46 protein-coding genes and 2 pseudogenes (2 of these 48 only partly in view) are annotated in these 57,671 nt (G+C 72.7%); 20 read left to right on the forward strand and 28 right to left on the reverse strand.

Features of this window, described 5'->3' with window-relative positions; all coding sequences use genetic code 11:
• Positions 1 to 219: the 5' portion of an ATP-binding cassette domain-containing protein gene (locus HD596_RS56380; RefSeq protein ID WP_185077582.1), read on the reverse strand. It extends 555 nt beyond the left edge of the window; the window shows 219 of its 774 coding nt (coding positions 1–219); it begins with the start codon at positions 217 to 219; its stop codon lies beyond the left edge, outside the window.
• A 48-nt stretch (positions 220 to 267) separates the two neighbouring features.
• Positions 268 to 2,616 (reverse strand): GMC oxidoreductase, encoded by a 2,349-nt coding sequence (locus tag HD596_RS56385; RefSeq protein ID WP_313047302.1) that lies wholly within the window; start codon positions 2,614 to 2,616, stop codon positions 268 to 270.
• Between the two features lie 237 nt (positions 2,617 to 2,853).
• On the opposite strand from HD596_RS56385, the gene HD596_RS56390 reads away from it, so the two are divergent.
• The 3 genes from HD596_RS56390 to HD596_RS56400 all read left to right on the forward strand — a co-directional run bounded on the left by HD596_RS56390 (position 2,854) and on the right by HD596_RS56400 (position 6,809).
• Positions 2,854 to 3,858: a lipase family protein gene (locus HD596_RS56390; protein WP_221520071.1), complete on the forward strand. Its 1,005-nt coding sequence runs from the start codon at positions 2,854 to 2,856 to the stop codon at positions 3,856 to 3,858.
• Positions 3,855 to 4,796: an acetoacetate decarboxylase family protein gene (locus HD596_RS56395; RefSeq protein WP_185077585.1), complete on the forward strand. Its 942-nt coding sequence runs from the start codon at positions 3,855 to 3,857 to the stop codon at positions 4,794 to 4,796. Before HD596_RS56390 ends, HD596_RS56395 begins: the two co-directional genes overlap by 4 nt.
• A 78-nt stretch (positions 4,797 to 4,874) precedes the next feature.
• Positions 4,875 to 6,809 carry a peroxidase family protein gene (locus HD596_RS56400; protein WP_185077586.1) on the forward strand — a complete coding sequence of 645 codons (1,935 nt, stop codon included), beginning with the start codon at positions 4,875 to 4,877 and terminating at the stop codon, positions 6,807 to 6,809.
• Positions 6,810 to 6,827: 18 nt separating this feature from the next.
• Here the strand turns inward: HD596_RS56400 and HD596_RS56405 are convergent, their stop codons facing one another.
• The 6 genes and pseudogenes from HD596_RS56405 to HD596_RS56425 all read right to left on the reverse strand — a co-directional run bounded on the left by HD596_RS56405 (position 6,828) and on the right by HD596_RS56425 (position 13,988).
• A complete protein-coding gene (locus tag HD596_RS56405; RefSeq protein ID WP_185077587.1) occupies positions 6,828 to 7,346 on the reverse strand; it encodes an N-acetylmuramoyl-L-alanine amidase in 519 nt (172 codons plus the stop codon).
• 197 nt (positions 7,347 to 7,543) lie between these two features.
• Entirely contained in the window at positions 7,544 to 9,478 is a 1,935-nt protein-coding gene (locus HD596_RS61095; RefSeq protein ID WP_246555494.1) for an ArnT family glycosyltransferase, read from the reverse strand.
• A gap of 88 nt (positions 9,479 to 9,566) precedes the next feature.
• Positions 9,567 to 10,649, reverse strand: a pseudogene (locus HD596_RS61100) (bifunctional glycosyltransferase family 2/GtrA family protein); the annotation flags it as partial.
• 24 nt (positions 10,650 to 10,673) lie between these two features.
• On the reverse strand, positions 10,674 to 12,023 hold the full coding sequence (locus HD596_RS56415; protein WP_185077588.1) for a sensor histidine kinase: 1,350 nt from the start codon (positions 12,021 to 12,023) through the stop codon (positions 10,674 to 10,676).
• Positions 12,020 to 12,721: a response regulator transcription factor gene (locus HD596_RS56420; RefSeq protein ID WP_185077589.1), complete on the reverse strand. Its 702-nt coding sequence runs from the start codon at positions 12,719 to 12,721 to the stop codon at positions 12,020 to 12,022. Before HD596_RS56420 ends, HD596_RS56415 begins: the two co-directional genes overlap by 4 nt.
• A 64-nt stretch (positions 12,722 to 12,785) precedes the next feature.
• Complete coding sequence (locus HD596_RS56425; RefSeq protein ID WP_185077590.1) at positions 12,786 to 13,988, reverse strand: cytochrome P450; 1,203 nt, start codon at positions 13,986 to 13,988, stop codon at positions 12,786 to 12,788.
• Between the two features lie 83 nt (positions 13,989 to 14,071).
• Here HD596_RS56425 and HD596_RS56430 point away from each other — a divergent pair, with 83 nt between their 5' ends.
• Positions 14,072 to 14,629 carry a TetR/AcrR family transcriptional regulator gene (locus HD596_RS56430; RefSeq protein ID WP_185077591.1) on the forward strand — a complete coding sequence of 186 codons (558 nt, stop codon included), beginning with the start codon at positions 14,072 to 14,074 and terminating at the stop codon, positions 14,627 to 14,629.
• Between the two features lie 4 nt (positions 14,630 to 14,633).
• Here the strand turns inward: HD596_RS56430 and HD596_RS56435 are convergent, their stop codons facing one another.
• Entirely contained in the window at positions 14,634 to 16,142 is a 1,509-nt protein-coding gene (locus tag HD596_RS56435) for a phytoene desaturase family protein (protein WP_185077592.1), read from the reverse strand.
• 221 nt (positions 16,143 to 16,363) lie between these two features.
• Between HD596_RS56435 and HD596_RS56440 the strand changes: the two genes are divergently transcribed.
• The 3 genes from HD596_RS56440 (at position 16,364) to HD596_RS56450 (ending at position 20,861) form a co-directional block, all read left to right on the forward strand.
• Positions 16,364 to 17,290: a pseudouridine-5'-phosphate glycosidase gene (locus tag HD596_RS56440; RefSeq protein ID WP_185077593.1), complete on the forward strand. Its 927-nt coding sequence runs from the start codon at positions 16,364 to 16,366 to the stop codon at positions 17,288 to 17,290.
• Entirely contained in the window at positions 17,275 to 18,360 is a 1,086-nt protein-coding gene (locus HD596_RS56445) for a carbohydrate kinase family protein (RefSeq protein WP_185077594.1), read from the forward strand. The genes HD596_RS56440 and HD596_RS56445 overlap by 16 nt, the downstream gene beginning before the upstream one ends.
• Before the next feature lie 83 nt (positions 18,361 to 18,443).
• Entirely contained in the window at positions 18,444 to 20,861 is a 2,418-nt protein-coding gene (locus HD596_RS56450) for a hypothetical protein (protein ID WP_185077595.1), read from the forward strand.
• A gap of 4 nt (positions 20,862 to 20,865) precedes the next feature.
• On the opposite strand, the gene HD596_RS65415 is transcribed toward HD596_RS56450, so the two are convergent.
• From HD596_RS65415 to HD596_RS56480, 6 genes are all read right to left on the reverse strand, one after another.
• On the reverse strand, positions 20,866 to 23,808 hold the full coding sequence (locus HD596_RS65415) for a helix-turn-helix transcriptional regulator (RefSeq protein WP_185077596.1): 2,943 nt from the start codon (positions 23,806 to 23,808) through the stop codon (positions 20,866 to 20,868).
• Positions 23,809 to 23,855: 47 nt separating this feature from the next.
• Positions 23,856 to 24,290 carry a GNAT family N-acetyltransferase gene (locus HD596_RS56460; protein ID WP_185077597.1) on the reverse strand — a complete coding sequence of 145 codons (435 nt, stop codon included), beginning with the start codon at positions 24,288 to 24,290 and terminating at the stop codon, positions 23,856 to 23,858.
• Between the two features lie 81 nt (positions 24,291 to 24,371).
• Positions 24,372 to 25,508, reverse strand: a complete 1,137-nt coding sequence (locus HD596_RS56465) for an acyl-CoA dehydrogenase family protein (protein ID WP_185077598.1) — start codon at positions 25,506 to 25,508, stop codon at positions 24,372 to 24,374.
• 2 nt (positions 25,509 to 25,510) lie between these two features.
• Positions 25,511 to 26,416 carry a hydroxymethylglutaryl-CoA lyase gene (locus HD596_RS56470; RefSeq protein WP_185077599.1) on the reverse strand — a complete coding sequence of 302 codons (906 nt, stop codon included), beginning with the start codon at positions 26,414 to 26,416 and terminating at the stop codon, positions 25,511 to 25,513.
• Positions 26,416 to 28,377 carry an acetyl/propionyl/methylcrotonyl-CoA carboxylase subunit alpha gene (locus HD596_RS56475; RefSeq protein WP_185077600.1) on the reverse strand — a complete coding sequence of 654 codons (1,962 nt, stop codon included), beginning with the start codon at positions 28,375 to 28,377 and terminating at the stop codon, positions 26,416 to 26,418. The genes HD596_RS56470 and HD596_RS56475 overlap by 1 nt, the downstream gene beginning before the upstream one ends.
• 3 nt (positions 28,378 to 28,380) lie before the next feature.
• On the reverse strand, positions 28,381 to 29,949 hold the full coding sequence (locus tag HD596_RS56480; RefSeq protein WP_185077601.1) for a carboxyl transferase domain-containing protein: 1,569 nt from the start codon (positions 29,947 to 29,949) through the stop codon (positions 28,381 to 28,383).
• Positions 29,950 to 30,011: 62 nt separating this feature from the next.
• On the opposite strand from HD596_RS56480, the gene HD596_RS56485 reads away from it, so the two are divergent.
• The 4 genes from HD596_RS56485 (at position 30,012) to HD596_RS56500 (ending at position 33,172) form a co-directional block, all read left to right on the forward strand.
• On the forward strand, positions 30,012 to 30,617 hold the full coding sequence (locus HD596_RS56485; protein ID WP_185077602.1) for an SACE_7040 family transcriptional regulator: 606 nt from the start codon (positions 30,012 to 30,014) through the stop codon (positions 30,615 to 30,617).
• An 83-nt stretch (positions 30,618 to 30,700) separates the two neighbouring features.
• On the forward strand, positions 30,701 to 31,327 hold the full coding sequence (locus HD596_RS56490; protein WP_313047313.1) for a PadR family transcriptional regulator: 627 nt from the start codon (positions 30,701 to 30,703) through the stop codon (positions 31,325 to 31,327).
• 1 nt (position 31,328) lies between these two features.
• A complete protein-coding gene (locus HD596_RS56495; RefSeq protein ID WP_185077603.1) occupies positions 31,329 to 32,315 on the forward strand; it encodes an ATP-binding cassette domain-containing protein in 987 nt (328 codons plus the stop codon).
• 2 nt (positions 32,316 to 32,317) lie between these two features.
• Positions 32,318 to 33,172, forward strand: a complete 855-nt coding sequence (locus tag HD596_RS56500) for an ABC transporter permease (RefSeq protein WP_185077604.1) — start codon at positions 32,318 to 32,320, stop codon at positions 33,170 to 33,172.
• Positions 33,173 to 33,223: 51 nt separating this feature from the next.
• Here HD596_RS56500 and HD596_RS56505 read toward each other — a convergent pair whose 3' ends face one another.
• The gene (locus tag HD596_RS56505; RefSeq protein WP_185077605.1) at positions 33,224 to 34,573 is read right to left on the reverse strand and encodes a hypothetical protein; all 1,350 of its coding nucleotides are present in this window, start codon (positions 34,571 to 34,573) and stop codon (positions 33,224 to 33,226) included.
• A gap of 195 nt (positions 34,574 to 34,768) precedes the next feature.
• Here HD596_RS56505 and HD596_RS56510 point away from each other — a divergent pair, with 195 nt between their 5' ends.
• Positions 34,769 to 36,991: a thiamine pyrophosphate-dependent enzyme gene (locus HD596_RS56510; protein WP_185077606.1), complete on the forward strand. Its 2,223-nt coding sequence runs from the start codon at positions 34,769 to 34,771 to the stop codon at positions 36,989 to 36,991.
• A 34-nt stretch (positions 36,992 to 37,025) separates the two neighbouring features.
• Here the strand turns inward: HD596_RS56510 and HD596_RS56515 are convergent, their stop codons facing one another.
• Together HD596_RS56515 and HD596_RS56520 are read right to left on the reverse strand one after the other, a co-directional pair.
• A complete protein-coding gene (locus tag HD596_RS56515; protein ID WP_185077607.1) occupies positions 37,026 to 39,035 on the reverse strand; it encodes a serine/threonine-protein kinase in 2,010 nt (669 codons plus the stop codon).
• Between the two features lie 45 nt (positions 39,036 to 39,080).
• Positions 39,081 to 39,779, reverse strand: coding sequence for a M50 family metallopeptidase (locus HD596_RS56520; RefSeq protein WP_185077608.1), 699 nt, complete (start codon positions 39,777 to 39,779; stop codon positions 39,081 to 39,083).
• A 116-nt stretch (positions 39,780 to 39,895) separates the two neighbouring features.
• Between HD596_RS56520 and HD596_RS56525 the strand changes: the two genes are divergently transcribed.
• Genes HD596_RS56525 through corA form a run of 3 tightly spaced genes read left to right on the forward strand, consistent with a single transcriptional unit; the run spans position 39,896 to position 41,687 of the window.
• Positions 39,896 to 40,078, forward strand: coding sequence for a hypothetical protein (locus tag HD596_RS56525; RefSeq protein WP_185077609.1), 183 nt, complete (start codon positions 39,896 to 39,898; stop codon positions 40,076 to 40,078).
• A gap of 7 nt (positions 40,079 to 40,085) precedes the next feature.
• Entirely contained in the window at positions 40,086 to 40,553 is a 468-nt protein-coding gene (locus HD596_RS56530) for a nuclear transport factor 2 family protein (protein WP_185077610.1), read from the forward strand.
• A 15-nt stretch (positions 40,554 to 40,568) separates the two neighbouring features.
• Positions 40,569 to 41,687: a magnesium/cobalt transporter CorA gene (corA, locus tag HD596_RS56535; RefSeq protein WP_185077611.1), complete on the forward strand. Its 1,119-nt coding sequence runs from the start codon at positions 40,569 to 40,571 to the stop codon at positions 41,685 to 41,687.
• Between the two features lie 86 nt (positions 41,688 to 41,773).
• Here the strand turns inward: corA and HD596_RS56540 are convergent, their stop codons facing one another.
• The gene (locus tag HD596_RS56540; RefSeq protein ID WP_185077612.1) at positions 41,774 to 42,526 is read right to left on the reverse strand and encodes a Clp protease N-terminal domain-containing protein; all 753 of its coding nucleotides are present in this window, start codon (positions 42,524 to 42,526) and stop codon (positions 41,774 to 41,776) included.
• Between the two features lie 33 nt (positions 42,527 to 42,559).
• A complete protein-coding gene (locus tag HD596_RS56545) occupies positions 42,560 to 43,432 on the reverse strand; it encodes an IclR family transcriptional regulator (protein WP_185077613.1) in 873 nt (290 codons plus the stop codon).
• 62 nt (positions 43,433 to 43,494) lie between these two features.
• On the opposite strand from HD596_RS56545, the pseudogene HD596_RS66080 reads away from it, so the two are divergent.
• The 3 genes and pseudogenes from HD596_RS66080 to HD596_RS63335 form a co-directional block, all read left to right on the forward strand.
• Positions 43,495 to 43,953, forward strand: a pseudogene (locus tag HD596_RS66080) (FAD-dependent monooxygenase); the annotation flags it as partial.
• Positions 43,954 to 44,249: 296 nt separating this feature from the next.
• On the forward strand, positions 44,250 to 44,426 hold the full coding sequence (locus HD596_RS63330; protein ID WP_281398365.1) for an FAD-dependent monooxygenase: 177 nt from the start codon (positions 44,250 to 44,252) through the stop codon (positions 44,424 to 44,426).
• A gap of 12 nt (positions 44,427 to 44,438) precedes the next feature.
• Positions 44,439 to 44,588 (forward strand): hypothetical protein, encoded by a 150-nt coding sequence (locus HD596_RS63335; RefSeq protein WP_246555496.1) that lies wholly within the window; start codon positions 44,439 to 44,441, stop codon positions 44,586 to 44,588.
• Here the strand turns inward: HD596_RS63335 and HD596_RS56555 are convergent.
• The 8 genes from HD596_RS56555 to HD596_RS56590 form a co-directional block, all read right to left on the reverse strand.
• Positions 44,561 to 46,114: a heparinase II/III domain-containing protein gene (locus tag HD596_RS56555; protein ID WP_313047320.1), complete on the reverse strand. Its 1,554-nt coding sequence runs from the start codon at positions 46,112 to 46,114 to the stop codon at positions 44,561 to 44,563. The two genes, HD596_RS63335 and HD596_RS56555, sit on opposite strands and share 28 nt — an antisense overlap.
• Before the next feature lie 54 nt (positions 46,115 to 46,168).
• Positions 46,169 to 46,918 (reverse strand): hypothetical protein, encoded by a 750-nt coding sequence (locus HD596_RS56560; RefSeq protein ID WP_185077614.1) that lies wholly within the window; start codon positions 46,916 to 46,918, stop codon positions 46,169 to 46,171.
• Positions 46,911 to 47,522 (reverse strand): RNA polymerase sigma factor, encoded by a 612-nt coding sequence (locus tag HD596_RS56565; protein WP_185077615.1) that lies wholly within the window; start codon positions 47,520 to 47,522, stop codon positions 46,911 to 46,913. The genes HD596_RS56560 and HD596_RS56565 overlap by 8 nt, the downstream gene beginning before the upstream one ends.
• 81 nt (positions 47,523 to 47,603) lie before the next feature.
• Positions 47,604 to 48,545: a winged helix DNA-binding domain-containing protein gene (locus HD596_RS56570; RefSeq protein WP_185077616.1), complete on the reverse strand. Its 942-nt coding sequence runs from the start codon at positions 48,543 to 48,545 to the stop codon at positions 47,604 to 47,606.
• A gap of 17 nt (positions 48,546 to 48,562) precedes the next feature.
• Positions 48,563 to 50,689, reverse strand: coding sequence for a transglutaminase TgpA family protein (locus HD596_RS56575; protein ID WP_185077617.1), 2,127 nt, complete (start codon positions 50,687 to 50,689; stop codon positions 48,563 to 48,565).
• The gene (locus HD596_RS65420) at positions 50,686 to 51,807 is read right to left on the reverse strand and encodes a DUF58 domain-containing protein (RefSeq protein ID WP_221520074.1); all 1,122 of its coding nucleotides are present in this window, start codon (positions 51,805 to 51,807) and stop codon (positions 50,686 to 50,688) included. Before HD596_RS65420 ends, HD596_RS56575 begins: the two co-directional genes overlap by 4 nt.
• On the reverse strand, positions 51,808 to 52,857 hold the full coding sequence (locus HD596_RS56585) for an AAA family ATPase (protein ID WP_246555497.1): 1,050 nt from the start codon (positions 52,855 to 52,857) through the stop codon (positions 51,808 to 51,810). It lies immediately after the preceding gene.
• Positions 52,858 to 52,871: 14 nt separating this feature from the next.
• Entirely contained in the window at positions 52,872 to 55,013 is a 2,142-nt protein-coding gene (locus HD596_RS56590) for a fibronectin type III domain-containing protein (RefSeq protein WP_185077618.1), read from the reverse strand.
• Positions 55,014 to 55,176: 163 nt separating this feature from the next.
• Here HD596_RS56590 and HD596_RS56595 point away from each other — a divergent pair, with 163 nt between their 5' ends.
• Both HD596_RS56595 and HD596_RS63345 read left to right on the forward strand, forming a co-directional pair.
• Positions 55,177 to 56,373 carry a hypothetical protein gene (locus HD596_RS56595; protein ID WP_185077619.1) on the forward strand — a complete coding sequence of 399 codons (1,197 nt, stop codon included), beginning with the start codon at positions 55,177 to 55,179 and terminating at the stop codon, positions 56,371 to 56,373.
• A protein-coding gene (locus HD596_RS63345; protein WP_246555498.1) for a hypothetical protein crosses the window boundary here: on the forward strand, positions 56,373 to 57,671 show its 5' portion. It continues 507 nt past the right edge of the window; the window shows 1,299 of its 1,806 coding nt (coding positions 1–1,299); the start codon lies at positions 56,373 to 56,375; its stop codon lies off the right edge, out of view. Before HD596_RS56595 ends, HD596_RS63345 begins: the two co-directional genes overlap by 1 nt.

The raw sequence follows: 57,671 nt of genomic DNA on the forward strand, positions 1-57,671 counted from the left end.
GGAGCCGAACGCCACCGGCTCGCCGTCGACCTCGACCGTCCCGGCGTCCGGCCGTTCGACGCCCGAGAGGATCTTGGCGAGCGTGGACTTCCCCGCGCCGTTGTCGCCGATCAGCGCGACCACCTCGCCGGGCCGCAGGGTGAAGTCCGCGCCGCGCAGCGCCTCGACGTGGCCGTAGCTCTTCATGATCCCGCGGGCGGCGATCAGTGGTACGGCCATAAGAACATCAAGAAGGCGATTGACATCGTTGTCAAGGCCGCGCGGCCGTCAGGGAACCCGCGCCCCCGTCGCGAGGTCGTGGTAGGCGTCCCACAGCTCGCCCAGGAACAGCCGGCCGAACCTCACCAGCCCCCCGGCCCCGTCGGGCCCCCAGGTGCGGAACGTCGTGAGCTGGTGCAGGAAGTCCCGCAGGTGGATGCGGATGATCCCTGCGGCGACCACCTCGGCCTCCGCGTCGTCCGCCGGGCGGGTGTGCCCGCGCAGGATCCGGACGTACAGGGTGGAGGTGTCGGACCACATGTCCGCCCCGGGGTCGTCGTGCACGTCCTTGAACCCGGTGAGCGTCAGCGGGGCGTCCCCGTCACCGGTGAAGTGCAGGCGGTAGAGCATGCGCCGCCGGGCCGGGTCCTCGCCCGCCACGAACAGGTTGAACGACCCGTCCGCCACCCGCAGGCGGCCGCCGCCGAGCACGGGACAGGTCACCCACCCGGCGACCGACGCCTCGTGCCCGGCGTCGGCCACGAACCGCTCGACGTCGCCGGCGGTGATGGTCAGGTGGACCGCCAGCGGGTGCTCGTTCGCGCGTCCCAGCCGCTCGCCCTCCTCCGGGTCGGCGGAGCCGGGCATGACGTGGCCGCGCATCTCCTCGGTGAAGCTCAGGCCGGAGGTGACCCCGGCGTGCCGCGCCGCCGTCCGGGGCGCGCTCTCCAGGACGTGCTCGCAGGCCCGGTCCGACAGGGCGGCGATGGTCAGCGAGGGGTTGACGCCGACCGGGCCGGGCACGCACGCCCCGTCCAGGACGTACAGGCCCGGATGCCCGAAGACCTCGCCGTACTCGTCCACGACGCCCTCCGCGGGGTGGCGGCCCATCGGGGCGCCGCCGAGCGGGTGCACCGTGATCACCTTGCGGGCCAGCCACAGGGGGCTGTCGCGGTAGCCGGCCCGCAGGACCCGGGCCATGTCCCGCATGACCGCGCGCATCGTGGTGAAGTACGGCATGGACGTGGCGGTCGTCCAGTCGACGTCGAGGTAGCCGCGGCGCAGGCGCATGACGCCGTCGGGGATGTCGCGGCCCATGCCGAGCAGGCCCAGCGACCCGTCGGACAGGTGCCCGTCGCCGAGCAGCGCGGCCAGTTCGGCGTTGATCCGGGTGCGGGGCGAGTGGCTCAGCAGGGCCCCGATCCTGTGCAGCACGAACCTGCCGGCCCTCCTGACCTGGCCGCGCACCCCCGCGAACTCCCCCAGCCACTCGGCGAAGGGCGGGTAGCCCGCGTCCTCGACCAGGAAGCCCCGGCGGTCCCCGCGCCCCGAGTCGGCCGCGTCCGGCACCCGGACGGCGCTGGTGATCACGGGCCCGCGGCTGCCCTCCAGCGAGCGGTGGCGGCCCGCGCCGTCGCGGGCGTCCGTGACCAGAGTGAGGAGGTCGCCGTTGCCGCTGAAGCGGGCCCCGAGCATGGGGCTCAGGCCGGGGAACTCCGATCTGCAGGTCAGCAGCAGGTACGTCGTCCCCAGCGTGCCCGCGGCCAGGACGAGCCGGTCACAGGTGATGGTGTGCTGGGGCAGCCGCCTGGTGTTGACCCGCCGACGGTCCTCGCGCGGTTCGTGCACCACGTAGCTCACGGCGTAGCCGCCGCCGGGAGCGGGGGCGAGCCACCGTACCTCGTGCAGGGTGCGCAGGTCGGCGCCGGCGTGCCGGGCCGCCGACAGGTAGGTGTGGTCGAGGGAGTTCTTGGCGCCGTCGTTGCAGCCGAGGTCGCACTCGCCGCGCAGCCGGCACGTCGTACGCGGCAGGCCGTGCAGGTTGCCGTACTCCGGGTCCGGGATGGGCAGCCCGGGAGCGGGATGGCCGCCGGGCTCCGGGGCGAAGGCGACGGCCAGCGGCGGCAGCTCGAAGTCCAGCCCCAGCCGCCCGGCCGCCTCGCGCATGGCGAGGGTCTTGGCCGTCGTGTCGTACGGCGGCTGGCCGAGAGGGTAGCGCTGGGGCTTGAGCATCCGCTCCACGGCGTCGTAGTGCGGGTCGAGGTCGGCCCGCGTGACGGGCCAGTGCTCGTAGCCGCCGCCGGGCAGCGGGCTCTCCTTGACGAACCACCGCTCGGGCTTGCGCAGCAGCACGTTGGCGTAGATGAGCGAGCCGCCGCCGAGCCCGCTGGAGACAGCCGCGCCGAGCCCGCCGAAGCTCCACAGGTCGAACAGGCCGTACAGCCCCTCGCTCGGGTCCCACAGGTTGCGCGCCATCGCGGCGGGCGCGCGGGGGAACGACCCCGGCGGGTACGGCCGGCCGCGCTCCAGCACGACCACCCGCAGCCCCGCCTCCGCGAACCGGTAGGCGGCCACGGCGCCGCCGAACCCCGAGCCCACCACGACCACGTCGGCGTGCTCGCGTGCGGGACGTCTCACCTGGTCAGAACCGTTATGGCGCATTATCTCTCCCTCGTCCGGACAGGTCCGAAAAGTCGGGGAGAGGTAGAATGCAAGAGTAACCGATCGGTGAGCTGAGCACCGGAACCAGAAGCCCAGGAGTCCAGACCAGGTCTGCCGGCCCGCGGCCGGCAGCGGCCCGAGATCGTGGCGATCGGTATGCATGGACGACCCGCAACACACGAACGCGTCGTACCCTTCACCGCCGGAGACGGCATGAACCTGCGCCTCGTCAACGTGCGCGGTCACGCCCCGCCGGCCAGGTCCCCGGTCCTCCTCGTGCACGGCGCGGGGGTCCGGTCCAAGGTGTTCCGGGCGCCGGTGCCCGCCAACGTCGTCGACATGCTCGTCTCGCACGGCTACGACGTCTGGCTGGAGGACTGGCGGGCCAGCATCGACCTGCCGCCCAACCCGTGGACCCTGGACCAGGCGGCCGCATACGACCACCCCGCCGCGGTCCGCAAGGTCGTCGAGGAGACCGGGGCGGACCGGATCAAGGCGATCATCCATTGCCAGGGCTCGACCTCGTTCATGATGTCCGCGTGCGCCGGCCTGGTGCCCCAGGTCGACACGATCATCACGAACGCGGTGTCCCTGCACCCGGTCGTCCCGCGCTGGTCGCGGGCCAAGCTCCGGTACGCGGTGCCGGTCACGCGCAGGTTCCTGTCCTACCTCGACCCGTCCTGGGGCGACCACCCGCCGCCGGGCGCGGCCGCGCTGATCACCCAGCTGGTCAAGGCCGCCCACGCCGAGTGCGGGAGCACGGTGTGCAAGCTGGTCAGCTTCACGTACGGCAGCGGGTGCCCCGCGTTGTGGCGGCACGAGAACCTCGGCGCGGCCACGCACGACCTGTGGATCCCGCACGAGTTCGGCCCGGTGCCGCTGAGCTTCTTCCGGCAGATGGACAGGTGCGTGCGCAGCGGCCGCCTGGTCAGCCAGCAGCACATCGACGGCCTGCCGGACGACTACACGGCGCAGGAACCGCGTACCGACGCCCGGATCGCCTTCCTGGCGGGCGAGCTGAACCGCTGCTTCCTGCCGGAGAGCCAGCGCCGGTCCTACGACTTCTTCTCGCGTTTCGCCCCCCACCACTCCCTGCACCTGCTCTGCGATTACAGCCATCTGGACGTGTTCTTCGGCGAGCGCGCCCACCGCGACGTCTTTCCGCTGATCATCGAGGAGCTGGCCGGCACGCCGGCCCGGCACAGGGGGGACCGATGACCTTCACCGCACGACGCCGGCGCCCAGCCGGCCGACTCGCCGGCCGACTCGCCGGCCGATTCGCCAACGTGGACGGCATCCCGTTCCGGATGCCGGTGGGGACGCGGAGCAGCCCGGCGCTCATCGCCGCCTACCCGGTCGATCCGCGCGGCGCCCGCGAGGTGCTGCCGGAGGAGCTGAGCCCGTACCGGATCCGCGGCGAGGGAGTGCTGATGATCGCGGTCGTGGACTACCAGGACACCCCGATCGGCACGTACGTGGAGCTCTGCACCGGCATCCTGTGCACGCCGGCCGGCCGGCCCGCCCCGCCGCTGCTCCCGCTGCTGTTCAGGGCGGCCTTCGGCACCGGCGTCCACATCGGCGACATGCCGGTGAGCACCGAGATCTCCGTCAAGGGCGGCCTCGGCATCTGGGGCATGCCCAAGCGGCGCGCCTCGCTCGACTTCGTCGCCGACGGGTCCACGGTCAGCAGCCAGTACGACCTCGACGGGCAACTGGTCATGCGCGTGGACGTGCCGCGCCCGGCGCGGGCGTGGCTGCCGGTGCGGTTCACCGGCATCGGCTACGCCTCCTTCCGCGGGATGCTCTGGAAGTCGTCCGTCACGCTCTGCGGCCGGATGGGCCTGACGTGGGGCGGCGGTCCGGAGAACCGGCTCCTGCTCGGCGACCACGAGCGGGCGGCCTGGCTGAAGCGGCTGGACATCCGCGACCGGCCGTTCCTGACCGCCTTCATCCCCTCCGTGCGCGGGGTGCTCCACGACCACGTGGAGGGCTGGTTCCGTACCTCGGCCACGCCTCCCCCGCCGCCCCGGGAGGGCCTGGAGTCCGTGGTCGGGCTGGGGCTCGGGCAGGACCGGCTGCCGCCTCCCGACCGCGCGGCGACGGACCGCCTCCTGGGCCTGCCCCGGCCGCGCGAGTACGCCGCCCCGATGCCGTAGCCGACCACGCACGGCCAGCCACGCACAGCCGACCATGCACCGTCGAAACCCGCCGCCGACCACGCACGGGGAGATCCAATGAAGCACCGCCTCCGTATCGCCGCGCGCCTCACCGCCGCCTCCGCCCACGCCACCGCGCCCGCGCCCGAACGCGCCGAAGCGCCCGAGCTCGTCCGGCCGCCCGCCGGGCGGGAACCGCCGGTCGCCGGGGCGGGCTACCGCCGCTCGTGGTTCTGGACCGCCTACGACGCCCTGGCCCAGGCGCTCGACCACCGCTTCGGCTGGGACCGGCTGCCCACCCCGCTCGGCCTGGCGGTCCTGGTGGGCATCCGCAACCGGCTGCGCAAGCACAACCTGTACGACCCCGGCCGCCTGCCCTCCGCCGGCCCGCCGCCGCCCGTCCCGGACCCGAAGGGCCATGAGGTACGGCGGACCGCCAACGGCTCGTACAACGACGTGGACCATCCGGCCATGGGCATGGCCGGGACCCGGTTCGGGCGCAACGTCCCGCTCGAGCACGCGTACGCCGAGACTCCCGAGCGGGTCATGACGCCGAACCCGCGCATGATCAGCCGCCGGCTCATGACCCGGACCCGGTTCCAGCCCGCGCGCTCCCTCAACGTCCTGGCCGCGACCTGGCTGCAGTTCATGATCCGGGACTGGTTCAGCCACGGGATCAGCCCGTCGGACGACCCGTGGACCATCCCGCTGGAGCCGGGCGACGACTGGCCCGAACCCCTGCTGACGATCCCGCGGGTCCCTGCCGACCCGACCCGCCCGCCCGGCTACGAGGGGCCCGCGACCTCGCTGAACACGCTCACCCACTGGTGGGACCTGTCGCTGGTCTACGGCCTGAGCGACGAGGAGCAGCGCGCCCTGCGCACCGGGACCCGGGGGCGGATCCGCCATCGCCCGTCCGGGACCCGCGCGATGGCGGGCGGCAAGGCCGACCCGACCCGCGAACCGGGCTTCTGGCTCGGCCTGGTGATGATGCAGGGGCTGTTCGAGCGCGAGCACAACGCCATCTGCGAGCGGCTGCACGCCGAGTATCCGGCCTGGGGCGACGACGAGCTGTTCGAGCGCGCCAGGCTGATCAACGCCGCGCTCGTCGCCAAGATCCACACCGTGGAGTGGACGCCCGCGGTCATCAGCCACCCCACGGCGGTGACCGGCCTGCGGGCCAACTGGTGGGGCCTGGCCTCCGAGCCGATCAACAGGGCGCTGGGCCGGATCAGCCGGAGCGAGACGATCAGCGGCATCCCGGGTTCGCGCACCGACCACTTCGGGGTGCCGTTCAGCATCACCGAGGAGTTCGCGGCCGTCTACCGGATGCACCCGCTGATCCCCGACGACTACAGCCTTCGCCACCTGCGCGACGACTCCCGGATCCGCGACACCACGCTGCGCGAGCTGTCCGGCCCCGCGGCGCTGCGGGTCGCCTCGGCCATCTCGGCCGCCGACCTGCTGTACTCCTTCGGGACCGAGTACCCGGGCGCGATCGTCCTGCACAACTTCCCGCGCCTGCTGCAGGAGTTCGAACGCCCTGACGGCAAGCTGGTGGACCTGGCCGCCACGGACCTGATCCGCTGCCGGGAGCTGGGCGTGCCGCGCTACAACGAGTTCCGCAGGCTGCTCAACCTGCGGCCGGCGAGCGGGTTCGACACGCTCACGGACGACCCGGCGCTCGCGGAGGAGCTGCGCGAGGTGTACGCGGACCGGCTGGAGGACGTCGACCTGATCGTGGGCATGTTCGCCGAGAAGCGCCCGGAAGGGTTCGCCTTCAGCGACACGGCCTTCCGGGTCTTCATCCTCATGGCCTCCCGGCGGCTCAACAGCGACAGGTTCTTCACCCCTGACTACGCCGAGCGCGTCTACACGAGGACAGGGCTGGACTGGATCGCGAACAGCAGCATGACCTCGGTGATCCTGCGCCACCATCCGGAGCTGCGCCCGGCCCTGCACCATGTGGGGAACGCGTTCGCGCCGTGGCGCCGGTCCGGCGTCACGGCCTGAGGTGCCGTCCCCGCCGCGTCACGCGAGCCGGTCGTCGTCCGACGGCAGATCGGCGCCCGCCGCGGCGGGGACCGGCATGCCGGCCTCCACCCAGGCCAGCAGCTTCGTGCCGGGGCAGTCGGTGTTGCCCACCTGGAGGTGGGCGCGCTTGGCCAGCGTACGGCCGGCCTTGGCGCAGGCCTCGTCGTACAGGGCGCGGATCGCCATCTTCACGGCGTCGGTCGGGCTGTTCATGCCGATGTAGGAGCATCCGATGCCGCTGACGTTGTGATCCGTGGCGTGGGCGCCGCGCACGTCCCAGCCGCGGCCCTCGTACACGGTGCCGTCGTCCCGCACGAGGAAGTTGTAGCCGATGTCGTTCCACCCCCGCTCGTCCATGTGGAAGTCCTGGATCTCCCGCGGCGTCTGCGTCGTCGGCCCCTCGGTGTGGTGGACGACGAACTCGATGCGCTTCGACCACGGCACCTTGACGACGGCGTCCGGGTCTCTCGGCGGGCGGGCGTTCCAGGCACTGCGCTTGACGATGTTGATCGTCATGGTCTCCCCCTAGTTAAGTGCTCGACTTTCCGCAGGTTAGGCGGCGGACGGGCGGGAGAGCGGGGTGCGGCGCGCGGGGATGCCGGGATCGTTGGCCATATTTCATCCTGGCTTGGGCGACTTCGGCCTTGATGGGCAGCTGGCCCGAGAATGGGGTGGTTGATGGGTAGGGGCACCGTCAAGGCGCCCCTTCCCCCTTACGCGGCGCAGTCGTAGAGGCTGGCTTGGCCGTCCACAGCCTTGCAGTTCTGCTGGACCCAGGTGGTCACCTCGGTGTTGCCCCGGCCCGGCCCGCCGCGGTCGCCGCCCGACAGAACGTAGCGGAGTTGCCCGGAGGAGGTGAGCTCTTTGAGGCGATCCACGGTCATGGCGGCGTCGCTGCCGGTGAAGCCGCCCATGGCGAGCACGGGCCGGCCGGTGGACAGGATGGTCGGCGAGGCCTGCATGGCGCTGTTCACCGCGACCAGCCAGGTGGCCTTGCCCTGGTTCGCCAGGAGGTACTTGACCATGGAGTCGCTGATCCCGCCGCCGGGGCCGCCGCCCATGAAGCCCGCCCGGCCACCAGGGAACTCCCCGCCCCGGAACCGGCCGCCCATCCGGCCGAAGCCCATCTGTCCCGCGTTCGGGCCGGCGGTCGGGTTCGTCCCGTTCACCTGCGACCCCAGCGGCGTGACGGCGTACGCGGCGGGCCCGGCCAGCCCGGCGACCACCGTGGCCGCCAGCGCGAGGGCGGCGATCCTGACCGTCACCTGCGCCCGTACCCTGGCCAGCACCAGCACCACCACGGCCGCCAAGGTCGCCCCGAGCACGACCCAGGCCAGCCACGGCGCCCAGTCGGGCGTGCGGCGCAGCACCACGAACGACCAGCCGCCCGTCACGGCCACCGCCAGCGGCAGCACCCAGGCCCAGGTCCGCGACCGGCGGTACTCCCGCCACATGCTCACCCCGCCCAGTCCGCACAGCGCGGCCACGGCGGGCGCCATCGCGGTCGTGTAGTACGGGTGGAAGGTGCCGCTGGAGAAGCTGAACACCACGTAGTGGACGACCAGCCAGCCGCCCCACACCAGCCACGCCGCCCCGGACGGGCCCTCGATCCGGCGCACCCGCATGAGCGCGGCGAATGCCAGCGCCACCACGCAGAACGGCAGCAGCCAGGAGATCTGCCCCGCCAGGATGTCGTTGAACAGCCGCCCGGCCCCGGACTCCCCGCCGAAGCCGCCGCCACCGGGTCCACCACCGGGTCCACCACCGGCCCCGCCGCCCTGGCCGAGGATCCGGCCGAGCCCGTTGTAGCCGATCACCAGGTCCCAGACGGAGTTGTCCGTGGAGCCGCCGACGTACGGCCGCGAGTCGCTGGGCCAGAGGTCGACGATCACCATCCACCAGGCGCTCGACACCAGCATGACCAGGCCGGCCGCCAGCAGGTGCCCCACCCGCCTGAGCCACGGCACCCGGGCGCACAGCAGGTACGCCAGCGCGAACGCCGGCACCACCAGGTACGCCTGGAGCATCTTCGCGTTGAAGGCCAGCCCCACGAAGAGCGCGCACACCAGCAGCGACCGCAGGCGCCCGGTCCGCAGCGACTCCAGGCAGAACCAGGCCGCCAGCACGAGCAGCAGCACGAGGATCGTGTCGGGGTTGTTGTCCCGGTTGATCGCCACGGTGATCGGGGTGAGCGTCATGACCACGGCCGCGACCAGGGCCGCCGCGTGGGCGTACGTCCTCCCGGAGCAGGCGCGGCGCACGGCCGAGTGGACGAGGCCGACGGCGGCCACCCCCGCCAGGGCCTGCGGGAGCAGCATGCTCCACGTGCCGTAGCCGAAGATCCGCGCGGACAGCCCCATCACCCACAGCGCCAGCGGCGGCTTGTCCACGGTGATGAACGACCCGGCGTCGAGCGCGCCGAAGAAGAACGCCTTCCAGCTCTGCGTGCCGGACAGGACGGCGGCGGCGTAGTACTCGTTGGCGTTGCCGCTCAGCCCCCACGCGTACAGGACGAACGCGACGGCGAGCACCGCCCACATGGCGGGCCGCGACCAGCGCGGGTCCTCCTCGGCGCCCAGGAGGACGCGTGCGGGCAGGCTGCGGCTCGTGGCGGCCCGGTGCCCGGGCCGCATGGCGGTGGCGGTCATCGTCCCGTCCTCCGCTGGGGGTTGAAGACCACACGCGCAGCAGCAGGAAGCGGACGAGCGTGGCCGCCGCGTTGGCGATGATGACCGCGACCAGCTCCACCCCGTGCGAGACGCCGCCGGGCAGCAGCGCGAGGCTCCCCGAGGTGAGCGCCAGCCCGACGAGGAACGCGATCAGGCCCTCGAACTGGTGCCGCATCGCCCCGGCCGAGCCCTTGACGCCGAAGGTGAAGCGGCGGTTCGCGGCGGTGTTGGCCACGGCCGTGACCAGCAGCGCGACCGCGTTGGCGGCCAGCGGGGAGACGATCTGCCGCAGCAGCGAGAACAGCGCCAGGTACGCCAGCGTGCTCACCACGCCGACGATCGCGAACCTGGGCAGCTGCCTGGCCATCCCCTTCGGCAGCTCGGCCCGCTCGACCCGGGCCGGCACCGGGATGCGGGCCGCCCCCGACAGCGTCCTACGCGCGACCCTGGCCAGGCCGCGCAGGTCGTCGAGCGCGGTCTGGATGATGTCGACCCGGCTGTCCGGATCGTCCACCCAGTCCACGGGCACCTCGTGGATGCGCAGCCCGTGCCGTTCGGCGAGCAGCAGCAGCTCGGTGTCGAAGAACCACTGCTCGTCCTCGACGCCGGGCAGCAGCGCCTGCGCGATCTCCGTACGGACGGCCTTGAACCCGCACTGCGCGTCGGAGAACCCGGCGCCCATCACGGAGCGCAGCAGCAGGTTGTACGAGCGGGAGATGAACTCGCGCTTCGGCCCCCGCTCGACCCGCGACGCCCTGGCCAGGCGGGTGCCGATGGCCAGGTCGCTGTGGCCGGACAGCAGCGGCGCGACCAGCGGCAGGAACGCGTCGAGGTCGGTGGACAGGTCCACGTCCATGTAGCTGACGACGTCGGCCTCGCTCTGCGACCAGACCCGCCGCAGCGCCCGGCCGCGCCCCTTCTCGTCGAGGTGCACGGCCCGCACGTGCGGGAGCTCCCGGGCGAGCTCCGTGGCGAGCTGCCAGGTGTTGTCGGTGCTGGCGTTGTCCGCGATCGTGATGCGGAAGCCGTAGGGGAAGTTCCCCGTGAGGTACGCCTGCAGCCGGGTGATGCTCCCGCGGAGCGCCCGCTGCTCGTTGTAGACCGGGACGACCACCTCGACCAGGCGCGTCCTTACTGCTGTTATCTCCATGCAGCCAGCTCACGGGTCGGGTCTTTAACGGGACTTATCCGATTCTGAGTTACGCATGAGAGTTCCGGGAAGGTCCATTGTCGCGATCGCTCCACCACCGGGCGCATTCGCCAGACGTACCTCTCCCCCGGCCTCCGCGACGGCCTGCGCCACGATCGCCAGGCCCAGCCCGGACCCGGGCAGGCCACGGGCGGACGGGGAGCGCCAGAAGCGCTCGAAGACGTGCGGCAGCTCCTCCTCCGGCAGTCCCGGGCCGTGGTCGCGCACCGACAGCCGGCCGTGCGCCAGCGACACCTCGACCTGGCCGCCGGGGCTGAACTTGGCGGCGTTGTCGATGAGGTTGAGCACGGCGCGTTCGAGGGAGGTGGCGCTGCCGACGACGTACCAGGGCCTGAGGTCGCTGACCACCTCGGCGCCGCGCAGCCTGGCGCGCTCGACGGCGGCCGTCACGACCTCGTGGAAGGCCAGCTCGACGTGCGGCTCGTGCTCGGTGTCGCCCCTGGCCAGCTGGAGGAGGTCGGCGACGAGCGTGGACAGCTCGGCGAACTGGGCCTTGACGTTGGTGAGCAGGCGTTTCTTGGCCTCGGGGTCGAGGCTGCGGCCCGTCTGCTCGCTTCGGAGGAGCAGGTCGATGTTGGTGCGGAGGGTGGTGAGGGGGGTGCGCAGCTCGTGGCCGGCGTCGGCGACGAGCTGTTTCTGGCGCTCGCGGGAGCCGGCCAGGGCGGTGGTCATGGCGTTGAAGGAGGAGGAGAGGCGCGCGATCTCGTCGTTGCCTTCGACAGGGATATGGGTGTCCAGGTCCTCGGTCTGCGCGATGTGCTCGACCGCCTTGGTCAGGCGGCCCACGGGTTGCAGCGCGGCCCGCGAGATGAGCAGCCCGGCCGATGCCGCGCCGACCACGCCGAACGCGGCGACGACGCCGAGCATGAGCGCGGTGTTCCGCAGCGTGAGCTGGATGTGGTACAGCGGCCTGGCTTCCATCACCGCGACGCCCGGCGCGAAGTTCAGCGTCACCACACGGACCGCCTCACCCTCCCGGGTGACGCCGTAGCGGAAGATCGGCGCGCCGGGGTGGTCCACCGCCTTCGTGTCCTCCTCGGTCGGCACGATCGGGGAGCCGAGCGAGCACGTGCTGCCGTCGGCGCGCAGCAGCGTCGCCATGTCGCGGAAGCTCGACGAGCCTTCGGGGCTGCAGTGGTCCAGGAGGAAGGCCTGGTCGCCCTTGCCCTCCGGTTCCAGGATGGTCTGATCCAGCTGCTTGATCAGCTGGTCCCGGACGATGAACCACGACAGTCCCGCGCAGACCGCGATCGCGAATGCCACGGCGACCGTGACCAGGAGAGTCAGCCGCGAGCGCAGGCTGCCTCGTTTCACGGCGTGGCCCGTAGCACGTACCCCACCCCGCGCACCGTGTGGATCACACGCGGCTGCCCCCCGGCCTCGGTCTTGCGCCGCAGGTACATGACGTACACGTCGAGCGAGTTGGACGTCGGCTCGAAGTCGAACCCCCACACCTCGCTGAGGATCTGGTCCCTCGTGAGCACCTGACGCGGGTGTGCCAGGAACAGCTCCATCAGCAGGTACTCGGTCCGCGTCAGATCCAGCCGGCGGTCGCCGCGCATGACCTCCCGGGTCGCCAGGTCCATGCGCAGGTCGCCGTACGTGAGCGTGTCGGCGCCCTCGGCGGGGGTCGAGCTCAGCGCGCCCCGCCGGAGCAGCGCGCGGACGCGGGCGAGCAGCTCGTCCAGCTCGAACGGCTTGACGAGGTAGTCGTCGGCGCCCGCGTCGAGCCCCGAGACCCGGTCGCCCACCGCGTCGCGGGCGGTGAGCATGAGGACCGGGATGTGGTTGCCCGAGGCGCGCAGGCGCCGGCAGGCGGTCAGCCCGTCGAGCCGGGGCATCATGACGTCGAGCAGCACCGCGTCGTAGGTGTCGGCCGCGATCGCGTCCAGCGCCGCCTGCCCGTCGTTGGCCGTGACGACCTTGTAGCCCTCGAACTCCAGACTCGACTGCAGCGCCTCGCGCAACGCGGGCTCGTCGTCCACCACCAGCAACCGTGCGGGCTCACTCATGCGACAAACGCTAGAGGCTCATCATGAAAACCTGATAAACGCAGTCATGGCCGTTCCATGAGGATCACCACGCGACGGGCATCGCCTTGAGGCCGAAGATGGGGCCGTCGCTCTTGATCGGCAGCTCCTCGTCCGGCACGGTGACCCGCAGGCCGGGGATGCGCTCGAACAGCGTGCGCAGCGCGATCTCCATCTCGGCCCTGGCCAGGTTCTGGCCGAGGCACTGGTGGACACCGTACCCGAACGCCACGTGGTGGCGGGCGCCGCGCTCGACGTCGAACTCGTCCGGCTGCTCGAAGGCCCGCTCGTCCCTGTTGGCGGAGGCGCCGAGCACGAAGATGCCCTCGCCCTTCCTGACGAGCTGTCCGTCGATCTCCTGGTCCTCGACGGCCACCCGGTCGAAGGCCACCCAGTCCACGATCGAGTGGTAGCGCAGCAGCTCGTCCACCGCCATGGGCCACTTGTCCGGGTTCTCGCGCAGCGTGGCGAGCTGGGCGGGGTGGCGCAGGAGGGTGAGGGCGGAGAGCGGGATCATGTTCGCGGTGGTCTCGTGGCCCGCGACGAGCAGCAGGAAGGTCACGCCCACCAGCTCGGCGTGCGTGAGCTGACCGCTCTCGATCAGCCGCCCGAGCAGGTCGTCCTTGGGCTGCCGCGCCGCCTTGGCGACGAGGGTGTCGAGATAGTCCCTGAGCGCCATGATCGCGGCGTGACTGGCGGTGGGGCCGTCGGCGCTGGAGAGCATCTCGCGGGTACGCGCCTGGAAGAACTCGCGGTCGTCGACGGGGACGCCGAGCAGCTGGCAGATGACCAGCGACGGCAGCGCCAGCCCGAACGCCTCCACCAGCTCCGCCTCGCCGCCCTTGGCCAGCATGTCGTCGATGAGCTCGTCCACGGTGCGCTGGATGCCGGGCCGCAGCTCCTTGACGCGCCTGACGGTGAACTCGGGGATGAGCAGCCGCCGGAACCGGCCGTGCTCGGGCGGGTCGAGGTCGATGAAGTGGCCGACCGCGAACTCCTGCGCCGCGGCCCGCTCCTCGGGGGTGGGCGGCTCCGGTCTGAACGCCCAGTTGGGGTGGCCGGGGGTCGCCGGGTTGGTGCTGATGCCCGTGCCCGCCAGGACCTGTTTGGCCGCGGCGTGCCGGGTGACGAGCCAGACGTCCCCGCCGGGGAGCGAGGCTCGTACGAGGGGGGCCTGCTCGCGCATCCGCTCGTACTCGGGCGGGGGCGCGAACGGGCAGGTGCGCTGGACGGGGAAGGTTTCGCCCATAGTCTCTCCCTACAAGCCGAGCCGATTGCTTACTTACGCGAAAGTAAGCAATCGCGGGCCGGTCGTCAAGTGATGGGAGTGGAATGGCAGGGCGGCGGACGGACACGAGGGACCGGATCCGGCAGGTGGCGCTGGAGCTGTTCGCCGAGCAGGGGTACGAGCAGACCACGCTGCAGGAGGTGGCCGAGCGGCTGCAGATCACCAGACCGGCGCTCTACTACCACTTCAGCACCAAAGAGGCGATCCTGGAGAGCGTCGGGGAGCGGCTGGCCGAGTCGATCGACGAGCTGGTGGAGTGGGGGCGCGCGCAGCCCAGGACCCCCGGGGCGAGGCGGGAGATCCTGCGGCGGATCGGCGAGCTGCTGGAGGGACAGTGGCGCCCCCTGTTCAAGTTCGCGCAGGTCAACCAGGGTGTGATGCAGGGCCTGCCGGCCGGCGAGCGGATGCAGGCCGGGATCGTCAAGATGGTGTCCCTGCTGGAGGATCCGGAGTCCGGGCCGGTGCGGAAGTTCGAGGCCCGGCTGGCGGTGTTCGCGGTGATCCTGGGCAGCGTGCCGTTCCTCTTCGACCTGGACGTGCCGGAGGCGGAGCGGGCGTCCGTGGCCATGGAGGTGGCCACGAAACTGATCTCGGAGGATTAGCGCGTCAGCGTTTCAGCACCGACATGGCCGCGTTGTGGCCGGCGATCCCGCTCACGCCGCCGCCCCTGCGGGCGCCGGCGCCGCACATCAGGATGCGCTCGTGCTCGGTCTCCACGCCCCACCGCTCGCCCGCCTCCGCGTACGGCCAGCTCAGGTCGGTGTGGAAGATGTGGCCGCCGGGCAGCCCGGCCTCGTTCTCGAGGTCGACCGGGGTCTTGGCCTCGACGCACGGGGTGCCGTCGGGCGCCCTGAGCAGGCATTCCTCGATGGGCTCGGCGAGGACGGAGTTGATGGAGGCGAAGGTGGCATCCAGAGCGGCCTTTCTCGCCTTATCCGGATTTTTCCGGAAAAGGCGGGCGGGCATGTGGAGGCCGAACAGCGTCATCGTCTCGGCCCTGCCCCTCAGCCCGGGCCCGAGGATGGACGGGTCGGTCAGCGAATGGCAGTAGACCTCGGCCGGCGGCAGCTCCGGGATCTCCCCGCGCGCCGCCTGCCCGTAGGCCGCGGCGAGCTGGTCGCGGCTCTCGTTGATGTGGAACGTGCCGCTGAAGGCCGCCCGCGGGTCCACGGACGCGTCCTTCAGCCGGGGCAGCCTCGTCAGCACCATGTTGACCTTCAACTGCGCGCCCTCCGGCGCCTCCCCGGGCCTGCCCAGCACCCGGTCGAGCACCGCCGGCGGCAGGTTGACCAGCACGTGGCCGCCGTTCACCGTGTGCTCGCCGCCCTCGTCCGCGAACGTGACCTCGCCGGACGGCGAGATCCCGACGATCTCGGCCCCGGTCCTGATCTCGGCGCCCGCCCGCCTGGCGGCCGCCTCGAGCGTCCCCGAGACGGCACCCATGCCGCCGACGGGGACGTTCCACTCGCCGGTGCCGTCGCCGATCACGTGGTAGAGGAAGCACCGGTTGGCGAGCAGGTCGGTGGCGGGGTCGGCGAACGTGCCGATGAGCGCGTCGGTCAGCACGACGCCGCGCACGGTGTCGTCCGCGAACCGCTCCTCCACGGTCCGCCCGATCGGCCGCCGGAACAGGTCCCGCCATGCCTCGGGGCCGACGAGCCGTTCGACCTCGGCGGCGGACGGGAGGGGTTCGAGCAGCGTGGGGGCCAGCGCCCGCGCCACGCGCGCGGTCAGGCCGTAGAAGTCCTGCCACGCCTTGTGGTCGGCCTCGCCGCCGGTGACGTCCCGGAACGAGGCCGCCGTCGCCGCCGCGTCCTCGTTGTCGACGAGCAGGCCGGTCTCGCCCCTGGGCGTGTAGGAGGCGTAGCGGCGGCGGCGCAGCTCCAGGTCCAGCCCCAGGTCGCGGACTATCGCGGAGGGCAGGAGGCTGACGAGGTAGGAGTAGCGCGACAGCCGTACGTCGACGCCGGGGAAGGCCCGCGCGGAGATCGCCAGGCCGCCCACGTGGTCGTGGCGTTCCAGTACGAGCACGCTGCGCCCCGCTCCGGCCAGGTAAGCGGCCGCCACCAGCCCGTTGTGCCCGCCTCCGGCCACGATCACGTCATACGACCCCATCTCCGCACCATACGACCCCACCCACACCACCCGTCAACGCTCGCTCTCGGACATTTCTCCCGATCCGCCGGGTCACTGGCGGGCGCCGCACCCCCTGTGTGATCCTCAGGTGGACCGCCGGCGTGATCAGCGCCGCAACCTGCTGCGTTCCCGGTAAAACCCCGTAAAATACGTTTTTCGCCCTAGTAGGCCAAGATCACCCAAGGAGCACGAAACTCACCATGCGCAGCACTCCCGACTCCGTTCTGCAGCCGTCCGACGAGGTCGCCGAGGCCCTGGCGAGTGGCGCGCCCGTCGTCGCCCTGGAGTCCACGATCATCTCCCACGGGCTGCCGCAGCCGCGCAATCTGGAGGTGGCGCGCGAGCTGGAGGGCATCGTACGGGCGGCCGGCGCCGTACCGGCCACGATCGCCGTGCTGGACGGCGTGCCCCGCATCGGCCTCAACGAGGTGGAGCTGGAGCGCATCGCGACCGAGTCCGGCCTGCGCAAGCTGGGGCAGCGGGACCTGCCCGTGGCCGCGGCGTTGAAGGCCAGCGGCGCCACCACCGTGTCGGCCACGTCGTTCCTGGCCGCCCGCGCCGGCATCCGGATCTTCGCCACCGGCGGCCTCGGCGGCGTGCACCGCGGCTGGACCGAGGACCAGGACGAGTCCGCCGACCTCGACACGCTGGCCCGCACCCGCATCACCGTCGTCTGCGCCGGCGTCAAGTCGATCCTCGACGTGCCGGCGACGCTGCAGCGCCTGGAGACGCGCGGCGTGAGCGTGGCGGGCTACCGTACGGACACCTTCCCCGGCTTCTACCTGCACTCCTCCGGCCAGCCGATCGAATGGCGGATCGAGTCGCCCGCCGAGGCGGCGGAGATCATGCGGGGCCAGGACGCGCTCGGCGGCCAGGAGACGGCGCTGATCGTCGCCAACCCCGTCCCCGTGGACCAGCAGCTCGATCCCGAGCTCCATGACCGCGTGCTGGCCGAGGCGCTGGCCGCCGCCGAGCGGCAGGGCGTCAAGGGGCAGGCGATCACGCCGTTCCTGCTCGGCTACCTGGTGGACGGCACCGGCGGCGCCTCCCTGGAGGCCAACCTGGCCGCCGTGCGCGGCAACGTGGCCCTGGCCTCGCAGATCGCCCGGTCATGGGCGCGCCCGTGACGGGCGGAGTGACGGGCGGAGCGACGGGCGGAGCGACGGGCGGAGTGACGGGCGGAGCGACGGGCGGAGCGACGGGCGGAGCGACGGGCAGGGCGACGGGCGGAGCGACGGGCGGAGCGACGGGCAGGGCGACGGGCAGGGCGACGGGCGGCGCCCTGCTCGTCATCGGTGACGTGGTCACCGATGTGGTGGCGTTGCATGGTTCGCCGGTCATGTCGGGCACCGACACGGCGGCCGACATCGTCCTGCGCCCCGGCGGCTCCGGCGCGAACACCGCCGCCTGGGCCGCCCGCCTCGGCGCCGACGTGCGCCTGGTGGCCAGGCTCGGCTACGACAGCAGCGAGTGGCACACCACCGAGCTGGCCAAGACGGGCGTCCGGCCGCACGTCTCGGTCGATCCCGACCGCCCCACCGCCGTCGTGATCGCCATGGTGGACCGGAGCGGCGAGCGTACGATGCTCACCAACCGCGGCGCGGGCGGCCTGATCTCCGAGGCCGACTGGGACCCGGCCCTGCTCGACGGCGTCGCCCGGCTCCACCTGTCCGGCTACCTGCTGTTCGCCGAGGGCGGGCTGCGGCTGGCCAGGCTGGCGATGGCCGAGGCCGCCGCCGCCGGGATCGCGATCAGCGTCGACCCGGCCTCCACCGGCCCGCTGCGCGACTTCGGGGTCGAACGTTTCATCCGCGAATCCGCCCCCGCGGGCCTGATCCTCCCGAATCTTGATGAGGCCCTCTTGCTGAGTGGAGCCACGACGGCGGAGCGCGCCGCCGTACTCTTGAGTGAGACATACGGCACAGCGATCGTGAAGCTGGGAGCACGGGGTGCGCTGGCCGCCGTGGACGGCGAGGTCGTCGCGGCGGTGGCGGGCGTGTCCACCGAGGTCGTGGACTCGACGGGAGCGGGTGACGCGTTCGCCGCCGGGTACCTCACCGGGGTCTTGCAGGGTGTCGGCGAGGAGGCGGCTTTGGAGGCGGGTTGCCGTGCTGGTGCCGCATGTGTGGCCCAGGTGGGCGGTCGGCCACGGTACGGTTTGGATCTGAACCGTCTTTACCCTATTCACACTGATTGATAGCTTGCCGCGTAAGCTGCACCATTAGCCACACGCGTTTCGGTCAGCACCACGCGGCTCACTGGGGAGGATAAGGTCCGCCGATGGAAGTCGAGTCATCGATCTGCCTGAGCGACCTAGTCCCTGCGCTGCGCTGGAGCCGCCCGCAGCAGGTGGCCGAAGCCCTGGGCGATCCGCGGCTGCCGGCGGGATGGTGGCACTCCGTCGCGCTGTCGAGGGCGCTCGGCACGGCGGGGCTCGACTGGATCTGCGAGCGCCTGGCGCGGCTGGCCTCCTCCCGCTGGGACCACCTGCCGCTGGCCGACCTGCTGCCCGCGCTGACCGTCCACCACATCGATCCGGCGCTGCCGGGCTGGCCCGAGGACACCCGTACGGCGATCACCGGGCTCGGCGGCTGGCAGCGGCTGCGCCGCCTGTCCCCCAGCGACCTGGGCACGCCGTCGGCGACGCCCGAAGTGGTGATCGGCTCCGTCTTCCGCGAGATCCTCGGCCGCATCCCGGCCCAGCGTGAGGCCCCCGCCGCCGATCATCCCGAGGTCACCCGGCCGCTCGCCCGGGGCACGGGCTCCTTCCCCGTACAGGCCGACCCGGTGCCCCAGACCGGCATGTTCGCCGCCCAGAGCGGCGCCGATCAGCGCCTCTTCCCGAAGCAGGGCCAGCCCGACGCCGCGCCGCAGCGCCCGGCCGCCGCCGCGGACCAGCGCCAGACGGGCTCGTTCCCGGCCCAGCAGCCCTCGGGGACCGGCCCCCTGGCCGCCCAGGGGCCGGACAGCGGCCGCCAGACCGGCTCCTTCCCCTCGCTGTCCGACCGCCAGCCCGGCCCCGCACAAGAGCGCCAGGGCGGCCCCTCTCAGGACCGCCAGCCCGGCCCCGCACAGGACCGCCAGACCGGCTCCGCACAGGACCGCCAGACCGGCCCCGCACAGGACCGCCAGACCGGCTCCTTCCCGGCCCAGCCGGCGCCGGACGCCGGCGGGCCGCAGCGGCAGACGGGGTCGTTCCCCGCGCAGACCGGCTCGTTCTCCGCCCAGCCGCAGAGCGGCTCGTTCCCGGCGCAGCCGCAGGGGTTCGCCGGCGAGGGCCTCCCGCCCCGCCCGGCCCCCGGCCAGCCCGGCCAGCCCGACCGTGCCCCGCAACGCCCCGCGAGCCCCCAGTCCGGCCCCCAGTCCGGCCCCCAGTCCGGCCCCCAGTCCGGCTCTCAGCCCGGCCGCCAGGACAGCGGCTCCGCCCCCGGCGGTCCCGTGCCCTCGGGCGGTCCCAGCACCGGGTCCATGCCCGCGATCCCGGGCGGCCCGAGCACCGGCTCGATGCCCGCGATCCCCGGCGGCCCTAGCACGGGATCCATCCCCGCCGTCCCCGGCGCGGCGGGCGCCCCCAAGAGCAACGGCACCCCGAGCTACGCGGCGCCCGTTCCCGTCGCTCCCGCCGCCCCCAGCAGCCCCGTGCCGACCGACGCCGACCACGCGATGGTGCGGGTCGTGGACAACCTGTTCCGCAGCCTGGACAAGCTGGAGCTGGCGGTGGCCGTGCACCGGCTGTTCGCGGAGGACCCGGTCAGCCTGCGGACGCTCGCCCACAAGATGCTGGTCGACCGGGACGCGCTCTCCCAGGCCCAGCGCACGGCCGAGGAGCGCGTGCTGCACTGGCTGCGCTCCTCGGAGTCCGCGCCGGTCACGGGCCACATGTTCCGCCTGACCGAATGGCTCGGCGCGGCGGCCACCGAGGAGCAGCTGATCGGCGCCGACCCCGCCCACCCCGTGACGGTCCCGTCGCTGCGCACCCCGCTCTGGCGCGTGCTGGTGACGCTCATGCCCGACCGCCGTTTCCAGGACGGCTGGCTGGTCGTGGGCGACCTGCACCGCCTGCAGGACCGTACGAGGCAGCTGCTGGCCGCCAGCCCGCCCGACGCGGACATCGTGGAGCTGATGGGCGAGCTGGGCATCCGCGCCCACTCCGCCAGGGCCTGGTACGACGCCCTGCCCCAGGAGACGAGCGGCGACCCGGTGGCCGCGGCCCCGTCGCCCGCCCAGCCCCTGCCCCGCCGCACGCCGGGTGCCAACGGCCACCACCACCGGGGCGGCCAGCCCATCCCGCCGGCCCCGCCGAGCTCGATCGACCCGTCCGCGGCCCTGGCGACGCTCTCGGCGCTGTCGGGCGGCCGTTCGCCGATGCTCGCGGGCACTCCCCCGACGCCGCCTCCGCCGCTGCCGGGCCCGTCCTCGGACCCGCGCCGCTGGCAGCGCATCGAGGTGACCCCGGAGCACCTCAGGGGCGGCCCCGTGCCGGTGCCGGAGGGCTACGCGGCCCAGCTCGGCATGCGCCCAGGCACCCTGCTGTCGGTGACCGGGCCCGGTGACAACGCCATCGTCCTGGTCTGGCAGGGCCACCAGCCGGTCTTCGACTCCCTGCAGCCGGTGCTGATGCGCCTGAACGCCCGCCCGGGCGACCAGGTCTACGTCACGGTGGACGGCTACCGCCTGGAAGCCCAGCTGACGGGCTGAGCACTCACCCGGGCGCGTCGAACAGCCGCAGCCGGTAGGCGGTGGCCGCGGCCTCGCCCCGGGTGGCGACGCCCAGCTTGGCCAGGATGTTGGAGACGTGCACGCTCACCGTCTTCGCCGAGATGAACAGCGCCTCGGCGATCTCCCGGTTGCTCCGCCCGTCCGCCACCTCCCGCAGCACCTCCAGCTCGCGAGCCGTCAGCCCCAGCGGAAGCCCGTCGGCCGCCTCCTCGGCGCCCCCGATCCTGGCCCGCCGCCCGAAGGCGTCGAGCTGCTCCAGCAGCGGCGTCGCGCCCAGCCGGGTGGCCAGCTCCCGGGCGCGGCCCAGCCGCGCCGCGGCCTCCTGCCGGTCGCCGTCCGCCAGCGCCGCCTGCGCCGCGCCCACCAGGCAGCGCGCCTCGGCGTACGGCTGCCGCAGCGCCGCCCACGCCTCGGCCGCCCGGTCCCAGACCTCGAACGGCCCGGCGGCGCCGTCGTCCGGCTCGGGACCCGTCAGGGCCGTGAAGGTGAGGTGATGCGCCCGCTGAAGGTCGCCGTCGACCTCGAGCTCCCGTCCCAGCGCCCGCAGTCGCGTCAGGAGGGCCGCGCCGAGCTTCGCCAGCGGGGTGTCCGTGCCCGTGGCGGCACGCCCTTGCTGCGGCACCACGGAGCCGAGCAGGTCGGCGATGGTTACCAGCACCGGCCAGCAGTAACGCGGGGTCTCCAGCAGATCGCGCTCCTCCATGGCCTGGACGGCCACCTCCACCGCGGCCTCCAGCTCCCCGCGCGCCTGCCGCATCCGCACCTCCCTGCACAGGAGCGGCAGGACCGTCTGGTCGCGGAAGGTACCGCGCGACAGCACGCTCCGCGACGTCCCCAGCAGCCGCTCCGCCCGGTCGAGCTCCCCGCGCGCCAGCGCGATGTCCACGACGAACCCCTGCAGGCTGGCTTGGGTGGGCGCCGGCGGCGCGAGGTCGAGCGCGCGCTCGATCACCTCCAGCGCCTCGTCCCACCGCCCCAGTGACACCAGCGGCTCGGCCAGGTTGATCGCCAGGAACGCGCCGGACGTGCGGGCCAGCCCGTACTGGCGGGCCTCCTCGATGCCGTCGCGGGCCACCTGCGCGGCCCGCTCGTGGCGGCCCGCCCCCTCCAGCGCGTCGGACTCGGAGATCGCGCAGCGCATCAGCACGTTGAACGCCTCGTCGCCGCCGGCGATCCTGCGCGCCTGCGCGAACGCCTCCATCTGCGCCTCGATCTCGGAGAAGCCGAATCGCGCCCAGGCGAGGTCGATCAGCGCGTGCGCCTCCACCCTGTGGTCGCCCAGCTCGTGGGCGATCTCCATCGCGAGCCGGCCCGTGGTGAGCCGCTCCGACAAGGCCTCGCGCCCGTGGAGCATGCGGGACAGGGTCTCCAGGACCTGGGCCCGGAGGGTGGTCGGCTTGTCGGAGGCGACCAGCGCGGCCGCTTCGCGCAGGTCGTCGAGGAAGCCGGGGCGGCCCAGGTCGTAGCGGGTCAGGCCGCGCTGGCGCAGCAGCTTGGCCGCCCTGATCGGATCGGCGTCGCGGTCGATCTCGGCGAGGGCGGCGCTCGCCAGGGCGATGGCCCGTTCGTACTCACCGGCGAGATGCGCGACCGTGGCCGTGTTCCTGAGCACGTCGATGCGGTCGCAGCCGATGCGCTCGGACGCGTCGGGCACCTGGTCCCACAGCTCCAGCACCCTGGACAGCATCCCGAGCTGCTCGTCGTAGGCGGTGGACCTGCGAGCGACACCGGCCGCCTGCCAGGCGCTGACCAGCGCCCAGGTGCTGTCGTGGGCGGAGTGCCAGTGGTGGGCCAGCTCGATCGCGCCGCGCGGGGCGGGCAGGATCGACAGGTCGCGCTCCAGCGCCTCGGCGAAGCGGGTGTGCAGGCGGGTGTGCTCGCCGGGCAGCAGGTCGTCGTGGAGCGCCTCGCGGATCAGCGCGTGCCGGAAGCAGTAGCCCTCGCCGTCGACGGTGAGCACGTTTCCCGCCACGGCGGGCCGCAGCGCGCTGGAGAGGGCGTTCTCGTCGAGCCCGGCGACGGCGGAGAGCAGGTCGTGCTCGATGCGCTGCCCGCCGGCGCTGGCCACGCGCAGCAGCTCCTGCGTCTCGGCGGGCAGCCGCTCGACGCTGGCCAGCAGCAGGTCGCGCAGCGACTCCGGCAGCGCGACGCCGCCTCCGTCGCTGAGCAGCGCCTCCACGAACAGCGGGTTTCCCTCGCTGCGCGCGTAGATCAGGTCCATGTCGGCGGGGGACGGCTCCCGCTCCAGGATGCCGGCCGCCTGCGCGACGGCCTCCTTGCGGGTGAGCCTGCGCAGCTCGACCCTGCGCACCCGCTCGACCCGGCCCAGCTCGGCGAGGAGCGGGCGCAGGGGGTGGGTGCGGTGCAGCTCGTCGGTGCGGTACGTGACCACGATCAGCAGGCCCGCCGCGGTCGGCTGGTAGCGGACCAGGAACGACAGCAGGTCGCGGGTCGACCGGTCGGCCCAGTGGGCGTCCTCGACGATCAGCAGCACGGGCCGCTCTTCGGCCAGCCGCTCCAGCAGCCCCAGCACCTGCTCGAACAGCCGCGCCCTGGCCTCGGGCCCGTCCCCGTCCGGCTCCCCGAACTCGGGCAGCAGCCGCGCCAGCCCGCGCGTGGTGCCGCCGGGCACCAGCGCCGCCACCCCGTCGCGGCCCAGCTCGCGCACCAGCCCCCGCAGCACGGCAGTGAACGGCGCGAACGGCAGGCCCTCGGTGCCCAGCTCCAGGCAGCCGCCGACGAGCACCAGCGCGTCGTCGGCCCGATCGGTGAACTCCTTGATCAGCCGGGTCTTGCCGACCCCGGCCTCGCCGCCGACCAGCACGGCGGACGACGCCCCGGCACGCGCCCCGGCCAGCGCGTCGCCGAGGATGGCGAGCTCACGGGCACGCCCGACGAAGCGTGGACTGACGGCATGGATACTCACGCCCTAAGAATGCCATCAGCTCAGGACAAAATTTCCGGCCGGCCGGGCTAGCGCAGGACCTTGCGGAAGAATGTGGCAGAGGCCTCGTAGCCCAGCGCGTGGTAGAACTCGGGCGCCCGCCGCGTGGCCATCGCCACGTAGCCCGCCTCCCGCGAGCGTGCCCACCGCTCGAACTCCTCCAGCAGGGCCCGCCCGATCCCCTGCCGGCGCGACCCGGAGCCGACCATGGCCTCCTCGACCCAGGCGACCGGTCCGTTGGCGAACAGCGTCAGATGCACGAACCCCAGCAGGTAGCCGTGCACGCGCCCGCCCACGACGGCCGCGAGCAGCAGGGCGTCCTCATTCGCCAGCAGCTCGGGAAGGGCGGCGTCGAAGGCCCCGCGCTCGGGCCTGAACGTCAGACCGAACTCGCGCGCCAGCGCGAACACCTCGTCCGCGTCCGCCTTCTCCGCCCTCCTGATGAGAAGATCGTCAGCCGTCATGACTGACGACACTAGATCGTCCGAGGTCGCGGAAGCAAACTCCCTCGATTCGCCCCGCCGGAAGCGCTCGGCCGGAGACGCTCAGAGGTCGCCCAGGCCGAGCTGCCGGGCGATGAGCATGCGCTGGACCTCGCTCGTGCCCTCCCCGATCTCCAGCACCTTGGCGTCGCGGTAGAAGCGCCCCACGGGGAACTCGTTCATGAACCCGTACCCGCCGAACACCTGCGTGGCGTCGCGCGCGTTGTCCATGGCCGCGTTCGACGAGACCAGCTTGGCGATCGCGGCCTCCTTCTTGAACGGCGCCCCGGCCAGCATCTTCTCGGCCGCGTGGTAGTAGGCCAGGCGGGCGGTGTGGGCGCGGGCCTCCATGTCGGCGATCTTGAACTGGATGGCCTGGTAGTGGCCGATCGGGTGGCCGAACGCCTTGCGGTCCCTGACGTACTTGACGCTTTCGTCCACGCACCCCTGGGCCAGTCCCACGCTGAGCGCGGCGATCGCGATGCGGCCCTCGTCGAGGGTCTGCAGGAACTGGGCGTAGCCGCGGCCGCGCTCGCCCAGCAGGTTCGCGACGGGGACGCGGCAGTCGCTGAAGGACAGCTCGCGGGTGTCGGAGGCGTTCCAGCCGACCTTGGAGTACTTCTTCGACACCGTGAACCCGGGCGTGCCGCTCGGCACGAGGATCGTGGAGATCTCCCGCTCGCCGGTGATCGCGGCCACGCCGACGACGGCCGTGATGTCCGTGCCGGAGTTCGTGATGAAGGCCTTCGTCCCGTTGATCACCCATTCGGACCCGTCGAGCACGGCCGTGGTGCGCATCCCGCCCGGCACGTCGGACCCGCCGCCGGGCTCCGTCAGGCCGAACGCGCCCAGCGCCGAGCCCGAGGTCAGCCTGGGCAGCCAGTGCTCGCGCTGCTCGGCGGTGCCGAACCGGTAGATCGGCATCGCGCCCAGCGACACCGCGGCCTCCAGGGTGATCGCCACGCTGGAGTCGACGCGGGCCAGCTCCTCCAGCGCCACGCACAGGGCGAAGTAGTCGCCGCCCATGCCGCCGTACTCCTCCGGGAACGGCAGCCCGAACAGCCCCATGGCGCCCATCTGCCGCACGATGTCGTACGGGAACTCCTCCCGTTCGTAGAAGTCACCGATCACCGGCGCGACCACCTCGCGGGCGAACGACTCGACGGTCTTACGCAGCTCTTCGTACTCGTCCTTGAGCATGGTCAGCCTTTCGACAGCGCCTGTACGACGCGGGAGGGGCTGGGCCGGCCGAGCAGCTCCGCCAGCCAGGTGCTGGTGGACACGAGCTTGCCCAGGTCGAGCCCGGTCTCGATGCCGAGCCCCCGCAACATCCAGACCAGGTCTTCGGTCGCGAGGTTGCCGGTGGCGGACTCGGCGTAGGGGCAGCCGCCGATGCCGCCCGTGGAGGCGTCGATCGTGGTCACGCCCGCTCTCAACGCGGCCAGGGTGTTGCCGAGCGCCTGGCCGTAGGTGTCGTGGAAGTGCACGGCGAGCCGGTCGGGGCGGCGGAACGCCGTGATCAGCGCGGTCACGTGCCCGGGCGTGCCCACCCCGATGGTGTCGCCGAGCGACAGCTCGTAGCAGCCCAGCCCGAGCAGCCGCTCCCCGACCGAGACGACCTGGGCGATCGGCGTCGGCCCCTCCCAGGGGTCGCCGAAGCACATCGACACGTACGCGCGCACCCGCACGCCGTTGTCCAGCGCCCTGGCGACGACCGGCTCGAACATCTCGAACTGGCTCTCCAGGCTGCGGTTGAGGTTCTTGGCGGCGAACGTCTCGGTGGCGCTGGCGAAGATGGCGATCTCGTCCACGCCGCGTTCCAGGGCCCGGTCGAGGCCGCGCAGGTTGGGGACGAGGACCGGGTAGCGCACGCCCGGTTTCCTGCGCAGCCGGGCCAGCAGCTCGTCGGCGTCGGCGAGCTGCGGCACCCACTTCGGGTGCACGAAGCTGGTCGCCTCGATCACCTTGTGCCCGGCGTCGGCGAGGCGGTCGATGAACTCGGCCTTCACCTCGACGGGCACGATCGAGGACTCGTTCTGCAGGCCGTCGCGCGGGCCGACCTCGTAGATCGTGACCTGCTGCGGCAGCCCTTCCATCGGGTACGGCATCAGTCCCCCTCCCCCACCACGGCCAGAACCGCGTCCATGTCGACCGGCTGGCCTGCCTGGACCGCCAGCTCGGAGACCACGCCGTCGCGCGGGGCGGTGACCGTGTGCTCCATCTTCATGGCCTCGACGATCACCAGCGGCTGCCCTTCGGTGACCCGGTCACCGGCCTGGGCCTTGACCACCAGGACGGTGCCGGGCATGGGGCTCCTGACGACGCCGTCGCCCTGGGCCGCCGCGCCGGGCCGGTCGCCGGGGTCGCCGATGAGGTGCCGGGTGAGCGCCCATGCCGCGCCATCCTTGCCGAGCCAGAGCGTGTCGGCGTGGCGTACGCGCAGGTAGTGCTCGGTACGGCCGCCGAGCGTGACGGTCAGCTCCCCGTCGCCGAGCCGGATGCGCGCGGGCACGATCTCATCGTTCATCCGGACTTCGGCGGACTCTTCGGGCAGGCCGCGGACCTGGACCGCGTGCACCCCGTCCCTCGACTCCAGCCGCCACGTCGTCCAGGCCCGCTCGCCCACCCGCCAGCCGTCCGTGACCTCCCACGGGTCGTCGCCCCTGGGCAGGGCGTGGTGGAAAGCGAGCGCCGCCGCCGCGAGCACCTCGGCGGGCACGTCCGCGGACGGGAGCAGCTCGGGGAGCACGCGCTCGACCAGCCCGGTGTCCAGCTCGCCCGCCCTGACGGCCGGGTGTCCGGCCAGGGCCCGCAGGAACGGGATGTTGGTGACCACGCCGAGGACGGCCGTGCGGGCCAGGGCGCGGTCGAGCGTCCTGAGCGCCGAGGCCCGGTCCGGCGCCCAGGCGACGACCTTGGCGAGCATCGGGTCGAACTCGCTGCCCACGACGCCGCCCTCGACCAGCCCGGAGTCCACCCGCACGACGGGCGCGGGGCCGCCCGGGGCGGCGCCGTCCGGCTCGCGCAACGCCAGCACGCGGCCGCCGGTCGGCAGGAAGCCGCGGGCCGGGTCCTCGGCGTAGACGCGGGCCTCGACGGCGTGCCCGTCGAGCCGCACGTCCTCCTGCCCGAACGGCAGCGGCTCCCCCGCCGCCACCCGCAGCTGCAGCTCGACCAGGTCGAGCCCGGTCACCAGCTCGGTGACGGGGTGCTCCACCTGCAGGCGGGTGTTCATCTCCATGAAGTGGTAGGAGCCGGTGGTCCCGTCCACGATGAACTCGACCGTGCCCGCCCCCACGTAGCCCACCGAGCGCGCGGCCTCCACCGCGGCCGAGCCCATCCGGGCGCGCGTCTCTGGGCCGACGAAGGGCGAGGGGGCCTCCTCGATGATCTTCTGGTGCCTGCGCTGCAGGCTGCACTCGCGCTCGCCCAGGTGCACGACGTTGCCGTGGGTGTCGGCCAGGATCTGCAGCTCGATGTGGCGGGGGCTGTCGACGTACCGCTCGATCAGCAGGGTCGCGTCGCCGAACGCCGCCCGCGCCGTGCGCCGGGCCGACTCCAGGGCGTCGGGCAGCTCGGCGGCCGACCGTACGAGCACCATGCCCTTGCCCCCGCCGCCCGCGGAGGGCTTGATCAGCGCGGGGAAGTCGCGCCAGGACTCCAGCGCGTCGCCGGGCTCGGCCCCGCCGGGCACGACGGGCACCCCGGCCGCCGACACCGTGGCCTTGGCGCGGATCTTGTCGCCCATGGCGTCGATGGCCTCGGGCGGCGGGCCCACGAACACCAGCCCGGCCTCGGCGCACCGCCGCGCGAACGCGGCGTTCTCGGCGAGGAACCCGTACCCGGGGTGGACGGCCTGCGCCCCGGACGCCAGCGCCGCCCCGACAATTGCCTCAATATCCAGATATTTCGGCACTTGGTGGGAGAGGTCGGCCTCCAGCACGTGCCGGGCTCCGGCGTCCGACGCCGTGTGCACGGCCACCGACGTGATGCCGAGCCGGCGCAGCGTGCGGATGACCCGTACGGCGATCTCGCCCCTGTTGGCGATCAGAACACGGTCGAACAACATGCGTCACATCCGGAAGACGCCGTAACCGGCGGGCTCGAGCGGGGCGTTGGCCGCCGCGGACAGCGCCAGGCCGAGGACGGTGCGGGTGTCGAGCGGGTCGATCACGCCGTCGTCCCACAGCCTGGCCGTGGAGTAGTACGGGTTGCCCTGGTGCTCGTACTGGGCCCTGATCGCGTCGGCGTCGGCGGTGCCGACCGTGGTGAGCACGTTCGCGGCCTGCTCGCCGCCCATGACCGAGATGCGGGCGTTCGGCCACATCCACAGGAACCTGGGCGAGTACGCCCGCCCGGCCATCGCGTAGTTCCCCGCCCCGAAGGAGCCGCCGATGACGACGGTGAACTTGGGCACCCGCGCGCACGAGACGGCGGTGACCATCTTGGCGCCGTGCTTGGCGATGCCGCCCGCCTCGTAGGCCTTGCCGACCATGAAGCCGCTGATGTTCTGCAGGAAGACGAGCGGGATCCGGCGCTGGTCGCACAGCTCGATGAAGTGGGCGCCCTTCATGGCCGACTCGCTGAACAGGATGCCGTTGTTGGCCACGATCCCCACCGGATGGCCGTGGAGGTGGGCGAACCCGGTCACGAGGGTCGAGCCGTACTCGGCCTTGAACTCCAGGAAGCGCGACCCGTCCACGATCCTGGCGATCACCTCGCGCACGTCGTACGGCTGGCGGGTGTCGGCGGGCACGATCCCGTACAGGTCGCGCGGGTCGTGCCGGGGCGGCTCGGGCGCGACCGTGTTCCACGGGCGCGGGGCGCGCGGGGCGAGCGTGGAGACGATGTCGCGGACGATGGCCAGCGCGTGCGCGTCGTCCTCGGCCAGGTGGTCGGTGACGCCGCTGACGCGTGCGTGCAGGTCGCCGCCGCCCAGCTCCTCGGCCGTGACCTCCTCCCCGGTGGCCGCCTTCACCAGCGGCGGGCCGCCCAGGAAGATCGTGCCCTGGCCGCGCACGATGACCGCCTCGTCGCTCATCGCGGGCACGTACGCGCCGCCCGCCGTGCACGAGCCGAGCACGGCGGCGATCTGCGGGATGCCGCGGGCGGACATGGTGGCCTGGTTGTAGAAGATGCGGCCGAAGTGCTCGCGGTCGGGGAACACCTCGTCCTGCTTGGGCAGGAACGCGCCGCCCGAGTCGACGAGGTAGACGCACGGCAGGTGGTTGTGCAGGGCCACCTCCTGCGCGCGCAGGTGCTTCTTGACCGTGATCGGGTAGTACGTGCCGCCCTTCACGGTCGCGTCGTTGGCGACGATCACGCACTCGCGGCCGGAGACCCGGCCGACCCCCGTGATGATCCCCGCGGCGGGCGCCTGGTCGTCGTAGAGGCCGTTCGCGGCCAGCGGCGACAGCTCCAGGAAGCGGGAGCCGGGGTCGAGCAGGCCGTCGACGCGGTCGCGCGGCAGCAGCTTGCCGCGCTCGACGTGGCGCAGGCGCGAGCGCTCGGGGCCGCCCCGGGCGGCGACCTCCAGCCGCTCCAGCAGCTCGGCGGCCAGCCGCTCGTTGAGCTCGGCGTTGCGCTTGTACGCCTCGCCGCCGGGATCGGCGGACGACTTCAGCACCGGCCACTCGCTCATGGCGTCCCTCTCATGGCACGAGATGTTAGTCATCATTAACGTAACCGTCTAGCATGTGAGACGTGACCACAGCCCCTGTACCTACCCGGCCTACCCGCAATCGCGGCAACCGGCGCGGGGAAATCCTGGCGGCGGCGGCCCGGCTGTTCGCCGCGCGCGGTTTCCACGGCGTCTCGATCGAGGACATCGGCGCCGCGGTCGGCGTCTCGGGCCCCGCGCTCTACCGGCACTTCAGCGGCAAGGACGCGCTGCTGTCGGAGATGCTGCTCGACGTCAGCTCGCGGCTGCGCGAGTCGGCCGCCGCTGTGGTCACCTCGCACCCGGATCCCCAGGAGACGCTGGACGCGCTGCTCAACGTGCAGATCACCTTCGCCCTCGAGCAGCCGGCGCTGATCACCGTGCACGACAGGGAGCTGGGCAACGTGCCCGAGCCCGAGCGGCGCCAGATCAGGCGGCTGCAGCGGCTCTACGTCGAGGAGTGGGTCACGGTGCTGGCCGAGCTGCACCCGGGGTGCCCGGCGGCGCGGCTGCGGGCCGCGACACACGCCGTGTTCGGGCTGCTCAACTCCACGCCGCACAGCGCGGGCGAGCTGGGCGCCGGCGACATGCGGCCGCTGCTGCACGCCATGGCGCGGGCGGCCATCGCCGCCGCTGTTAGCGCTCGCTAACTTTCAGGGATCTGTCTGGAATGCCCTTCCCGTGCCAACTATCTAGATATATCGTCAAGATATCTCGATAGTTGGAGGTAATCGTGGAAGAACCAGACTTCTGGGATGCCCCGCACCCCCACCCCCCGTTCCCCCCGCACCCGCCCGGCCCACCGCTGGGTCCGCCGCCCGGTCCACCGCCGGGGCCGGGCGGCTTCGGCCCGCCGTTCGCGCCGCACCCGCCCGGGCCCCACTTCGGCACCGTGGTCCACTGGGAGACGCCCGCTCCGCGGGTCCGCCGCGGCGACGTCCGGGCCGCCCTGCTGGCGCTGCTCCTCGAAGGGCCGCAGAACGGCTACCAGATGATCCAGAGCATCGAGGAGCGCAGCCACGGCGTCTGGCGGCCCAGCCCCGGCTCCGTCTATCCGGCGCTGCAGCAGCTCGAGGACGAGGGCCTGGTGTCGGGCGACGAGTCCGGCGGGAGCCGTACGTACCGGCTGACGGAGGAGGGCCGCCGCCAGGCGGCCAGGTACGCCGACGAGGCGCCGTGGGACGAGGTCGCCCGCACGGCCGTGCCGCCGGACCACCACGAGCTGCGCCTGCTCTGGGCCCAGCTCAACGAGGCGTTCTCCCATCTGGTCCGCACGGCCGACGAGCGCCAGATCGCGGCGGCCAAGGAGCTGATCAAGAAGACGCGCAGGTCCATGTTCCAGATCCTGGCGGAGGGCTGAGATGGCGGCGGACGCGGCGCACACAGCGGTCGCCGTGCGCGGCCTGCGCAAGACGTACGGGAAGGTCGAGGCCGTCAAGGGCGTCGAGTTCGAGGTGCGCCCGGGCGAGGTGTTCGGCTTCCTCGGCCCCAACGGCGCCGGCAAGACCACCACCATCAGCATGCTCTGCACGCTGGTGAACCCCACCGGCGGCAGCGCCACCGTGGCGGGCCACGACGTGGTCAGGGACCGCGACGAGGTCCGCAGGAACATCGGCCTCGTCTTCCAGGACCCCACCCTCGACGGCTACCTGAGCGCCGAGCAGAACCTGCGCTTCCACGCCGAGCTGTACGGCGTCCCCAAGAGCGCCGTCGGCGACCGGATCCGGCAGGTCATGGAGATGGTCGCGCTGTGGGACCGCAAGGACGCCAAGGTGATGACGTTCTCCGGCGGCATGAAGCGGCGGCTGGAGATCGCCCGCGGCCTGCTGCACTCCCCGCGCGTGCTCTTCCTCGACGAGCCCACCGTGGGGCTCGACCCGCAGACCCGCTCGGCCATCTGGGGCTACATCAACCAGCTGCGGCTCCTGGAGGACATCACCATCTTCATGACCACGCACTACATGGACGAGGCCGAGTACTGCGACCGGATCGCGATCATCGACCACGGCGAGATCGTCGTCATCGACTCGCCGGAGGCGCTGAAGGCCAGCGTCGGCAAGGACCGGGTGCAGATCCAGACCTCCGACGACACGGAGGCGATCAAGGCGCTGCGGGAGCGGTTCGGGCTGGAGGCGGCCGTGCGCGAGGGCGCGGTGACGTTCGCGGTGGCCTCGGGCGAGGAGTTCGTGCCGAGGCTGTTCGCCGAGCTCGGCATGCCGATCAGATCGGTGAGCGTGTCACGGCCGTCCCTGGACGACGTGTTCATGTCCTACACCGGCTCCACGATCCGCGACGCCGAGGCCGGCGACGGCAACATGGCGTTCATGAGAGCGATGGCGAGGCGATAGTCATGGCGGCAGAGGCCATCAGCGTCCGCGTGCCGGTCCGCAGCGCCGGTCACGACCTGCGGGCGATCAAGGTCGTGCTCCACCGGGAGATGCTGCGCTTCGTCAACGACCGCACCCGCATGGCGTCCATGCTGGTGCAGCCGGTGCTCTGGCTGTTCGTCATGGGCACGGGGCTCGGGTCGCTGGTGCGGGGGGCGATCCCCGGGATCGACTACCGCACGTTCATGTACCCCGGCATGATCTCCATGACCGTGATCATGACCGGGATGTTCTCGGCCGGTTCCATCGTGTGGGACCGCGAGTTCGGCTTCCTCAGGGAGATGCTGGTCGCGCCCGTCTCGCGCGGGGCGATCGTGGTCGGCAAGTGCCTGGGCGGCGCCATCGTGGCCACCGGGCAGGGCATCCTCATCCTGGCCATGGCGGGGCTGGTGGGGGTGCCCTACTCGCCCGCGCTCCTCGTGACGCTGCTGGCGGAGATGTTCCTCGCGGCGTTCACGATCACGGCCTTCGGGGTGATGCTGGCCGCCCGGATGAAGAACATGCAGACGTTCTTCGGCCTGATGCAGATGGCGATCATGCCGATGATGTTCCTGTCGGGGGCGATGTTCCCGCTGGCCAACCTGCCGTCGTGGCTGCACGTGCTGACCGTGGTCAACCCGATGACGTACGCGGTGGACCCGCTGCGCCAGGCGGTCTTCTCGCACCTCGACGTGCCGGCGCAGGTGAACGCGGTGCTGAACCCCGGGGTCCGGTGGTTCGACTTCCAGGTGCCGGTGATCCTCGAGCTCGGCCTCGTGGCGGCCCTGGGGCTGGCGCTGCTGGGGGTGGGGATCGCGGAGTTCAGGCGGGCGGAGTAGAACGGACCGAGGCCCGGGGTGGTGTTCCCCGGGCCTCGTCCGCACATCAGATCAGCGCTTGACCCGGACGTAGTCCGAACCGCTGGTGGCGCCGTAGGTGTCGTCGTCACCGCCGAACACGAACCGCCAGCGGCCCGAGTTCCAGCCCTTGACCTTGGTGTAGAGCCCGCCGCCGTCGTTCGACCAGGTCGTCTTCACGTACTGCCACTTCTTCGCGCCCGTGGGCTTGAAGAACAGCGCGACCTTGCCCGAGTAGCCCTCCCAGGAGCCCTCGTCGAAGACCTGCAGGCGGCCCTTGAACTTCAGGTACTGGCCGCGCTTGACCGGCTCCGGATACGCGTTGAACTTGATCAGCCGCGTGTCCGCCTTGGACGCCGTGGGAGGCGGCGCCGGCTGGTTGACCTTGACCCAGTCGGCGTCGCTGACCGAGCCGCGGACACCGCGGGTGCCCCCGTACTCGGCCCGCCACCAGCCCGAGGTCTCGGCGGGGGCGGAGGCCCAGAAGCGGCCGCCGCGGCCGGTCACGTCGCTGGTGACGTACTCCCACCTGGACGAGCCGTCGGCCTTGAAGAAGATCGAGACCCGCTCGCCGGCCACGCCGCCGCGGTCCTCGACCAGCAGGGCGCCGCTGAACGTGAGCCGGTCACCCTTGTCCACCGGCTCGGGGCGGGCGTCGAAGCCGGCGATCCTGCTGCCCAGGACGCCGCGGCTGACGTCGACCCGGTCGGTGTCGCTGACCGAGCCCTTGGCCGCGGACGTGCCCGCGAACTCGGCCCGCCACCAGCCCGTCTCGTCGGCCCGCACGGTGGCGCCGAACCAGCCGTTGCCACCGGTCGTCACCTTGGTGACATGGCGGTAGGCGTCGGTGCCGCGCTCGCGGAAGGTGATGGTGACGCTCTGGCCGCCGTACCCCTTGCCGTCGGCGAGGAGCCGGCCGCTGACCTTGATCAGGTCGCCCTTGTCCACGGAGTCGGGGCTGGCGTCGAAGTCGACGATCTTGGTGTCGAGCACCTTCTTGACCGAGACCTCGAACGTGCCGCCGCGGGAGGCGCCGCCGGCGACGGCGAGCCAGCTCCACGTTCCGACGTTCGTGGAGTCGAAGGAGCGGGTGCCGGACCACTTCGTCCAGTCGCCGTCCTTGGTGGACGTCAGGTCGACGGGCTTGCCGACGCTGATGTCGCCCGGGGGCTTGAGCTGGAGCTCGGCCTTGTCGGCCCCCTTGGTGGCGAAGCTGAACGTGGCCGTGACCGCGCCGTTGGTGACGTCGATCGGAGAATTGGGACTGATCCCGACTCGGGTGATGACGGGATCCGCGGCCGCCGTCGCGGCGGAGGGAGCCATGACCAGGGCTCCTGCTCCGAGCGTTATGGCGAGGGCGGCCACACGAATGCGTTGTAACATGCGGGTTCCTTCCAGAGACCCAATGGTTCAACGCGGCATTGAGGGTGCCACGTGTGTCAACTAAGAAGACGCGCGGGCCGACCGGAAAGTTTAGGATTCTGACAAATCGTTATATGTCGGGGTCAAACGGACCGGTCCACAACATGTCAGCCACGTCCGGCAGACGTCGGCGCCGAGGAAAGACATAATCGAGGTGTGGCGCGCGACACAGTTGAGACTCATTTCACCCAGGCGGTTGCGACGCTGAAGGCGGGCCCCGCGCGAGATCCGGGGCTGCCGGTCCGCGAGGGCAGCTCGCTGACCGGAGAGCAGTGCATGCGGCTGTTCCGGCGCCAGCTCGACAGCCGCCTGCTGGACATCGCGGCCCGCTGGCTGCGCGAGCGGGACGAGGGCTTCTACACGATCGGCTCCGCCGGCCACGAGGGCAACGCGGCCGTCGCCGCCGCCCTGCGGCCCACCGATCCGGCCCTGCTCCACTACCGCTCCGGCGCCTTCTACCTGACCAGGTCAGAGCAGGCCGGCAGGCTGCCCGAGCAGGGCATCCGCGACGTGCTGATGGGCCTGGCCGCGGCGGCCGACGAGCCGATCGCGGGCGGGCGGCACAAGGTGTTCGGCCATCCCGACCTGGCCGTCATCCCCCAGACCTCGACGATCGCCAGCCACCTGCCCAGGTCCGTCGGCGTGGCCTTCGCCATCGAGCGGGCGGCGGCGGCGATCGGCGAGCAGGCCCGCTGGCCCGCCGACGCGGTCGCGGTGTGCAGCTTCGGCGACGCCTCGATCAACCACGCGAGCGCGCTGAGCGGCTTCAACACCGCCTCCTACGCCACCTACCAGGGACAGGCGCTGCCGCTGCTGTTCGTGTGCGAGGACAACGGCATCGGCATCAGCGTCCGCACGCCCAAGGGCTGGGTGGAGGCGGCGCTGCGGCGCCCCGGCATCGAATACTTCGCCGCCGACGGCTGCGACCTCGCCGCGGCCTACGACGCCGCCGTCCGCGCGGTCCGGCACGTACGCGAGCGCCGCTCCCCCGCCTTCCTCCACCTGACCACCGTGCGGCTCATGGGGCACGCCGGCTCCGACGTCGAGCAGGCCTACCGCACGCAGCGCGAGATCAGGGCCGACCTGGAGCGCGACCCGCTCGTGCGCACGGCCGAGCTGCTCGTGCGGGCGGGGCAGAGCACGCCGGAGGAGCTGCTCAAGACGTACGAGTCGCAGCGCGAGCACGTGCTGCGGCTCGCGCTGGAGACGACGCGCAGCCCGCGGCTCGGCTCCGCCAAGGAGGTCATGGAGCCGATCGCACCGCGCAAGCCGGAGCTGATCGCCAAGATCAGCCCGATGGCGGCCTCGGCCCCGGAGCGGGAGAAGGCGTTCGCCGGGGCGCTGCCCGAGCACGACAAGCCGCTGACGCTCTCGCAGGCCGTCAACCGCACGCTCGCCGACGCGCTGGCCGTCTACCCCGAGATGACCGTGTTCGGCGAGGACGTCGCCAAGAAGGGCGGCGTCTACGGCGTGACCAGGGGGCTGCAGAAGCGGTTCGGCGCCGCCCGGGTGTTCGACACGTTGCTGGACGAGCAGGCCATCCTGGGGCTGGCGCTCGGCGCCGGCGTGTCGGGGCTGCTGCCCGTGCCGGAGATCCAGTACCTCGCCTACCTGCACAACGCGCTCGACCAGATCCGGGGGGAGGCGGCCACGCTGTCGTTCTTCTCGCGCGGCGCCTACACCAACCCGATGGTGGTCCGGGTGGCCGGCTACGCCTACCAGAAGGGGTTCGGCGGCCACTTCCACAACGACAACGCGGTGGGCGCGCTGCGCGACATCCCCGGCCTGGTCATCGCCTCGCCCGCGCGCCCCGACGACGCGGCCGCCATGCTGCGCACGTGCCTGGCGGCGGCCCGCACGTCCGGGTCGGTGTGCGTGTTCCTGGAGCCGATCGCGCTCTACCACACGCGCGACCTGTTCGAGGAGGGCGACGGGGGGTGGCTGGCGCCGTACGCGCCGCCCGGGCGCTGGCCGGAGACGCACGTGCCGATCGGGCAGGCGCGCTCCTACGGCGACGGGCGCGACCTGACGATCGTGACGTTCGGCAACGGCGTGCGGATGAGCCTGCGGGCCGCGGTGCGGCTGACCCAGGAGGGGTACGGGTGCCGCGTGCTCGACCTGCGCTGGCTGGCGCCGCTCCCGATGGACGACGTGCTGCGGGCGGCCGAGCTGACCGGCAACGTGCTGATCGCCGACGAGACCCGGCACACCGGCGGCGTGTCGGAGGGCATCATGGCGGAGCTGGCCGACGCCGGGTTCACCGGCAAGCTCGCGCGGGTCACCTCGTCCGACAGCTTCATCCCCCTGGGCGGGGCGGCCGACCACGTGCTGCTGTCGGAGGCGGAGATCGAGCAGGCGGCGCGCAAGCTCCTGGGGTGAGCCCTGGAGTGAGCCCTGGAGTGAGCGCTGCGGGCTACGAGGTCGAGCGGGCGACGGCGCCCCTGATGCAGGTGGGCTTCGACCAGGCGACCGTCGAGCTCTCCGAGATGCGCAGCGGGACGCCCACCAGGAAGCAGTAGCCGCTGTCCGGGTCCAACCCTGCGACGCGGGTGGCGGTGGCGCCCTGGCCCAGGGCGGTGATGGCCTGCTCGCCCTTCTTGATCGGGGAACGCTGGAGGACCACCGGGTAGCGGCGGGCGCCGGCGGGGAGCGTCCACTTCAGCTCGACGAGGGCGCCCTGGTCGGCGGTCACCTTCAGGCCGCGCGGGGTCAGCGCGGCGACGGACTGCTTGTCGATGGGTTCGGTGTCCTGGGTGCCCGGCTCGGAGGCCGAGGGCTGGGTGGTCTGTGGTCGGTCGTCCTGCTGGAGCGACAGGTAGACGGCCGCGCTGGTGCCGCCCACGACGACGGCCGCCACTGCGGCGCCGATCACCAGGCCCCGCGGCAGGCGTCCCCCGCCGCCCGGCGCGGTCGTCGCGCCGTGCGCCGGCGGGGCGGTGGCCGAGGCGACGGACGCCCCGGCCGCGTGGTAGCCGGACGCCCCGGCCGCGTGGTAGCCGGACGCCCCGGCCGCGTGGTAGCCGGACGGCCCACCGCCCGCGCCCGGGCCCTGCGCACTGCCCGCGCCCGGCGCCTGGGTGCCACCGATGCCCGCCGCATGCGCGCCGCCGGCGTCCGGCACCCGTGCACCGCCGCCGCCCGCCGCATGCGCACCGTTGCCGCCAGCCGCATGCGCGCCGCCGGTGCCCGGCGCATGCGCGCCGCTGTTGCCCGCCGCATACGCGCCAGGAGGCCCGCCCCCGGGGAGGCCGCCGATTCCCGGCGCGTGCTGGCCCGTGGCGTACGGGGCGCCGGTGCCCGCCGCCCGCGCCTCCGGAGCGAACGGTGACGGCTGCGCCTCCGGAGCGAAGGGCGACGGTCGCGCTTCCGGGGCGAACGGCGACGGCTGGCCGGGCAGGTGGTTGCCCGTGGTCGGCAGGTGGTTGCCGGTAGACGGCAGGTGGTTGCCCGTGGTCGGGGGCTGGGGGCTCCCAGGGGGCTGGGGACTCCCCGGGGGCTGGGGTTCGCCGGTGGGTGGGTCGTCGAGGCGGGGGCGGGGCACCGTGGACATCGCCGGTCCCGGGCCGGGGTCCTGGCCCACCAGGTCGGTCACCGGCAGGCCCAGCTCGGTCTGCACCTCCTGCAGCCGCCGGGCGAACTCCCGCGCCGACCCGTACCGCACCTCGGGCTGCTTGGACATCGCCCGCATGACCGTCTCGAAGACCGGCGGCGGCACGTCGGAGCGGTTGATCGGGGGCGGCTCGATGCTGAGCACCCGGTACATCAGGGGCGCGATCGACGGGTCCGTCGGGTTGTGGAAGGCGGGCTGGCCGGCCAGCAGGTGGTAGAGGGTCGAGCCGAGCGAGTAGATGTCGGTCGAGGCCGAGTGCGGCTGGCCGGTGAGCACCTCGGGGGCGGCGTGCAGCGGGGTGAACGCCTGCGACGTGGCCGAGATCTCCGAGGAGTCCACGACCCGGGCCACGCCGAAGTCGGCGATGGCGAGCTCGCCGTACCGGGAGATGAGGATGTTCTGCGGCTTGATGTCGCCGTGCAGGACCCCGGCCTCGTGTACGGCGGCCAGCGCCCCGGCCAGCTTCACCCCGGCCCGCAGCACCTCGGGCACCGGCAGCGGCCCCTCCTTGCGGACCTTGTCGCGCAGCGAGCCGTTCTCGAAGTAGTCCATCGCGATGTACGGCTTGCCGGAGCGGGTGACGCCGGTGTCGAAGACGGTCACGACGTTCGGATGGCCGGTCAGGCGGCCGGTGAGCTGCAGCTCGCGCTGGAACCTGCGCATCGTGCGCTGGTCGACCCGGTCGACGGACAGCACCTTGAGCGCCACGACCCGGTCGAGGCGCTCCTGGTAGGCGCGGTACACGACGGCGAAGCCGCCCTGGCCCGCCTGATCGAGTACCCGGTAGCCGGGCGCGTCCTCGACTGGCAGCACGGCACTCCCCCCTGTTGCAGGCGAGTTTAGTGCGAATTTTGGGGGTTAGAGCGGATTCATAAGGTACGCGCCGAAGGCCGCGGACAGGACCGACACCACCAGGAAGAAGAACACGTAGAACCCGCCGGGCAGGAACGTCAGCCTGGCCAGCTGGTCCGCGTCGGAGTCTCTCGCCTGCCGCCTGCGCCGCTTGCGCTGCAGCTCGATGATCGGCCTGATCCCGCCGAACAGCAGGATCCAGACCGCGACCAGGGCCACGACCTGCTGCACCTCGGCGGGCGCGTACATGATCAGGGCGAACACGGCGCCGCCGGTGGCGAGCAGGATCAGCGCGCCGTACAGGTTGCGGATCAGCAGCAGCATGCAGACCAGGAACAGCAGCACGCTCCAGATCAGCAGCGTGATGTGCCCCATCTCGGTCAGCCAGGCGGCGGCCAGCCCCAGCAGCGGAGGCGCTAAATAGCCGGCGAGCGCGGTCAGCACCATGCCGGGGCCGGTGGGCCGACCCCTGGTCAGCGTCACGCCGGAGGTGTCGGAGTGGAGGCGGATGCCTTCGAGCTTGCGCCGGGTGACCAGCGCCATCAGCGCGTGGCCGCCCTCGTGGGCGATCGTGATCAGGCCTCTGGTCACCTGCCAGGGCATGCGGAAGCCGACGAGCACGAACGCGGCCAGAGCCGAGACCCCCACGACCCAGGGGTCGGGGTCAGGCTGAACCTTGATCAGGTGGGCCCAGAGCTGTTCCATCGAGGAGAAACCCTATCCAGGTAGCGTCTCCTCCGTGGCCACAGAACAAGATTCTGACGCCCGGGTGCCGGACTGGTGGCGACCTTCTACCCCGAGCTGCCCCGAGCGCCAGTCCGGTGTCCGTGCCGGGCGGGCACGTCGGCCCCGGGCCGATCGGCGAGGTGCTGCGCGGGCATCCGGCATTGCTTGATCTGGGCATTTCCGGCAAGGTGGTGCTCGGCAGTGACTTCCCGACGATTCTCGGCCTGGGGGCCTGGTCGCGGGCGGTGTGCTGGGGCAACGGCGCGGCCATGATCTGATGGAGGGGTGAACGATCGGCACGTGGCGCTCATCAGCGCTTTCTACGACGCTCTGGGCCGCGCGGACTTCGCGGCCATGGAACGCTGCTACCACCCCGAGGTCAGCTTCGGCGATCCGATCTTCCAGGAGGTCGAGGGGCGTGACCGCGTGATGACGATGTGGCGGCTGCAGCTCGGCGTGCGCGACGGCCTCAGATCCACCTACTGCGACGTGACGGCTGACGACTTCACCGGCACCGCGCACTGGACCTCCCGTTACACCTTCTCCAGGACCGGGCGCCAGGTCGTCAACGAGATCGACGCGCTGTTCAGGTTCGAGGATGACCTGATCGTCCGCCACCACGACGAATTCGACTTCAAGCGCTGGTCGAAGATGGCGCTGGGCAGGCCGCACGGGCTGCTGTTCGGCTGGACGCCGATGTGGCGCAAGACCATCAGGGACCGCGCCACGCAACGACTCGACGAGCTCTCGTAGTTCCAGGAAGTGACCATGGCCAGGGTTAAGGGGTTCAGGCGCAGCGGCGACGTCCAGGAGGAAGCGCCCGAGCACTCGATGGACCCGCGTGCCGCGGAGGAGCGGCCCTACCGGCCGACCGTCATCGACAACGCCATCTACCGCGACGGCAGGCGCGTCGACACCCCCGGCTCCCTGGGCGCCGCCTTCGAGTGCCTCAAGGAGATACCGCGCAGCATGGCCTGGATCGGCCTCTACCGGCCGAAGGAGTGGGAGCTGGTCAAGCTCGGCGAGGAGTTCGAGCTGCACGAGCTGGCGCTGGAGGACGCGATCGTCGGCTCCCAGCGGCCCAAGGCCGACCGCTACGGCGACACGCTGTTCGTGGTGCTGCGGGCCGCGCGCTACCTGGACGACGTGGAGGAGGTCGCGTTCGGGGAGGTGCACGTCTTCATCGGCCCCAACTTCGTGATCACCGTACGCCACGCCGAGGCCCCCGACCTGCAGGCCGTGCGCAAGCGCATGGAGTCCGAGCCCGAGCTGCTGAAGCAGGGCCCGCAGGCCGTCCTGTACGCCATCCTCGACGCCGTGGTCGACGGCTACGCTCCGGTGGTGGCCGGGCTGCAGAAGGACATCGAGGAGATCGAGGTCCAGGTCTTCGGCGGCGACCCGTCGGTGTCGCGGCGGGTCTACGAGCTGTCCGGCGAGGTGATCGAGTTCCAGCGGGCCACGGCGCCGCTGGTGGGCATGCTGCACGCGTTCATCGCGGGGGCCTCCAAGCACGGGATGAACGACGAGCTGCAGAGCTATCTGCGTGACGTGGCCGACCACGCGATCACGGTGTCGGAGCGGATCTCCGCGTTCCGGCAGATGCTGCAGGACATCCTGATCGTCAACTCGACGCTGGTGACGCAGGCGCAGAACGCGGAGATGGCCCGGATGACGGAGGCGAGCATCCAGCAGGGGGAGGAGGTCAAGAAGATTTCCGCCTGGGCCGCCATCCTGTTCGCTCCGACATTGGTCGGAACCATTTACGGGATGAATTTCGACTTCATGCCGGAAACGCACTGGGCATTCGGTTACCCATTCGCGATCGTGCTGATGGCGGCCGTCTGTTTGACCCTTTATCTCGTCTTCAAACGCCGCGACTGGCTCTGAGCGTCACCACATGGCCCCGATCACGATCCCGACCACGATCAGGGCCACCAGGGTGACGCGGATGGCGGCGGACACCTCCTGATCCCTCAGGCGTCCAGGCCCGCGTGCGCTTCCAGCCGCTCCAGCCGCTGGACGAGGGGCTGCAGCTCCTGCCGGATCGCGGCGGACAGCATCGCCTGGACGGCGGCGGGCTGGGCCTGGGCGTCCTGCTGCGTCTGCGCCCGCAGGTGGACGTAGCCGGCCAGGGCCGCCACCACGGCGCGCCTGGTGAGCCTGGGCTCGGCGCCCAGCCCGCGCAGGACCTGGCCGGCGGTCCCGTCAGGCTCGGCGACGAGGCCGAGCAGGAGGTGCTCGCAGCCGACGTAGTTGTGACCGAGCGAGGTCGCCTCCGTGACGGCGAACTCCAGCGCGTTGGCCGCCGGCCCGCTGAAGTTGCGCGGCTCGGAGGCGCCGGCCGCGCCGGGGGCGGGCAGGTGGCGGGCCAGGTCGCGTCCGACGTGCTCGGGGTCGATCTCCACGGCCCGCAGGACGTGCAGCGCCAGGTTGGTCCCCTCGCTCAGCATGGCGCCCAGCAGGTGCTCGGTGCCGACGGCGCCGGCCCCTTCGGTCCGGGCCTGGTCGGCGGCCATTTTGAGGACGGTGCGCGTCCTGGGCGTGAGGTGCGTCAGCGCCCCGGTGGGCTCTTCGAGGTCGAGGTCGCTCAGGACGGTCTCCCTGATGGCGGTCACCCGGCGGACCGCCTGCTCCAGCGCCCGCTGGCACACCGCCGACACCGGCACCCCGGCCTGCTTGACCGCTTCGGCGAGTTCGTCCGGCAGGTAGACGTTTATCTTCGGCATACCCCTACGATAACCCCTATGGGGTTACACCCGTCAAGCGTCCGGGAAATCGGCCAGCGCCTGTTCGGCCTCCCGCACCGCGGCCTTCAGCTGAGCCGCGAAGAACCCCACCCGGTCCGGGCCGAAGCGGGCCGAGGGGGCCGAGATCGACAGGGCGGCCAGGGCGGTGCCGTTCCCGTTGCGGAGAGTGGCGCCGATGGCGGAGACGCCGCGTTCGGTGCCGTCGATGTTGAGCGCGTAGCCGCGGGCCCTGACGTCGTCGAGCTCGCGGGTCAGGGTCGCGCGCTCGTGGTCGGGAAGGTCGGGATAGAGGTCGCGGAGCTGGGCGTGAGGCAGGGTGGCGAGCAGCACCTTGCCGCCGGAGGCCCGGCGGGCGGGCAGGATCGTGCCGCGGCGGTCGCGGATGTGCAGGATCTGCGACGACTCCACGCTGTCCAGGAAGCGCACCTCCGTACCGACCCGGAGCATGAGGTTCACGGTCTCCGCGGCCCGCGTGCACAGGGCCTCCATCGCGGGCCTGACCCGGGCGCGCAGCTCGCGCAGGAGCGCCCCGCCCGCGCCGGCCTGCGTCGAGGTGAGGAACGGCCCCGGCAGGTACGTGTGCTGCTCGTCCTGCACGGCGAAGTCGCGGTAGACGAGCATGGCCAGCAGGCGGTGGGCGGTGGAGCCGGCGATGCCCAGCTCCCTGGCGACGTCGGCGACCTTGAGGCGGCCCTGGTCGCGCAGCATGTGCAGGAGCAGCAGGACGTTGTCGACGGAGCCCCGCCCCACCGCCTGGCCGCCCCCTGGGCCGTCCGCTGGACCGACCGGGGTGGACGGCCTGCCGGAGGTGCGGGGAACGGCCGCCGAGCTGGCCGCCTGGGTCACCGGGCGCGGCCCCGCCCCCGATCCCGGCGCTCCCGCCATCGGCCGCTGGCTCTGAAGGCACGCGACTCGGCGGGACCGGGTGTGGGTGGGGAGGAGGGCACATGGTCGAGGTGGTCGTCGTTGGAGGCGGTATCGGCGGGTTGGCGGCCGCGTTCGCGCAGGCGAGGGCCGGGCGGACGGTCCGGGTGCTGGAGCGGTCGGCCGAGTTCGGCGAGGTGGGCGCAGGGTTGCAGCTCGGCCCCAACGCCACCCGCGTGCTCCACCGCTGGGGCCTGCTGGACCAGGTGATCGAGAGGGGCGTGCTCCCCGGGCGGCTGGTCTTCAGGGACGCCCTCACCGGCGAGGAGCTCACCCACCTCGACCTGGGCGAGGGGTTCCGGCGCCGCTACGGCGGCCCCTACGTGGTGGCGCACCGCGGCGACCTGCACGCCGTCCTGCTGCGGGCCTGCGCCGCCGCGGGCGTGGAGCTGCTGAACGGCCGGCACGTCGAGCGCGTGGATGCCGGACGGGCCAGGGCCCACTGCGCGGGCGGCGAGGTGCACGAGGGTGACGTGGTGGTCGCGGCGGACGGCCTGCAGTCGGTCCTGCGGGCGCAGCTCGTCGCCGACCAACCCCACGATTCCGGATTTGTCGCTTATAGAGGCACCCGTCCGCTCCCGGGGGATTTCGACGTCGCCGACGTGGTCGCGTACCTGGGCCCCGACTGCCACTTCGTCCAGTACGCCCTGCGCGGCGGCGAGCTGCTCAACCAGGTGGCCGTCTTCCGCGGCCCCGGCGACCTGGAACCGGCCTTCGACGGCTGCTGCGAGGCGATCGGCAAGGGCCTGCCGTACCTGTGGCGCGACCGCCACTGCCCATGCTCGACCGCCCGCCCATCGGCACCTGGGTGCGGGGCAGGCTCGCCCTCCTGGGGGACGCCGCCCATCCCATGCTCCAGCACCTGGCCCAGGGCGCCTGCCAGGCCATCGAGGACGCCCACGAGCTGGCCGAGCAGTCGGCGGCCGGCGACTGGGGCCGGGCGCTGGCCGCGTAACAGGAGGTCCGCGTGCCGAGGACGGCGCGCGTGCAGACGGCGGCGCGGCTGTGGGGCGACATCTGGCCCGTGGACGGCGTGGCCCGGGTGCTGCGCAACGAGCTGTTCCGGACCAGGGACCCGGCCGGCCACGACTACGTCGACTGGCTGTATGGAGGGTGAAGCGTGACGGGGCCGTCCGGGGTGTGGACGGTCAGCGCGTCGCCGGAGACCTCTACGCGCGGATCGGCCGCGCCGGGCACGATCACGGTCAGCACGGCCGCGGCGGCGGGGGACACCACGGTCGCCACCTCGGCGGTCCGCAGGTAGCCGGTCGAGACCAGCCCGGGCCGCACCCCCAGCCCAGCCCCTGGGAGCTGCAGCAGCGTCACCCGCCAGTCCCCGTCCCCGAGCACCACCCGGCCGTCACCCCGGGAGACCACCCGCAGCGCCGGGTCGAAGTGCCACAGGCTGCGCAGGGTCCCGCCCTCTACGGAGTCGTGCACGGCCATCAGGTCGGCCCCGTGGTTGACGAGGACGCGCCGGGTCCTGGTGACCCCGTAGGCGTCGTCGGCCAGCTCGTAGGACTGGCGTGACGGTTCGACGGACGATCCGGCGAGCCGCGTGGCCGTCCCCGGGCGGAAGGTTCCGGCCACGACGGGCACGTTGTGCGCCTCGGGCGAGCGCGTCCACTCCACGTACCCGGTGCGCTCGTAGGAGTGGAAGCCGGCCTCGACGAGGATGCGGCGGCCCTGGGCGCTGTAGGTGACGCCGAGGTGGTCCTCGTGGCCGTGCAGCCGCCGCCCGGGCCCGAACCTGATCGAGTAGAACGCCGACCGCGGGTCGTCCCAGGCGGTCCTGCCGAAGACGTACCCGCCGTCGAACACCCGCACCACCGGCCCCTCGTGCGGGAACCCGTCGGCGCGGGTGTCGGCCGGGCTGTCGCCGATCGGGGCGAGGCGGCCGTCGGGCTGGGTGGCGTGCGCGACGTACGCCTCCAGCGCGGCCCGGCGGGCGATGAGCCGCTGGGGCGGTTCGGCGCCGCTCTCGCCGATCGCCCGCAGCGCCGTGCCGAGCCGCCGGTGCACGTACAGGCCGTAGCGGGGGGCCTGCTCCTGCAGCACCCCCTGGGCGTCGATGGCCAGCTCGGCGGAGGCCGTCATCCGGCGGATGGCCAGATCGCGCCAGCGCGCCCGGCCGAGCCGGCAGCCGACGACGAGCAGCCCGATGTCCTGGTCCAGGCCGTGGTTGTGGCCCGCGCGGTAGAGCGACGAGTCGGCCAGGATCTCCCCGTGCTCGGCCAGGCTGTCCCACAGGGTCCGGCTGCGTACGTGCTGGCTGAGGCACACGAGCGCGGGGGCGCGCAACGCGACCGCGTGCTCGGCCCACGCCCACGGGCTGACCCCGCGGCCGCCGCGCGGGTTCTCCCGGATCCAGTGCTCGGCCAGGGCGCCGGCACGGTCGAGGTACGCGCGCTCGCCCGAGCGCTCGTACTCGGCGACCAGCCGGCCCATCCAGCGCAGCGCGTGCAGGTTCAGCGCCCAGGAGCGGTTGCCGTGCGGGTTGGCGGTCCAGTCGACGTCCGAGCCCAGCTCGACCGGCGGCAGGCCGACGAACGTGACCCGCCCGCGCATCACCTCCTCCGCCTTGATCAGGGGAAACTGGTCGCTCAGGCAGATGGCTCTGCCCGAGGTCATACGCCAGAACACGTCGGGACTCCTGTTTCAGGGCGCGCGAAACCCACGCGCCGGCGTCGGAATGCTCTAGCGGGGACCCCGGTCGGTCCAGCCCGCCTCGATCACGCGCTCCGTGCGCGGGGACGGCCCGTCGTCGGTGCAGGAGAGCACCTGCGAGGTCGCCGGGTCGATGACGAGCGTCCGCTGGGTGCCGTCGGGCAGCGCGTACGAGAACGCCTCCCCGCGGTCGCGCTCGCCCAGGTACCGGACCTCGGGCAGGTCGGCGAGCGCGCGGTAGGCGGCGGCGCGCACGGCGGGCGGGGACGGCTTGGTCCACAGCAGGCCGCTGAGCGCGTCGGCGAGCAGGCCCTTGGACGGCAGCATGCCCGCCACCCGCTCCCTGAGCGCGACCGGGTCCGTGGGCAGGCGCTCGATCTGCTGGAACGTCAGGTCACGCCCCGCCATGCTGAACGCCGACCGTCCCGTGACGCGCGTGATCCGGCCCTGTTCCGAGGTCCACGCCCGGCCGTCCCTGGCCGCCCAGAGCTCGATCACCTGGGAGCCGTCCCGGACCTTCTTGATGCGCCAGTAGGTCCCGTCGGGAACGTGGCCGGAGGCGGCGGTGCCGGCCGCCGCCAGTAGCACGGAACGTCCGGAGGGGGCCGGCTGGTAGAGCACGAACGCCGCCGCCAGGGCCATCGCCACGGCGGGGAGCGCCAGCCACGACAGCCGCCTGCGCCGGCGTGCCGCCGTCACCCGCCGCCACACCCTGGCCTGGGCGTCCGGGTCGGTCTGCGGCCGGCCGTACAGGTCTCTGACGCGCTCCATCTCATCCACGGGCGAGCACCTCGATCTCGCCGAGCAGGGCGCGCAGCTTCTTCCTGGCCCGGCTCAGCCGGGACCCGACGGTGCCGTACGGGATGCCGAGCGCGGTGGCGACCTCGTCGTGGCTCAGCCCGGCGAGCGCGACGAGCAGCAGGACGTCGCGGTCGCGGCGGTCGAGCCCGGCCAGGGCGGCGGCCAGCTCGGGGCGCAGGCTCTGGGCGCTGACGCGGCGGGCGACCGAGTCCTCGTGCCCGGGGGACTCGGGGTCGGGGGCGCAGCGGCCGAGCGCGCGCAGGGTGCGAGCCTCGAGGCGGCGGTGCTTGCCGATGAGGTTCGTGGCGATGCCGTACAGCCAGGCGCGCACGTTCGCGCGGGCCGGGTCGTACTGGGCCCGCTTGCGGAACGCGGTGAGGAACGTCTCGGCCACGACGTCCTCGGCGTGGTCGGGGCCGAGCCGCTGGGCGACGTAGGCGTGGATCTCGCCGAAGTGGGCGTCGAACACCGCCGCGAAACCGTCGGCGTCGTCGAGAACGTTCGGCGGCGAGCTGCGCGTCCCCCCGTGGACGTGCGCGCGAGCCGTCCACGCCGACGGCGTCGCGATGGTCTCCCCCGTCATGTGCTGCCTTCCGGTGAATCAGTGGTCATCTCTTATCACCCGATGCACCGGTTTGCTTTCACGCTCTCATTCCGGAAGGCGTCATTCCAGAAAGCGGCGGACGTTGGCGATCTCGGCGTCGAGCAGGCCGTCCGGCAGCTCGTCGAACGGCTCGACGCTCACCCGCGTGCCCTTCCGCCCCCACACGCCCCTGATCACCCCGCCCACCAGCACGACCGGGCGGAGGACGCCTCCCCCAGGGAACACCTTCCTGGCGTTCTCGGCGGCCAGGATCGGGTCGCGGCTGCGCCAGCCCATCAGGTACTCGTCGAAGGCGGGCACGAGGCGGGCCACCGGCTCCTCCCCCGCGCGGGCGGGCGGCGGATCGGCGGCGCTCAGCCGCCAGGCCGTGCGGGCCTCGCCGAGCGGCAGGCCCGACCAGGCGGCCAGGTCCTCGGGCTCGGCGGGGTGGTGGGCGCGGCGGTAGCGCAGGCCCAGCTCCTTGAGCGCGCGGTCCCGGTCGGGCTCGGGGGTGATCGGGGCGCCCAGCCAGTCGGCGGCGTGCACGTACGTGGGCTTGCCCGCGCGGAGCGGGCCCAGCACGGCCAGGCCGTGGTGGGCGGCCAGCCCCACCAGGTGCACGACGCCCTGGCCGGTGGCCCGGCCCGCCAGGCGCTCCTCCAGCTCGGCCTTGGTGAGCGGGCCCTGGCCTTCGAGGGCGCCGGAGATGAGCCCGAGCAGGTCGTCGCCGGTGACGCCCTCCTCGTGGAGGCGGCGCAGGGTGTTCGTGGCGCGGCCGGTGAGGGCGTGCAGCCAGGGCAGGTCGTCGGCGTGCACGAAGTGGAGGGTGCCGCGCGGGCCCCAGGTTCTGACGATCTCGCGGGAGGTCACCGCGGCCTCGACGTCCTGCCTGGTGAGGGTGGCGGAGCGGGCGCGGAGGGCGAGCAGGGCGGAGGGGACGTCCTGGGCCTGCATCGCCGCCAGGTGCCTGACGATCTCGCCGGCCGCCAGGCCCGGAGGGCGGTGCAGGAGCTGGGACTCCACGCTTCTCATGGTCAACGTCATCTCAGGAGGAGGCGGTTGCGCAGGCGGGTCGTCAGGGGGGTGCCTGCGCGTACGGCTCTGCGGATGGCGTCGCTGCGCTGCCAGGCCTCGGCGGCGGCGTCCTCGGTGACGGCGTCCGGGGCGTACCGGACGAAGTTCGAAATTTCAGCCAAAGGCTGGATGTGGGCGGAAATATCCCCCGAGCCTGACTGCCTGGCGACCACGTCCGCCGCCGTCAGGGCGTACTGGCCCCTCAGCCCCAGGTCGTCGCAGGTCTGCCGCCACGCGCCGAGCACCCGCTGCTCGGGCCCCTCGGCCCGGCGGCGCCCGCGCCTGCGCCACCACGGCAGGGCCACCACCACCCCGGCGTACGCCACCAGCAGCGCCCCGCCCGCCACCGACGCGATCAGCCAGATCGCCGGGCCGCTCGACGGCTCCTCGCCGTTCCCCGTGGCCTGCGGCTGGGACGTCTTCGGCCGGTCGCTCCCGCCCTGGGTGAACTCGCCCTCCAGTTCCTCGCTCTCCTCGATGGCCGAGGACACGACGTCGTGGTCGTCCTTGGCGCCGCTGCGGCCCGGCGTGGGATAGAACGGCCGCCAGCCGAGCCCGTCGAACTTGATCTCCGCCCACACCATCACATGGCCAGATTTAACGCGATAAATCCCGCCGGACTCCTCGCCCGGTCTGAACCCCACCACCACCCGCGACGGCAGCCCGAGCGTCCTGGCCATGAGCGCGAACGTGGTCGCGAACTGCTCCGACGTCCCCCGGTGCGTGGTCTGCAGGAAGAACTCCAGCCCCTTGAGCGAGTGCCCCGGCGGCGCGGTGACATCGTAACTGGCGTTGGTGCGCAGGTACCTCTGCAGCCGGTACGCCCGCGTGATCGGCGTGGTCGCGCCCTTGGTGGCCTCCTGGGCGAGCTTGCGGAACAGCCGCTGCTGCGGCCCGGCAGGGAACGCGGTCAGCCCCGGGTCGACGGCGGGCCTGGCGTCGAGCAGCTCCTGCTTGGACGGCCGGGGCACCTTCGAGGTCACCTCGTAGCTGAACCCCTTGGCGGGCTTGGCACCGGCCAGCAGCGCGCCGCTCTCGGGGTCCACCACCAGCCCCCGCACGCCATCGACCCGCTCCGGCCGCTCGGCGGCGGGCAGCCAGGTGCCCGGGAGCCCGTCGAACGTCACCTTCTGACGGACGACGTCCGCCTTGCCCGTCCAGCCCGTCTCGGGCACCCGGCCGCCGGTGGGCTGGAACCGGGCTCCGGAGGTCCATCGGACGCCGTCGTACCGGTCGAGCACGGCCAGCCGCCAGTTGAGCGGTTTGTCGGCCTTGACGGTGAACAGCTCCCTGTCGGGGATCTGCAGCCACGCCGAGACCCGGTCCAGCGGGCTGACGCTGTCGACGCGCCGCGGCGGCGGGAGGTCGGCGTCCTGCCGGGGGTTGTACGGCTGCGCGGCGATGGGCAGCAGCGGCCCCACGGCCAGCGCCACCGCGGCCAGCGCGGCGGCGGCCGGCAATCCGGCCAGCAGCCAGACCGGGGAACGGTCGTCGCGCAGCAGGGCCAGCGCGGCGATCAGCACGAACAGCGCGCCCGCCACGGGGAGGTTCGAGCCCTCGCCGTCCACGCCCAGCAGCAGCGCCGTGCCGTAGACGGCCAGGGCCGGGACGGCGGCGGCGATCCTGGTGCGGGTGCGGGCCAGCGTCTCGGCGCCGATGACGGCGGCCGCCCAGACGAGGGTGTGGACGAGGACGAGGAGGTGCGGCTCGGGCTGGGCGGGGAGGAGGGTGGTGAGCAGGGCGTGCCAGGAGTTCGCCACGTCGGCGAACACGCCTGGGTGCGGGGCCTTGTAGAGGAGGACGGTGCCGGCGAACCAGAGGACGACGTCCAGGAGCAGGGCCAGCCAGAGGGGACGCCGGCCGAGGATCGCGGCTACGGCGGCGGGGGCGATGGCCGCGGGGATCACGGCGGCCAGCAGCTCGGTGCCGGGGAACACCCGGTGGAACCCCCACCCGGCCGCCCCGGCGACGCCCGCCACCAGCACCTGCCCGGCCATCCGCCGCCACAACGCCCCACCGGCCGCCCCGCCAGGCGTCGTCGCGTTCGGCGCGCGTCCGTGCCGGCCGCCGCTTCTGGGGGCCGGGGTGGTCATCGGGATCCCCATGCGAGCGGGAGCGCGTCCAGGGAGCCGATCGGCAGGACCGTCACCCCGGGGACCGCGACCGGCCCGGGGCCGACGTAGACGCAGATGACGCGGTCGAAGCGGCGGCGCACCCCCGCGACCCGCCCCGCCTCCGCCGGGTCCGGCGTGACCAGGACCAGGGAGCCGCCACCCCGGGCCAGGCGCATCGGCTCCGTGACGCCGCCCGTGTCCGCCCGTACCAGGGCCAGGCGGTCCAGCACCGTCTCGGGGTCCTTGGCGTCCGGTACGGGCCCGTCGCCGGTGACGAGGCGTACCGGGAAGCCCGCCGTGGCGGCGGCGAGCGCGACCGAGGCGGCGGCGTCCACGGCCAGCTCCGTGAGGTCGCGGGTGTCCAGGACGACGGTGGTGGTGGGCAGGCTGGCGTCGATGAGCTGGCGGACCATGAGCGTCCCGGTGCGGGCGCTCGACCGCCAGTGGACGTGCCGCAGGTCGTCGCCGACGACGTACTCGCGGAGGGTGTGGAAGGTGACCGTGCCGCTGGGAGCGTTGTCGCTGGTGGGGCCCTCCAGGTGGTGGGCCCGGCCGGACGGGGGGACGGGGAGGGCGACCGTGCGGGGCCGTACCAGGAGGGTGACCGGCGAACCGTACGATCTGACGCGCCGCGTGAGCCCGAACGGGTCGGCCCGGACGAGCAGCAGCGGCCCCACCGGGATCTCGCCGCGGGTGTCCGTCGGCAGCGGGTACGACACCGTTCGGACGGCCCCCTTCGGCAGCCTGGGCAGGTCGACGGTGTGCTCCGCCGCGCCGATCCGGTCCTGGGCGCGCAGGCCGGACAGGCCCCGGCGGCCGAGGTTGGTGACGTTCAGGACGGCGACGGCGGCGTCCCCCCGCGGCACCTTCAGGGGCGTGACCTCGCGCCGCACCTCCAGCCTGGGCCTCGGGGCGGTCCACGCGAGCGCGGCGGCCAGCGCGAGCAGGCCGCCGGTGGCGAGCACGACGGGCTCGGGGTAACCGAGCGCGAACCCCGCCGCGTACAGCGCGAGGGACCCGGCGAGAGTCCCCCAGCCCAGCGGGGTCAGCACCGCGGTGAGCCGCTGCCGGGGAGCCGGTGGCGGGGTGGCTCGCACCTACGCCGCCTGCGGCACCGGCATCCCGGCGAGGATCTCGCCGAGCGCGGCCGCGGCGTTGACCTCGCGCAGCTCGGCCTCGGGCGTGAGGATCAGCCGGTGCGCCAGCACGGGCACGGCCAGCGCCTTCACGTCCTCCGGCACGACGTAGTGCCGGCCGGCCGCGGCGGCCTTGACCCTGGCCGCGCGCAGCAACGCCAGGCTGCCCCGGGGGCTGGCCCCGAGCCGCAGGTGAGGGCTGGTACGGGTGGCCGAGCACAGCGCGACGATGTAGTCGTACACGGCGTCGGCCACGTGGATCCGGGAGGCGAAGTCGATCATCCCGGCCACGTCCGACGACCGCGCCACCATCGGCAGCCGCTCGACCTGCGGCCCCGTCGGCATGCCCTTGAGCACCTCCACCTCGGAGACGTGGTCGGGGTAGCCGACGGAGATCTTCATCAGGAAGCGGTCGAGCTGGGCCTCGGGCAGCGGGTACGTGCCGTCCATGTCGACCGGGTTCTGCGTGGCCACCACCATGAACGGCCTGGGCACCGGATGCGGCTCGGCGTCCACCGTGACCCGGCGCTCCTCCATGACCTCCAGCAGCGCGGCCTGGGTCTTCGGCGAGGCGCGGTTGATCTCGTCGGCGAGCACGATGTTCGCGAAGACGGGCCCGTGGTGGAACTCGAACTTCTGGTGCGCCTGGTTGAAGATCGACACGCCGGTGATGTCGCTGGGCAGCAGGTCAGGGGTGAACTGGATGCGTCGCCACTCGGCGTCCACGCTGGCCGCGAGCGACCTGGCCAGCGTGGTCTTGCCGGTGCCGGGCACGTCCTCGACGAGCAGGTGCCCCTCCGAGAACAGGCAGATCAGCGCCAGCTCGATCGCCTCGTGCTTGCCCCGGATGATGCGCTCGATGTTGCCGGCGAGCAGCTGGAAGCGCTGCGCGAACTGCCCGGCCAGCTGCGCGCTCTGCTGCGGCTGCTGCTGGTAGGACTGTTCGACTCCCTGCTGCTGGTACGGCTGCACGGTCTGCTCGAACTGGTCCTGATAGTTGTACTGGGTCAACTGAGCCCCCCTCCTCAGTCGGTGCACTCGAAGAGCGGCCCCTCGGGGAAGCCGCCGTCCGGAGTCGCCACAAGAGTGTCGCTGAGCCACCCGTTCCCGTACTGCGTTTCAACTTTGTTCCAAATGTCACTCGTGCTGCCGTCTTGCGACTCGGTGACAGATTGGCCCTTGACCTGGCAGATCACGGTCACCGTGATGTACTGGCCCTGCGGGATCTTGCCGACGTTGTCGTCGCCGTTCTTGGCGGGGGCCGGCCGGATCAGGGTGTTGGTCTGGTCGTTGTTCTTGTTCTTGTACTGCTGCCTCGGGTAGGCCAGGTCGACCTCGGTGGTGGCCACGTCCGGGCTCTCCCCCGCCGCGTTCTTGGCCTTGAGCTTGAACGCGTGCTTCTGGTTGTTCTTCAGCCCGTCCACCGTGAACGACGTGCCCTTGATGCCGTTGTTCGTGGCCGCGCCGGTCAGCTCGTAGGTGACGCCGTCGTCGCCGTTCGCGGGGGCGCTCCAGCTCAGCTCGGCGCCCCGGTTCTTGGCCTTGGCGGTGAAACCGGTCGGCGAGCCGGGCGCCACGCAGGGCTTGGCCCCGGCGCTGGGCTGCGACTCGACCTCGCCGCCCGCCCAGTGCGCGACCACCACGAACGTGTACTCGTTCGCGCAGTCCCCGCCCGTGAACTCGAACTGGAACGGCCCGTTCGCGTCCACCGACTGCGGCACGGAGCGGCCGGCGCCGGAGGAGGTCTTCAGGGTGTACCGCGCGACCTTGCCGCCGGTGGACGGGCTGAAGGACACCGTCACCTTGCCGGGGCCGGACCTCGCGCTGACGGCGCCGGGCGCGGACGGCGCGCTGGGCGACGGGGTCGGGGTGGGTGATCTGGTGGGCTCGCGGCTCGGGGTCGGCGTGGGCTCGGCCTCGCGGGTCGGCTCGGCCTCGCGGGTCTGCGTGGGGCGCGGCTCCGTCCTGGTCGGTACGGGGTCGGGCCGGGTGTCCGTCTTGGACGGCTCCGGGCGCGGCGTCTGCTTCGGCTTGGGCGTGCTGGTCGGCCCCGGTACGTCGGAGTCGTCCTTGTCGACGTCGTGCTTGCGGCCCTCGGGGTCGATGACGACCGCCTTGTCGCCGTTCTCGTCGTTGGCCCAGAGCAGGCCGTCCTTGACGAACACGTCCACCGGGCCGGGCGCCTGGGTCACCTGGAGCGTGGTGGGCCGGCCGCCGGCCGCGCTGTCCCAGACGATGAGGGAGCCCTTGCCCTGGTCGGGCACGTACACCTTGCTGCCGAGCACCTGCGGCACGCCGAGCTTGGCGGGGTCCGGCGACTCGAACTTGGTGCTCAGCACCGAGTTGGACGAGGTGTCGATCACCACGAGCAGCCCCGAGTCGCCGGGCGTGAGGATCGGGACCAGCGGGCCTTCCGTCGTGGCGGGGGTGAGCGCGCCGCCCTTGGCGGCCTGGGCCACGCCCTTGGGCAGGGTGATCTCGCCGACGCCGCCGTCCGCGCCGATGACCGTGGCGGTGGCGGCCCGGCTGTTGACCACGACGGGCAGGCCGCCGGCGATCGTGACCGCCAGTTCCTCGCCCGGCTCGCCGACCTTGAGCGGGCTCGCCGCGGCGCCGTTCGACACCGGTGCGACCTGGCCCTTGGCGGTCACGGGGACCCACAGCCGGCCGCCGCCGTCGATGCGGGCCGCGCCGAGCGGTCCCGGGAGGGTGATCGGGGCGCCGACGGAGTTGAGCGTGACCGGGTCGATCCGCTGGACCCTGCCGGACGCCGGGTCCACCGCGTACGCGGTGTCGCCGGACACCGCGAGCTGCAGGCCGGCCGCGCCGAGGTCGCGGGACTGGGAGACGGTGAGCTGGCTGGGTTCGACGCGGCTGACGTAGCCGGTGGCGTCGTCGACGAGCAGCACGTTGCCGTCGTCCTGCACGACGCGCAGCTGGCGTCCTGCCTTGTCGCCGAGGTAGCCGTCGACCTCGCCGGACAGGCCGTTGACGTGCACGATCTTGCCCTTGGCCCGGGTCCAGAGCCAGGCGCCGACGTCGGCCAGCTTCGGGTTGGCGCTGGAGACGCCCACGCCGAACCACGCCGCCGCGGCCACCAGGACCACGGCCGCCACGCCGGCGATCACCGCTGTGTTTCGGTCCCCTTGGAGCATGCGCAACTGCACGCGTAACTCACCCCGTATGTACGATTACAGAGCGTTTGCCCCCGTATTATCGGGCATCACCCTAGCGCTCACAGGCCGCTTGCGCGTATGTACCGGCTGGTAGCGCTCGCGAGGTGGTTGTGGTGTGCCGAGACTGTCGGCGCGAAGCCGTACCTTAGTGCCCGTGTCCGAACAGCCCCTGACCCTCGACGCCGTCCTCACCGACGAGGCGGTCCTGTCGACCTACCGCCGGATGTTCGCCGCGCTGGCGCGCGACAGCGGCGCGGTCGTCGACGACCCTGCCCTGGTCGACATCGCCGAGACGCTGTTCTCGGCGTTCGCGGAGGCGGGCGAGGAGTGGCTGACGCACGAGCAGATGCGTTTCGCGTGCCGGGCCTACCCGGGCGACCAGTTCGACAACCGGCTGCGGGTGCTCAAGGGCCTCGGGGCCATCCGCGAGGTGTTCCCCAAGCCCAACCAGCTGCGTTACCGGGCCTCGTTCACGAGCGTGGTCGGGCTGATGTTCATCCGGCGGATGATGTCCGACGGCGGGCAGTCGGAGATGCACCGGCTGCTGGCGCTCGAAGACCTCAACGTCGCCGACCCCCGCACCACGATGGAGGAGGCCAGGCAGAGCGCGGTCAACCTGGCGCGGGCGTTCCGGCTGTGGGCACTGGAGCTGATCACGCTCACCACGGGCACCATCGAGGAGCTGCGCGAGCAGGCGCCCAAGCTGTGGGGCACCGAGGAGATCGCCCGGCGCGCGCAGGGGCTGCACGGCACCATCCTGACCCGGTGGCCGGAGCTCGACCGGGTCTGCACCGACCTGCGGGCGGCCATCTACGCCTACAGCGACGCCTCCCGCCGCGCCGCCGGACGCCTGGCCGACTCGGCGGGCACCACCCGCAACCTGACGTTGCTGCCCACCGAGACGTGGCGCACGTTCTCGCAGACCGCGTCGCGGGAGCAGCTGGCGGCGGTGCTCGACGGGTTCGTCTTCGACGTGCCCGCGCCGTGGCACGATCCGGCCGCCATCGCCCGCGCCGTGGACGAGGCCCCGCGCCCCGCCCCCGCCCAGCCCACTCCCCCGCGCTCCAACCTCCCCGACCCCGGTCCCGGCGACTCGCTCGACACCTCGCTCAGCGCGGCCATGGAGCGGCTGCGGGAGGTGGCGGAGTCGCTGCTCGGTGACGCCTCGCGGGTGGCGCTGGCCGACGTGCTGGGCTCCGACTGGCCCTCGGCGCGGCGCGTGCTGGCCGACCTGACGACCGTGGACCTGCGGCCTGAGCTGCCTTACCGGCTGTCGTGGTCCGACGGGCTCTCGATCGACCCGGACCGCGAGCCGGCCTGGCTCTCCCAGGGCTACTTGGAGCGCACCTGATGCCCACCCCTCACCACCCGGACCCCACCCGCCCGGACCCCACCCACCCGGCCTCCGCCCACCCGGAAACCGACCGCCCGGACCCGGCGCCGCACGCCTCGGAGCCGCACGTCTCGGAGCCGCACGCCTCGGGGCCGCACGCCTCGGGGCCGACTGACGGTGGAGCCCGCGCGCGCCCGGCCACCGCCGGTGAGACCGATCGCCAGGGGGCAGGAGCCCGCTCGCGTTCGAAGGGCGGCGTGCAGGCGCGGGCGCGGGCGGGTGCGCTTGACGGGCCCGCCGCGCATGTGCGGGTGCGGTCGGGCGGGCCGCTGTGGCTGGCGGCCGGGGAGCCCGCGCCACCGGGCATGGTGCGGCTGACGCGGCCCGACTCCACCGGGCAGGCCCTGCCGGTGTGGCCCGACGGGGTGACGCCGTCGCTGCTGGAGGAGTACCAGGTGGCGCCCGTTCCGGTGGAGCGGTCCGGCGAGACCCGGCGGGTGCTGGCGGCGGTGCTCAAGTGCTGCTGGACCGACCTGTCCGTGGACCCGTGGCCGGGCGAGCCCGCGCCCGTGGAGCTGGTGCTCGACACGTACCGGGCGCTGATCGGCCGCACCGACGACCTGATGCGCAACTGGGCGATCGGCGCGATGCGCCGCCTGCACGACTCGGCGTGGATCGTCGTGGACGACGGCGTGGTCACCCTCGGCCCGCGTTGTGCGCTGTGGCCGGTCGAGTCGCACGCGCAGTTGCAAGAGCTGGTCCGCCGCCTGCCCGAGCCCGAACGTCCCGAGCTCACCGTGGTCGGCGACGCCGACATCGTGGCCGCCGCCCACCCGGCCGAGACCGTCCCCGACCCGGAGGCGGGGCTCGGGGGGCGGGTCGAGGGCGGGTCCTCGGAGTTCGACGATCTGCTGGGGGCTTATGACGAGCGGCGGCGGGCGGAGCTGGTGGCGGCGTTCATGGTGGTGGAGCACGCCGCCGAGCCGGTGCAGGAGGTCCGCTTCGCCGCCCTGCGCGACCCGGCGCTGCGCCACACGCTGAGCGAGATGCTGGCCAGACGCGGCCGTACGCTCATCCAGCACCGCGACCGCTGGACCTCCGGCTACGACGACACCCAAGCCGCCGCCCTCACGACGTCCACAACCGAGGGCCCGCACAGGGGCGCGCACGAGACCCCACGCAACACCGCACACGACGACGGGTGTGAAGCCACCGCGGCCGTCGCTGCGGAGGCCGCAGGCACAGCCGTCGTTTCGGAGGCGGGCACCGCAGGCATGGCCGTCGTCGCCGAGCCGGGCGCGGCCATTGCCGGAGAG

The sequence above is a fragment of the Nonomuraea jabiensis genome, from assembly GCF_014204795.1.
In the GTDB taxonomy this organism is placed as follows: Bacteria; Actinomycetota; Actinomycetes; order Streptosporangiales; family Streptosporangiaceae; genus Nonomuraea; species Nonomuraea jabiensis.

Excerpts from the sequence above, each read along its gene's own strand:
- HD596_RS56390 (WP_221520071.1), top strand. The coding sequence starts at position 2,854 with ATGAACCTGCGCCTCGTCAACGTGCGCGGTCACGCCCCGCCGGCCAGG.
- HD596_RS56395 (WP_185077585.1), top strand. The coding sequence starts at position 3,855 with ATGACCTTCACCGCACGACGCCGGCGCCCAGCCGGCCGACTCGCCGGC.
- HD596_RS56400 (WP_185077586.1), top strand. The coding sequence starts at position 4,875 with ATGAAGCACCGCCTCCGTATCGCCGCGCGCCTCACCGCCGCCTCCGCC.
- HD596_RS56405 (WP_185077587.1), bottom strand. The coding sequence starts at position 7,346 with ATGACGATCAACATCGTCAAGCGCAGTGCCTGGAACGCCCGCCCGCCG.
- HD596_RS61095 (WP_246555494.1), bottom strand. The coding sequence starts at position 9,478 with ATGACCGCCACCGCCATGCGGCCCGGGCACCGGGCCGCCACGAGCCGC.
- HD596_RS56420 (WP_185077589.1), bottom strand. The coding sequence starts at position 12,721 with ATGAGTGAGCCCGCACGGTTGCTGGTGGTGGACGACGAGCCCGCGTTG.
- HD596_RS56425 (WP_185077590.1), bottom strand. The coding sequence starts at position 13,988 with ATGGGCGAAACCTTCCCCGTCCAGCGCACCTGCCCGTTCGCGCCCCCG.
- HD596_RS56430 (WP_185077591.1), top strand. The coding sequence starts at position 14,072 with ATGGCAGGGCGGCGGACGGACACGAGGGACCGGATCCGGCAGGTGGCG.
- HD596_RS56435 (WP_185077592.1), bottom strand. The coding sequence starts at position 16,142 with ATGGGGTCGTATGACGTGATCGTGGCCGGAGGCGGGCACAACGGGCTG.
- HD596_RS56440 (WP_185077593.1), top strand. The coding sequence starts at position 16,364 with ATGCGCAGCACTCCCGACTCCGTTCTGCAGCCGTCCGACGAGGTCGCC.
- HD596_RS56445 (WP_185077594.1), top strand. The coding sequence starts at position 17,275 with ATGGGCGCGCCCGTGACGGGCGGAGTGACGGGCGGAGCGACGGGCGGA.
- HD596_RS56450 (WP_185077595.1), top strand. The coding sequence starts at position 18,444 with ATGGAAGTCGAGTCATCGATCTGCCTGAGCGACCTAGTCCCTGCGCTG.
- HD596_RS56460 (WP_185077597.1), bottom strand. The coding sequence starts at position 24,290 with ATGACGGCTGACGATCTTCTCATCAGGAGGGCGGAGAAGGCGGACGCG.
- HD596_RS56465 (WP_185077598.1), bottom strand. The coding sequence starts at position 25,508 with ATGCTCAAGGACGAGTACGAAGAGCTGCGTAAGACCGTCGAGTCGTTC.
- HD596_RS56470 (WP_185077599.1), bottom strand. The coding sequence starts at position 26,416 with ATGCCGTACCCGATGGAAGGGCTGCCGCAGCAGGTCACGATCTACGAG.
- HD596_RS56475 (WP_185077600.1), bottom strand. The coding sequence starts at position 28,377 with ATGTTGTTCGACCGTGTTCTGATCGCCAACAGGGGCGAGATCGCCGTA.
- HD596_RS56480 (WP_185077601.1), bottom strand. The coding sequence starts at position 29,949 with ATGAGCGAGTGGCCGGTGCTGAAGTCGTCCGCCGATCCCGGCGGCGAG.
- HD596_RS56495 (WP_185077603.1), top strand. The coding sequence starts at position 31,329 with ATGGCGGCGGACGCGGCGCACACAGCGGTCGCCGTGCGCGGCCTGCGC.
- HD596_RS56500 (WP_185077604.1), top strand. The coding sequence starts at position 32,318 with ATGGCGGCAGAGGCCATCAGCGTCCGCGTGCCGGTCCGCAGCGCCGGT.
- HD596_RS56505 (WP_185077605.1), bottom strand. The coding sequence starts at position 34,573 with ATGTTACAACGCATTCGTGTGGCCGCCCTCGCCATAACGCTCGGAGCA.
- HD596_RS56520 (WP_185077608.1), bottom strand. The coding sequence starts at position 39,779 with ATGGAACAGCTCTGGGCCCACCTGATCAAGGTTCAGCCTGACCCCGAC.
- corA (WP_185077611.1), top strand. The coding sequence starts at position 40,569 with ATGGCCAGGGTTAAGGGGTTCAGGCGCAGCGGCGACGTCCAGGAGGAA.
- HD596_RS56540 (WP_185077612.1), bottom strand. The coding sequence starts at position 42,526 with ATGCCGAAGATAAACGTCTACCTGCCGGACGAACTCGCCGAAGCGGTC.
- HD596_RS56545 (WP_185077613.1), bottom strand. The coding sequence starts at position 43,432 with ATGGCGGGAGCGCCGGGATCGGGGGCGGGGCCGCGCCCGGTGACCCAG.
- HD596_RS63330 (WP_281398365.1), top strand. The coding sequence starts at position 44,250 with ATGCTCGACCGCCCGCCCATCGGCACCTGGGTGCGGGGCAGGCTCGCC.
- HD596_RS56565 (WP_185077615.1), bottom strand. The coding sequence starts at position 47,522 with ATGACGGGGGAGACCATCGCGACGCCGTCGGCGTGGACGGCTCGCGCG.
- HD596_RS56575 (WP_185077617.1), bottom strand. The coding sequence starts at position 50,689 with ATGACCACCCCGGCCCCCAGAAGCGGCGGCCGGCACGGACGCGCGCCG.